The organism is Paraburkholderia fungorum (assembly GCF_046026025.1).
GTDB lineage: Bacteria > Pseudomonadota > Gammaproteobacteria > Burkholderiales > Burkholderiaceae > Paraburkholderia > Paraburkholderia fungorum_E.
On the sequence record NZ_JAQQFL010000040.1, the window covers coordinates 1 to 55,561 of the forward strand.

At 62.4% G+C, this 55,561-nt stretch carries 58 protein-coding genes and 4 tRNA genes (1 of these 62 cut by a window edge); 28 read left to right on the forward strand and 34 right to left on the reverse strand.

What is annotated here, in order from left to right; genetic code table 11:
• The 5 genes from PQR67_RS32200 to PQR67_RS32220 form a co-directional block, all read right to left on the reverse strand.
• On the reverse strand, positions 1-679 hold a 679-nt coding region (locus PQR67_RS32200), incomplete at its 3' end, for a condensation domain-containing protein (RefSeq protein WP_408466852.1).
• A 109-nt stretch (positions 680-788) separates the two neighbouring features.
• Entirely contained in the window at positions 789-1,841 is a 1,053-nt protein-coding gene (locus PQR67_RS32205; RefSeq protein ID WP_408466853.1) for a YqcI/YcgG family protein, read from the reverse strand.
• A 267-nt stretch (positions 1,842-2,108) separates the two neighbouring features.
• Positions 2,109-3,644 (reverse strand): cupin domain-containing protein, encoded by a 1,536-nt coding sequence (locus PQR67_RS32210; RefSeq protein ID WP_408466854.1) that lies wholly within the window; start codon positions 3,642-3,644, stop codon positions 2,109-2,111.
• Between the two features lie 51 nt (positions 3,645-3,695).
• Positions 3,696-4,475: a thioesterase II family protein gene (locus PQR67_RS32215; RefSeq protein WP_408466855.1), complete on the reverse strand. Its 780-nt coding sequence runs from the start codon at positions 4,473-4,475 to the stop codon at positions 3,696-3,698.
• Between the two features lie 11 nt (positions 4,476-4,486).
• A complete protein-coding gene (locus PQR67_RS32220; protein WP_408466856.1) occupies positions 4,487-4,729 on the reverse strand; it encodes an MbtH family protein in 243 nt (80 codons plus the stop codon).
• Between the two features lie 478 nt (positions 4,730-5,207).
• Between PQR67_RS32220 and PQR67_RS32225 the strand changes: the two genes are divergently transcribed.
• From PQR67_RS32225 to PQR67_RS32245, 5 genes are all read left to right on the forward strand, one after another.
• The gene (locus PQR67_RS32225; RefSeq protein WP_408466857.1) at positions 5,208-6,395 is read left to right on the forward strand and encodes an efflux RND transporter periplasmic adaptor subunit; all 1,188 of its coding nucleotides are present in this window, start codon (positions 5,208-5,210) and stop codon (positions 6,393-6,395) included.
• The gene (locus PQR67_RS32230; protein WP_408466858.1) at positions 6,389-8,401 is read left to right on the forward strand and encodes a MacB family efflux pump subunit; all 2,013 of its coding nucleotides are present in this window, start codon (positions 6,389-6,391) and stop codon (positions 8,399-8,401) included. Before PQR67_RS32225 ends, PQR67_RS32230 begins: the two co-directional genes overlap by 7 nt.
• A gap of 4 nt (positions 8,402-8,405) precedes the next feature.
• The gene (locus tag PQR67_RS32235) at positions 8,406-9,806 is read left to right on the forward strand and encodes an efflux transporter outer membrane subunit (RefSeq protein ID WP_408466859.1); all 1,401 of its coding nucleotides are present in this window, start codon (positions 8,406-8,408) and stop codon (positions 9,804-9,806) included.
• 96 nt (positions 9,807-9,902) lie between these two features.
• Positions 9,903-10,904, forward strand: coding sequence for a tRNA dihydrouridine(20/20a) synthase DusA (dusA, locus tag PQR67_RS32240; RefSeq protein WP_408466860.1), 1,002 nt, complete (start codon positions 9,903-9,905; stop codon positions 10,902-10,904).
• Positions 10,905-11,007: 103 nt separating this feature from the next.
• Positions 11,008-11,083: transfer RNA gene (locus tag PQR67_RS32245), tRNA-His, on the forward strand.
• Between the two features lie 160 nt (positions 11,084-11,243).
• On the opposite strand, the gene PQR67_RS32250 is transcribed toward PQR67_RS32245, so the two are convergent.
• Together PQR67_RS32250 and PQR67_RS32255 are read right to left on the reverse strand one after the other, a co-directional pair.
• Entirely contained in the window at positions 11,244-11,663 is a 420-nt protein-coding gene (locus PQR67_RS32250) for a type II toxin-antitoxin system HicB family antitoxin (RefSeq protein WP_408466861.1), read from the reverse strand.
• 83 nt (positions 11,664-11,746) lie between these two features.
• Complete coding sequence (locus tag PQR67_RS32255; protein ID WP_408466862.1) at positions 11,747-11,932, reverse strand: type II toxin-antitoxin system HicA family toxin; 186 nt, start codon at positions 11,930-11,932, stop codon at positions 11,747-11,749.
• A 508-nt stretch (positions 11,933-12,440) separates the two neighbouring features.
• Between PQR67_RS32255 and PQR67_RS32260 the strand changes: the two genes are divergently transcribed.
• Positions 12,441-12,710, forward strand: coding sequence for a hypothetical protein (locus tag PQR67_RS32260; protein ID WP_408466863.1), 270 nt, complete (start codon positions 12,441-12,443; stop codon positions 12,708-12,710).
• Positions 12,711-12,857: 147 nt separating this feature from the next.
• Here PQR67_RS32260 and PQR67_RS32265 read toward each other — a convergent pair whose 3' ends face one another.
• The 7 genes from PQR67_RS32265 to ssuD form a co-directional block, all read right to left on the reverse strand.
• Complete coding sequence (locus PQR67_RS32265; protein WP_408466864.1) at positions 12,858-13,238, reverse strand: glyoxalase superfamily protein; 381 nt, start codon at positions 13,236-13,238, stop codon at positions 12,858-12,860.
• A 71-nt stretch (positions 13,239-13,309) separates the two neighbouring features.
• Positions 13,310-13,552, reverse strand: coding sequence for a DUF6566 family protein (locus PQR67_RS32270; RefSeq protein ID WP_408466865.1), 243 nt, complete (start codon positions 13,550-13,552; stop codon positions 13,310-13,312).
• Between the two features lie 112 nt (positions 13,553-13,664).
• Positions 13,665-13,862: a hypothetical protein gene (locus tag PQR67_RS32275; protein WP_120343981.1), complete on the reverse strand. Its 198-nt coding sequence runs from the start codon at positions 13,860-13,862 to the stop codon at positions 13,665-13,667.
• 187 nt (positions 13,863-14,049) lie between these two features.
• Positions 14,050-14,265, reverse strand: a complete 216-nt coding sequence (locus tag PQR67_RS32280) for a TOBE domain-containing protein (RefSeq protein WP_028198179.1) — start codon at positions 14,263-14,265, stop codon at positions 14,050-14,052.
• 47 nt (positions 14,266-14,312) lie between these two features.
• Positions 14,313-15,323 carry an ATP-binding cassette domain-containing protein gene (locus tag PQR67_RS32285; protein WP_408466866.1) on the reverse strand — a complete coding sequence of 337 codons (1,011 nt, stop codon included), beginning with the start codon at positions 15,321-15,323 and terminating at the stop codon, positions 14,313-14,315.
• Entirely contained in the window at positions 15,320-16,234 is a 915-nt protein-coding gene (gene ssuC / locus PQR67_RS32290; protein ID WP_408466867.1) for an aliphatic sulfonate ABC transporter permease SsuC, read from the reverse strand. The genes PQR67_RS32285 and ssuC overlap by 4 nt, the downstream gene beginning before the upstream one ends.
• Before the next feature lie 55 nt (positions 16,235-16,289).
• Complete coding sequence (gene ssuD, locus PQR67_RS32295) at positions 16,290-17,450, reverse strand: FMNH2-dependent alkanesulfonate monooxygenase (protein ID WP_408466868.1); 1,161 nt, start codon at positions 17,448-17,450, stop codon at positions 16,290-16,292.
• 603 nt (positions 17,451-18,053) lie between these two features.
• On the opposite strand from ssuD, the gene PQR67_RS32300 reads away from it, so the two are divergent.
• On the forward strand, positions 18,054-18,479 hold the full coding sequence (locus tag PQR67_RS32300; RefSeq protein ID WP_408466869.1) for a hypothetical protein: 426 nt from the start codon (positions 18,054-18,056) through the stop codon (positions 18,477-18,479).
• A gap of 87 nt (positions 18,480-18,566) precedes the next feature.
• Here PQR67_RS32300 and PQR67_RS32305 read toward each other — a convergent pair whose 3' ends face one another.
• Both PQR67_RS32305 and PQR67_RS32310 read right to left on the reverse strand, forming a co-directional pair.
• The gene (locus PQR67_RS32305; RefSeq protein WP_408466870.1) at positions 18,567-19,703 is read right to left on the reverse strand and encodes an enoyl-CoA hydratase/isomerase family protein; all 1,137 of its coding nucleotides are present in this window, start codon (positions 19,701-19,703) and stop codon (positions 18,567-18,569) included.
• Positions 19,704-19,749: 46 nt separating this feature from the next.
• Positions 19,750-20,733 (reverse strand): TetR/AcrR family transcriptional regulator, encoded by a 984-nt coding sequence (locus PQR67_RS32310; protein ID WP_408466871.1) that lies wholly within the window; start codon positions 20,731-20,733, stop codon positions 19,750-19,752.
• A 134-nt stretch (positions 20,734-20,867) separates the two neighbouring features.
• On the opposite strand from PQR67_RS32310, the gene PQR67_RS32315 reads away from it, so the two are divergent.
• Positions 20,868-21,878 (forward strand): NAD-dependent epimerase/dehydratase family protein, encoded by a 1,011-nt coding sequence (locus PQR67_RS32315; protein ID WP_408466872.1) that lies wholly within the window; start codon positions 20,868-20,870, stop codon positions 21,876-21,878.
• A gap of 107 nt (positions 21,879-21,985) precedes the next feature.
• On the opposite strand, the gene PQR67_RS32320 is transcribed toward PQR67_RS32315, so the two are convergent.
• Positions 21,986-22,270, reverse strand: coding sequence for a DUF1488 family protein (locus PQR67_RS32320; RefSeq protein WP_408466873.1), 285 nt, complete (start codon positions 22,268-22,270; stop codon positions 21,986-21,988).
• A gap of 343 nt (positions 22,271-22,613) precedes the next feature.
• On the opposite strand from PQR67_RS32320, the gene PQR67_RS32325 reads away from it, so the two are divergent.
• Both PQR67_RS32325 and PQR67_RS32330 read left to right on the forward strand, forming a co-directional pair.
• A complete protein-coding gene (locus PQR67_RS32325) occupies positions 22,614-22,805 on the forward strand; it encodes a hypothetical protein (protein WP_408466926.1) in 192 nt (63 codons plus the stop codon).
• Positions 22,806-22,873: 68 nt separating this feature from the next.
• Positions 22,874-23,257, forward strand: a complete 384-nt coding sequence (locus PQR67_RS32330) for a hypothetical protein (RefSeq protein ID WP_408466874.1) — start codon at positions 22,874-22,876, stop codon at positions 23,255-23,257.
• A gap of 55 nt (positions 23,258-23,312) precedes the next feature.
• Here PQR67_RS32330 and PQR67_RS32335 read toward each other — a convergent pair whose 3' ends face one another.
• Positions 23,313-23,645, reverse strand: a complete 333-nt coding sequence (locus tag PQR67_RS32335; protein WP_408466875.1) for a DMT family transporter — start codon at positions 23,643-23,645, stop codon at positions 23,313-23,315.
• A 10-nt stretch (positions 23,646-23,655) separates the two neighbouring features.
• Positions 23,656-24,153 carry a heme-degrading domain-containing protein gene (locus PQR67_RS32340; protein WP_408466876.1) on the reverse strand — a complete coding sequence of 166 codons (498 nt, stop codon included), beginning with the start codon at positions 24,151-24,153 and terminating at the stop codon, positions 23,656-23,658.
• A gap of 272 nt (positions 24,154-24,425) precedes the next feature.
• On the opposite strand from PQR67_RS32340, the gene PQR67_RS32345 reads away from it, so the two are divergent.
• The 7 genes from PQR67_RS32345 to PQR67_RS32375 all read left to right on the forward strand — a co-directional run bounded on the left by PQR67_RS32345 (position 24,426) and on the right by PQR67_RS32375 (position 30,022).
• A tRNA-Met gene (locus PQR67_RS32345) sits at positions 24,426-24,502 on the forward strand.
• 473 nt (positions 24,503-24,975) lie between these two features.
• Entirely contained in the window at positions 24,976-25,521 is a 546-nt protein-coding gene (locus tag PQR67_RS32350; protein ID WP_408466877.1) for an NUDIX hydrolase, read from the forward strand.
• Positions 25,522-25,530: 9 nt separating this feature from the next.
• Positions 25,531-26,268 (forward strand): leucyl/phenylalanyl-tRNA--protein transferase, encoded by a 738-nt coding sequence (aat, locus tag PQR67_RS32355; protein WP_408466878.1) that lies wholly within the window; start codon positions 25,531-25,533, stop codon positions 26,266-26,268.
• A 116-nt stretch (positions 26,269-26,384) separates the two neighbouring features.
• Positions 26,385-27,206: an arginyltransferase gene (locus PQR67_RS32360; protein ID WP_408466879.1), complete on the forward strand. Its 822-nt coding sequence runs from the start codon at positions 26,385-26,387 to the stop codon at positions 27,204-27,206.
• A gap of 122 nt (positions 27,207-27,328) precedes the next feature.
• Positions 27,329-28,390 (forward strand): quinone-dependent dihydroorotate dehydrogenase, encoded by a 1,062-nt coding sequence (locus tag PQR67_RS32365; protein WP_408466880.1) that lies wholly within the window; start codon positions 27,329-27,331, stop codon positions 28,388-28,390.
• 96 nt (positions 28,391-28,486) lie between these two features.
• A complete protein-coding gene (locus PQR67_RS32370) occupies positions 28,487-29,281 on the forward strand; it encodes a cystine ABC transporter substrate-binding protein (protein ID WP_408466881.1) in 795 nt (264 codons plus the stop codon).
• 81 nt (positions 29,282-29,362) lie between these two features.
• Complete coding sequence (locus PQR67_RS32375; RefSeq protein WP_408466882.1) at positions 29,363-30,022, forward strand: amino acid ABC transporter permease; 660 nt, start codon at positions 29,363-29,365, stop codon at positions 30,020-30,022.
• Positions 30,023-30,061: 39 nt separating this feature from the next.
• On the opposite strand, the gene lepB is transcribed toward PQR67_RS32375, so the two are convergent.
• The 5 genes from lepB to PQR67_RS32400 form a co-directional block, all read right to left on the reverse strand.
• The gene (lepB, locus tag PQR67_RS32380; RefSeq protein ID WP_408466883.1) at positions 30,062-30,760 is read right to left on the reverse strand and encodes a signal peptidase I; all 699 of its coding nucleotides are present in this window, start codon (positions 30,758-30,760) and stop codon (positions 30,062-30,064) included.
• A gap of 120 nt (positions 30,761-30,880) precedes the next feature.
• Positions 30,881-31,879 carry a Gfo/Idh/MocA family protein gene (locus tag PQR67_RS32385; protein WP_408466884.1) on the reverse strand — a complete coding sequence of 333 codons (999 nt, stop codon included), beginning with the start codon at positions 31,877-31,879 and terminating at the stop codon, positions 30,881-30,883.
• 173 nt (positions 31,880-32,052) lie between these two features.
• Complete coding sequence (locus tag PQR67_RS32390; protein ID WP_408466885.1) at positions 32,053-32,772, reverse strand: FadR/GntR family transcriptional regulator; 720 nt, start codon at positions 32,770-32,772, stop codon at positions 32,053-32,055.
• A gap of 491 nt (positions 32,773-33,263) precedes the next feature.
• Entirely contained in the window at positions 33,264-33,926 is a 663-nt protein-coding gene (locus PQR67_RS32395) for a flavin reductase family protein (protein ID WP_408466886.1), read from the reverse strand.
• A complete protein-coding gene (locus tag PQR67_RS32400) occupies positions 33,926-34,459 on the reverse strand; it encodes a GNAT family N-acetyltransferase (RefSeq protein WP_408466887.1) in 534 nt (177 codons plus the stop codon). Before PQR67_RS32400 ends, PQR67_RS32395 begins: the two co-directional genes overlap by 1 nt.
• 368 nt (positions 34,460-34,827) lie before the next feature.
• On the opposite strand from PQR67_RS32400, the gene PQR67_RS32405 reads away from it, so the two are divergent.
• From PQR67_RS32405 to PQR67_RS32440, 8 genes are all read left to right on the forward strand, one after another.
• The gene (locus PQR67_RS32405; protein WP_408466888.1) at positions 34,828-35,079 is read left to right on the forward strand and encodes an acyl carrier protein; all 252 of its coding nucleotides are present in this window, start codon (positions 34,828-34,830) and stop codon (positions 35,077-35,079) included.
• Complete coding sequence (locus PQR67_RS32410) at positions 35,076-36,374, forward strand: acyl-CoA dehydrogenase family protein (protein ID WP_408466889.1); 1,299 nt, start codon at positions 35,076-35,078, stop codon at positions 36,372-36,374. The genes PQR67_RS32405 and PQR67_RS32410 overlap by 4 nt, the downstream gene beginning before the upstream one ends.
• A 1-nt stretch (position 36,375) precedes the next feature.
• Positions 36,376-37,452 (forward strand): amino acid--[acyl-carrier-protein] ligase, encoded by a 1,077-nt coding sequence (locus PQR67_RS32415; protein ID WP_408466890.1) that lies wholly within the window; start codon positions 36,376-36,378, stop codon positions 37,450-37,452.
• On the forward strand, positions 37,449-38,510 hold the full coding sequence (locus PQR67_RS32420) for a DUF1839 family protein (RefSeq protein ID WP_408466891.1): 1,062 nt from the start codon (positions 37,449-37,451) through the stop codon (positions 38,508-38,510). Before PQR67_RS32415 ends, PQR67_RS32420 begins: the two co-directional genes overlap by 4 nt.
• Positions 38,507-41,026, forward strand: a complete 2,520-nt coding sequence (locus PQR67_RS32425) for a glycosyl hydrolase 2 galactose-binding domain-containing protein (RefSeq protein ID WP_408466892.1) — start codon at positions 38,507-38,509, stop codon at positions 41,024-41,026. The genes PQR67_RS32420 and PQR67_RS32425 overlap by 4 nt, the downstream gene beginning before the upstream one ends.
• A 628-nt stretch (positions 41,027-41,654) precedes the next feature.
• Positions 41,655-42,389 carry a Crp/Fnr family transcriptional regulator gene (locus PQR67_RS32430; RefSeq protein ID WP_006048767.1) on the forward strand — a complete coding sequence of 245 codons (735 nt, stop codon included), beginning with the start codon at positions 41,655-41,657 and terminating at the stop codon, positions 42,387-42,389.
• A 44-nt stretch (positions 42,390-42,433) separates the two neighbouring features.
• A complete protein-coding gene (locus tag PQR67_RS32435) occupies positions 42,434-43,837 on the forward strand; it encodes an undecaprenyl-phosphate glucose phosphotransferase (protein ID WP_408466893.1) in 1,404 nt (467 codons plus the stop codon).
• Positions 43,838-43,839: 2 nt separating this feature from the next.
• Entirely contained in the window at positions 43,840-44,793 is a 954-nt protein-coding gene (locus PQR67_RS32440; RefSeq protein WP_408466894.1) for a glycosyltransferase family 2 protein, read from the forward strand.
• Between the two features lie 55 nt (positions 44,794-44,848).
• On the opposite strand, the gene PQR67_RS32445 is transcribed toward PQR67_RS32440, so the two are convergent.
• From PQR67_RS32445 to rnr, 6 genes are all read right to left on the reverse strand, one after another.
• A complete protein-coding gene (locus tag PQR67_RS32445) occupies positions 44,849-45,271 on the reverse strand; it encodes a helix-turn-helix domain-containing protein (RefSeq protein WP_408466895.1) in 423 nt (140 codons plus the stop codon).
• Positions 45,268-45,567, reverse strand: a complete 300-nt coding sequence (locus PQR67_RS32450; protein ID WP_408466896.1) for a type II toxin-antitoxin system HigB family toxin — start codon at positions 45,565-45,567, stop codon at positions 45,268-45,270. The genes PQR67_RS32445 and PQR67_RS32450 overlap by 4 nt, the downstream gene beginning before the upstream one ends.
• Before the next feature lie 335 nt (positions 45,568-45,902).
• Positions 45,903-47,078: a glycosyltransferase gene (locus tag PQR67_RS32455; protein WP_408466897.1), complete on the reverse strand. Its 1,176-nt coding sequence runs from the start codon at positions 47,076-47,078 to the stop codon at positions 45,903-45,905.
• Between the two features lie 272 nt (positions 47,079-47,350).
• Complete coding sequence (rpiA, locus tag PQR67_RS32460; RefSeq protein WP_408466898.1) at positions 47,351-48,046, reverse strand: ribose-5-phosphate isomerase RpiA; 696 nt, start codon at positions 48,044-48,046, stop codon at positions 47,351-47,353.
• A gap of 195 nt (positions 48,047-48,241) precedes the next feature.
• Complete coding sequence (rlmB, locus tag PQR67_RS32465) at positions 48,242-48,988, reverse strand: 23S rRNA (guanosine(2251)-2'-O)-methyltransferase RlmB (protein WP_408466899.1); 747 nt, start codon at positions 48,986-48,988, stop codon at positions 48,242-48,244.
• A gap of 183 nt (positions 48,989-49,171) precedes the next feature.
• A complete protein-coding gene (rnr, locus tag PQR67_RS32470) occupies positions 49,172-51,688 on the reverse strand; it encodes a ribonuclease R (RefSeq protein WP_408466900.1) in 2,517 nt (838 codons plus the stop codon).
• Between the two features lie 304 nt (positions 51,689-51,992).
• On the opposite strand from rnr, the gene PQR67_RS32475 reads away from it, so the two are divergent.
• From PQR67_RS32475 to PQR67_RS32485, 3 genes are all read left to right on the forward strand, one after another.
• A tRNA-Leu gene (locus PQR67_RS32475) sits at positions 51,993-52,079 on the forward strand.
• Positions 52,080-52,350: 271 nt separating this feature from the next.
• Positions 52,351-52,437: transfer RNA gene (locus PQR67_RS32480), tRNA-Leu, on the forward strand.
• 164 nt (positions 52,438-52,601) lie between these two features.
• Complete coding sequence (locus PQR67_RS32485; RefSeq protein ID WP_408466901.1) at positions 52,602-53,834, forward strand: tyrosine-type recombinase/integrase; 1,233 nt, start codon at positions 52,602-52,604, stop codon at positions 53,832-53,834.
• Positions 53,835-53,908: 74 nt separating this feature from the next.
• Here the strand turns inward: PQR67_RS32485 and PQR67_RS32490 are convergent, their stop codons facing one another.
• The 4 genes from PQR67_RS32490 to PQR67_RS32505 form a co-directional block, all read right to left on the reverse strand.
• Entirely contained in the window at positions 53,909-54,187 is a 279-nt protein-coding gene (locus PQR67_RS32490; RefSeq protein ID WP_408466902.1) for a hypothetical protein, read from the reverse strand.
• 4 nt (positions 54,188-54,191) lie between these two features.
• Complete coding sequence (locus PQR67_RS32495) at positions 54,192-54,641, reverse strand: hypothetical protein (RefSeq protein ID WP_408466903.1); 450 nt, start codon at positions 54,639-54,641, stop codon at positions 54,192-54,194.
• A 143-nt stretch (positions 54,642-54,784) separates the two neighbouring features.
• On the reverse strand, positions 54,785-54,943 hold the full coding sequence (locus PQR67_RS32500) for a 2-oxoglutarate and iron-dependent oxygenase domain-containing protein (RefSeq protein WP_408466904.1): 159 nt from the start codon (positions 54,941-54,943) through the stop codon (positions 54,785-54,787).
• 369 nt (positions 54,944-55,312) lie between these two features.
• On the reverse strand, positions 55,313-55,561 hold the 3' end of the coding sequence (locus PQR67_RS32505; protein ID WP_408466905.1) for an intradiol ring-cleavage dioxygenase. It continues 594 nt past the right edge of the window; the window shows 249 of its 843 coding nt (coding positions 595-843); its start codon lies beyond the right edge, outside the window; its stop codon occupies positions 55,313-55,315.

The following is a 55,561-nucleotide window of genomic DNA, read 5'->3' on the forward strand; positions in this document are numbered from 1 at the left end:
CGAGCGCCTGGTACAGCGTGGCGAATTCACGCGTCAGCACCCCGATCGACCACGCGTCCGAGACGATGTGATGCATCGCGAAGTGCAGCACGTGCTCGTCTGGTGCGACGCGCACCAGCGACACCCGCAGCAGCGCGCCATGCTCCAGATCGAATGGCCGGCGCGACAGGTCCGACAGCAACGACTTCAGGCGGGTGTCCGTGTCCGATGTCGATGTCGATGTCGATGTCGATGTCGATGTCGATGTCGATGTCGATGTCGATGTCGATGCCAGATCGTATTCCGCCCACTCATACGGCGTGTCGTCGATCACCTGCCATGGCGTACCGTCAACGTCCTCGAAGTGGCATCGCAGCGACTCGTGACGCGCCGCGAGATGACCCAGGGCCCTCTGCGCGGACTCGATATCGAGTCGCCCGTCGAAACGGACCGCCGATACCATGTTGTAGCTCGCACTATCCGGCTCCAGTCGCCACAGGAACCACAACCGCTCCTGCGCGTACGACAGCGGAAAACGCTCGCCGCGCGGCGTAAGCGGCACGATCGGCAGACGGCCGGCGGGGATGCCCCGTTCAGCGAGACGCGCGCGAAATACCTCGCGCTTCGGCGCCGGCAATCCGGCATAAGCCTTCGATATCGCCAGCATTTCGTCGGCCATTCCGTTCATCGTCTCGCTCATCTTTGCCCTCGTGGACCGGCTTCACAAGCCGATCTGATATCCGTGCCGAACCGCTATCGAAGCGGGTCGGCAGTGTGTTTTTTGCAGCCGCTCTTCAGGTGCCGCGCGCTCAGCGCGTCGGTTCGACCGGCTGCCGGCGCTGTACTTCATCAGTTGCATCGTCCGCGTCCGCTACGTCCGTCATGTCCGCTACGTCCGTCATGTCCGCCACGTCCGCTACGTCCGTTACTTCCGCGGAGGGCCGCTGGAGCGTGCGCGATGCAGTCGCGCTGCTGTGCTGGGTCGCTGCCTGACCAGGATGCGTTTGCGCTGTCGCATGACTCGCCGCAACAGGCGGCATGTCGGTCTTCGCATCCACCTTGACTTCCGCCTTCGCCTGCGCCGCATTGCGCGCGCGCCGGCTCAGGAACGGACAGGCGTCCACCGCTGCAACATCGAGATCGTCGAGGAAGTACTGCTTCCATTCGAGATTGCCCGCGTCGCCGTAGAAGCCGAGATCCGGATGTGGCGGAACGTCGTCCCAACGACGCAGACGTTCGCGCACCTGATTGCGCGCCTGACGCCCGATCACCTTGTTCGTGATGGTGTCGACGAACACCGCGCGAGGCTGGAACAGCAGCACCATGCCGGGACCGAGATTGCGGCTATGGCGCTGAGCAAACGACGGACACGCGCACACCACGAACATCTGGATGCCGCCGAACGAAAACTCCCACTCCTCGTGCGACGGATCGGGCTGGTGGTCCGCTTCCGGATCGGGGTCCTGATCATGCAGAAATTGCAGGGTGTCCCAGAACAGATCGTGATACTCGTCGTGCGACAAAGGCTCGGCATCCGGCTCGAAGAAAATCGCGATGTTGTTGCGCCGGTACTCGGCACGCGACGCGAGCGCCGCGAAGGTCGCCATCGTCGCGGGCAGCGTGCTGGTGTCCTTCTCGTTGACGAACGCATAGAACATCTCGCCGCGCCGCTCGGCAATCGTGCCGAAGAAACACGGATACTCCGGGTGCATCACCTGGTCGCGCAAGGTCGCATACGACTCCGGCAACCACGCGGGCACATCGGTGAGCCCGAGCTGCGCGCCGAGAATCGTGCGTGAGCGCCAGTCGCTCACGCCGCGTGCTGCCGGGTCCTGCTGTTGGTCATCGATCTCAGCGGGCATGGCCCTCTCCAATGAAGACTCAGACATGGTGTTTTGCATATGGCGTTATGCCGTTGTGCTGCCGTTGTGCATCAGGCTCCGCGCATCTCCGCCCGGTCCACTGAGCCGGTCGACGCGCCTGCGTGCAGAAATCGCACGCAAACAGAGGCCCTCCGGCGTGCGCGAACGCATCCGTCGAGGGTGTCGGGTAAAACGAAAAATGCGAGTCTTGCCGTGCCGGCTTGCCCATCCGCGCGGCACGCTATCGCATCAGGTCATAAGCTCAGCTCATGACGTCACGGCGATTGCAGCGGCCGTCTCCGTGGGGGTTCTAGCGACGGGTGCCGTGCCGGCGTTGGCCGGCACCGGCCGCGTATCGGGCGGCAATTCGGCGATCCATTCGTCGGGGATGATCGGCTGGTGATAGGTGCACTCGGCGGACGTCACGGTCGAACCGTGCAGACGGCCATCGGGAATCAGCACCATGTCGCCGCGCGTCATTTGCAACTGCATGCCGACGTTGCCCCAGAAAATCATGTCGCCGCTTTCGATGACGACCAACCGGTGATCGTTATGCACATGCGTCGTCGAACACATTTCGCGCGGCTCGACGAAGGTTTCGCGATCGATATCGGGCCGTTCGGCGTTGATACGCTGATCGATGCCTTTGGCAAAGCGCACGTACTGGTCGATCGACGACAGCCAGCGCAGTTGTTCGCCGAGGTCCCAACGCGCGCGACTTGCGAGCTTGACGGCAGCGCCCCAGCCCTGGCCAAAGCGATACCGCCCTTGCGCGCCGTAACGCGCTTCGAGCTGAGCGAGCGCGGCGTCGAAACGGGCAACGAGCGATGCAAGCGGATCGGCGCCGACGTTGGCGCTTGCATCCCGGTTTGCATCCCGGTCCCCACTCGCATGCGCCGCGCCGCGCGGCGACGGCGCGACCAGATGGGGACAGGCTTCGGCCAGCGCCATCGAAAACGCCAGCGCTTCGGCTTCGGCGGCGAACGCTGCGCCCAGCAGCGCGAACGCACGGTCGGGCCGCGAGCCGAGGGCATACAGCAGGTTCACTTTCGCGAGGCTGGTCGGCAGGTAGAACTGCCAGTACGAATGTTCCCGGCGCGTGAGGCCGGTAAATCCAGCGACGCGCGCAAGCGACGCATCATTGGCGGCGTCATCGAGGATGGGACAGTTCGCACTACCGATCGCATCGAAATAGCCCGACGCCACCGCGCGCCCAACCGCGACATGGCGAGACGGCGCGAGGCTCCAGCGCTGGATCATCACGAAGCGCAGGCCCTCGGGCAGATAGTCGTTGCGCATCAGCGTGCCAAAAGCATCGCGCCAGAACGCGCTTTCCGCGTCGATCAGTTCGTGGAGACTTGCCCGGTATGCGTGCGCGTCGTGCTGGGACGACGCTTCATCGCCGACAAACGTGAACGCGTAGTTCTCGAGAAACGGCCGGATGCGGGCGCCGAGCACCTGATTGCGCTCGCTGTAATAGCCGTCGAAGCGCGCGAATTCGTCGGCGTCGACGCTGCGCGGCAGGCGTGCGATACCGGCTTCGTTGAGCGTCAGCAGCAATCGTTGCGATGCGAGCGACGGCAGACGGCTCACCGTTTCGGCCCGGATCGGCTTCTTGAACAGCAGGAAATCGAGGTCTTCCGGGCGCAACGGACGGCGATAAAAATCGTCGTCCAGTTCGAGCTCCTCGACCGCCGCGCTGCGAAAACCATCGTGCGCGGCAAATTCCTTGATCAACGGAAGTATCTCGTCTCGCTGATCAAGGTACGGCGAAAAATCAAAAAGCAGAGTTTGCTTGTCCACGCAGAATCTCCATGAAACGCACATTGATTGTGTGTCGATGACGTGGCTTCGTCAGGCGGCCGCGACGCGCCGTTCCGGCGTGCCGCGCTGCACGTGTGCTCCGGTCGCGCGACACAGGCTGTCGCTCACGAGCTCGATCACCGCATCGCGGTGCGTGTTGATAAAAAAGTGATCCGCGTCGAGCGACGTCAACTGAAACTCGCCAGTCGTTTCCCGCGACCACGCGGACACGCTCTGCGGGTCGTCGTCGAGAATCGGATCGACGGCGCCCGTGAAAGCATGCACGGGGCAGTGAAGCGGCACGCGCGAGCGGTATTCGTATGACCCGCACAGATGAAAATCGGCCCGCAGAAACGGCAGCACAAGCTCCATGAACTCGCGGTTTTCGAGCAGTTCGTCAGGCATGCCGTTGAGCGAGCGCACTTCGTCGATGAACGTTTCGTCAGGACAACTCAACCAATGTAGCTCCCGTTCCCGCCGCGATGGGGCCGTGCAGGCCGACGCGCCAAACCACACTGGCGAAACGCCATAGCCGGCCCTGACCGCATGGGCGAGTTCGATTCCGATGAGCGCGCCCATGCTATGGCCAAAGATTGCAAACGGCTCGTTCAGATGAGGCCGCATGTCCTCGACAAGCAACGCCAGCAGTTCAGGCCACCGGTGTATCGGCTGCATATTGCGACGTACGCCACGGCCCGGTATATGCAGCGGCGCCAGCCTGATCCAGGCCGGCAGACGTGAGGGCCACTCACGGTAAATCGTAGCGTTGCCGCCTGCATAAGGCAGACAGAACAACGTTACGGTGCGGCTGGAACCAACGGGCCGGGTCATACCGACGATCCTTAATGCGCTTGCGGCTGCGCAGCTTCCGGCGCCGCGCCACTGCCATCCATTGCCCGGCGCAAGCTGGCCGGCCGCATGTCGGTCCAGTGCTCCTCGATGTAAGCGAGGCACTCAGCCTTCTTCCCCTGCTTACCCACCGCCCGCCAGCCGCCTGGTATCTGCTTGTAGCCCGGCCAGATCGAATACTGTTCCTCTGCGTTGATCACTACCTCGAATTCAGCATTCTCATCATCCCAACTCATCGCGGCCCCCTGTCATTTCCGGCATGTCACACACTGTCCTTCCACTAATCGACAGCGTCCTATGCATTACGCAACAAAACTCATTTCATTTTCTAAATGAGAACCATTCGCAAACGCCCGTGAAAGTTAGGCTGTGCGAGCCCTCTTGTCAAGATTTTTGACGAACTTTCGTATCAATCGATCCGCCGCTTCGACCTCGACCCGACAACGCTGAAGAAGCGCCATGACCGCGTCCCTCCCCCTTTTTCATCGCTATATGCCAAGTAACTTGTCGCGTAATGAGAATCGTTTATACTTCGCGGCGATATTTACCCACTTAGGGCCACTGCGTGTTCGAGGTCCTTCGCGGTAACCCTGTGGATGCATAGTAGAAAGCCTGCGTGACGAATGCGTTACCGGGTTTTCATCGAAAACCGAGCGTCACGTCAACGGTCCGCGGTCATGCGCGGACTGTTGTCTTCTCCTGCCGAACCGTTCAATGAGACGAATATCCAGACGACATACACGTACCGGCATTGTTGTGATTCTCATCTTGCTGATCGCACTGGGCGTCTGGACATTTTTCCTTCGGGCCGTCGAACACGTCGATACAGTCAGCATTGGCCGGGGCGATATCGAGTCCAGTGTCACAGCCCTGGGGACGCTGCAGCCGCATAGCTATGTCGACATAGGCGCGCAGGCGTCGGGGGAAATCCGCCGCATCCACGTCCAGCCTGGCGACATGGTTCGCAAAGGACAGTTGCTGGTCGAGGTCGATCCCAGCATTCAGCAGGCCAAGGTCGACGTCGATCAGTCCGCGCTCGCCAGCCTGCGCGCGCAACTGGTCAGCGCCCAGGCCCAGCGCGAACTCGCGCAACAGCAGTATGACCGGCAGCGGCGCATGGCATCCGAGGGTTCGACACGCGACGAAGACTTGCAGACCGCGTACGCCACGCTGATGTCGGCGCGCGCCACGATCGACAACGTGCGGGCCCAGATCGATGGCGCGCAGTCCAACCTCAAAGGCGATGAAGCGCAGCTCGGCTATACGCGTATCTATGCGCCGATGAGCGGCACCGTCGTCACGCTCGATGCGCGCGAGGGACAGACTCTCAACGCCACCTATCAGACACCGACGATACTGCGGATCGCCGACCTGTCCACCATGACGGTGTGGACCCAGGTTTCCGAAGCCGACATCTTGCGGGTCAAGCCCGGCATGCCGGTCTATTTCACGACGCTGGGTTCGAGCGAGCGCCGTTGGACCGGCACGGTCCGGCAGATCCTGCCCGCGCCGCCGAACCAGGCCAGTTCGTCCAATAGCAACCAGCAAGGCAATCAGTCGACGGCCCAGCCCGCAGGCAAGGTGGTGCTGTACACGGTGCTTTTCGACGTTGCCAACGGCGACGCGCAACTCATGCCGCAGATGAGCGCTCAGGTCTTCTTCGTCGCGGCGAAAGCGCGGAACGTGATCGTCGCGCCACTTGCCGCGATGGCGTCGACGGCTGGACAACCAGGCGCTTACACGGCGCGGGTAGCACTGGATGGGCGCATTGTGACCCGCGAGGTGCGGATCGGCGTGCATGACCGCCTCAGCGGCGAGGTCCTGGCAGGACTGAAGGCCGGCGACCGGTTGGTCACCGGTGTGCGCCGAACGCGGGCCATCGACGGGAGATTTCAGTGGTAGCGGTTGACGGCACGACAGCCGCAGGCTCGGGCCCATCCCCACTGATCGAGCTACGGGATATCCGCAAGTCATACGGCGGCAAAACCGAGGGCCCTGACGGCAAGCCATTGCCGGCGGTCGATGTGCTGCGCGGCGTCAGTCTGTCCATCGCAGCGGGGGAGTTTGTCGCGATCGTCGGCGCATCGGGTTCGGGCAAGTCGACGCTGATGCACATTCTCGGATGCCTCGACCGCCCGAGCGCCGGGCGGTATCTGTTCGCCGGGCAGGACATCGCGGATTTCAACGCCGACGAACTGGCCTGGCTGCGTCGCGAGGCGTTCGGATTCGTCTTTCAGGGCTATCACCTGATCGCCACGGAATCGGCACGGGAAAATGTCGAGGTGCCCGCGATCTATTCCGGCGTGCCGGTCGCCGAGCGCGAAAAGCGCGCGGCAGCGCTGCTCACACGCCTGGGTCTCGGAGACCGGCTCGGCCATCGCCCCAGTCAGCTTTCCGGCGGACAGCAGCAGCGCGTTTCGATCAGCCGCGCGCTGATGAACGGCGGCCACATCCTGCTGGCCGACGAGCCGACGGGCGCACTGGATTCCCGCAGCGGCGCCGAGGTCATGCTTCTGCTGGAAGAACTCGCCGAAGCCGGACATACCGTCATCCTGATCACGCACGACCGCGAGGTCGCCGCGCGCGCGCATCGCACCATCGAGATCCGCGACGGCCAGATCATCGCCGACTCCACCGGCGGCCCGGTATCGAGCGGGCGGGCTTCGCTGGATGCCAGCACGTTTCTCGCCTCGATGGCCGACGGAGCCGCGCACACGGCGTCATTCATGGCCGACACGCATGAAGCGCTGCGCGCGGCATGGCGGGTTCTGTGGATCAACCGCTTCCGCACCCTGTTGACCCTGCTCGGCATCATCATCGGCGTGGCGTCGGTGATCGTCATGCTGGCCATCGGCGCCGGCACTGAGCACCAGGTGATCGAGAAAATGGCCAGCTTCGGAACCAACCGGATGTACGTGATACCGGGCGGCGACAATCCTCGCGGACCGGGCGGCACCCTCTCCGAAGCCGACGCCGATCTCGTTCGGCAGATGCCCAACGTCACCGCCTCGATGCCCTTTCTCCAGGGCAACGTCACCGTCCGCTACAGCAACATCGACGTGCAGGTGCCGGTGTGGGCGGTGACGGAGGACGCCTCGCGCGTGCTGAACTGGAAGACCAGCCGCGGCATCTTCTTCACCGGCACGGATGAACAGGAGCTCGCCACCGTGATTCTCCTTGGCAAGCGCGTACGCGAAAAGCTCTTTGGCAACACGGATTCCGTCAGCCACTATGTACTCGTCAATAACGTCCCCTTTCAGGTCATCGGCGAGCTCGAAGAAAAAGGCGCGACCTCCGGGGATTCCGACGACGACAACGTGGTCCTGATGCCGTTTTCGACCGGCGGCCGGCGGATACTCGGCACTACGAACCTCTCGTGGATTTCGGTCCTGGTCGACAGACTCGATCTTGCGGATCAGACCGCACAGCAAATCACCGATACGCTCGAAGGCAGTCACCATATCCGCGATTTTCAGGTATTCAATCGTGCAGCCTCGGTGAAAGCGCAGACCGAAACGCAAAACACGCTGACCCTGATGCTCGGCATGATCGCCGCCATTTCATTGCTCGTGGGCGGCATCGGCGTGATGAACATCATGCTCATGACGGTCAGGGAGCGCACCCGCGAGATCGGTATCCGGATTGCAACCGGCGCACGCCAGCGCGACATTCTGCGGCAGTTCCTGACCGAAGCAACGCTGGTTTCCGGCATCGGCGGCGTTCTTGGCGTTGTCTTCGGCCTGATGGTCGGCGCAGCCTTGATGGCCTGGAGTGTTCCCGCCATTTTCTCGGTGCGCGCCATTCTCGGCGCCTTCACCTGCGCGCTACTGACCGGACTGGTATTCGGCTTCATGCCGGCCCGCAAGGCCGCAAGCCTCGATCCTGTGATCGCACTGGCAAGCGAGTGAAGCGATGAAACACTGGATACCCGGCTTCATCATTCTCGGATTGTACGGATGCGGGACTCCCGCTCCCGTCGACAGCGGCATCACCCCGCCCGCGACATGGCAGTATTCACCGGCCGCCGCTGCGCACACCACCCCGGCCCGGACAGACTGGTGGACGGAGTTCGGCAATAGCGAACTGAACAGCCTTGTCAGGCAGGCGGACACGAACAGCTTCGACCTTGCGGCATCGATTGCGCGCGTCGAGCAGGCCCAAGCCAGTGCGCGGATCGCGGGTGCCGCACTGCTGCCTACCGTGTCGGGTTTTGCCGATGGCAGCAAGCAAGGCGGCCTGCTTGTCAGCGACACCGAGTTGGCCGGAACGGCCTTCGACCTCGGTCTCGCCGCCAGCTACGAACTCGACTTCTGGGGACGCAACCGTGCGCTTCGCGATGCGGCGCTCGCCAAACTTCGCGCCTCCACGTTCGACCGTGACACCGTAGCGCTCACCGTGAACGCTGACGTCACCAACACCTGGTTGCAGACCGTAGCATTGCGCGAACGATTCGGCATCGCCCAGGAAAACCTGAGGATTGCAAAGCAGATTCTCGCCACCGTCGAATCGCAGTTCAGGGCGGGGGCGGCAACGCCAATCGATCTTGCCCAGCAGCGTGCCGTTGTCGCCGCGCAGCGCCGTAGCGCCACCCTGCTCGGCCAGCAGGCAAACGACAGCCAGGCGACGCTTGCCGTGCTGCTCGGCATTCCGGTTTCACGCCTGCAGCTTTCGACAACGGCACTGGACGAACTGCGTATCCCGGGCACGGATGCCGGGGTACCTTCAGCGCTGCTGGTTCAGCGTCCCGACCTCGCGCGTGCCGAAGCACAGCTTCAGGCAGCCAGTGCGAATATCACGGCCGCGCGTGCCGCGATGCTGCCGGGCGTCACCTTGACAGGTTCAGTCGGGTTCGGTAACGACCGTATTCGTACGCTGTTCGACAACTCCCTATACAGCATCGCCGCGGGATTGACCGCACCGATCTTCAGTGGCGGATCACTCGCGGCGGGCCGCGATCTCGCCGTCTCGCAGAAAGAAGAACTGCTCGCCAATTACCGGCAGGCGATCATCGCCGCGTTCGGCGACGTCGAGCGCGCTCTCAATGCGGTCCAGGGGGTCGATGCGCAACGCACGGCGCAGGACGAAGAACTTAAGGAGGCGCGACGCGCCCTTGAACTGGCGCAGAGCCGGTATCGGGCTGGCGCGGAAACCTTGCTCGTCGTACTCGCCGCGCAGCAGACGCGATACCGCGCCGAGGATGAGAACGTTCAGTTGCGGCTGGCGCGTTTGCAGGGCGCGGTGGCGCTGTTCCGGGCGTTGGGTGGTGGCTGGCGCGAAGACGGGGCGCAAGCCGGAAGCGATCGTAGCGGGTGATGGTGGGTGATGGCGGGTGATGGGCCTTCTGCGCGAACGAGAAGTTTTACGCCTTGCGGTAAAATCGGGTTTTGATTCAAGCCGTCTGGCCGCCCCATGTCTTCAGCTCAAACTCCCAGTCCGCGCCGCGTATCCGTCGCGCCGATGATGGACTGGACCGATCGTCACTGCCGCTCGCTGCATCGCGTGATATCGCGCCATACGTGGCTCTACACCGAAATGGTCACGACCGGCGCGTTGCTGCACGGCGATGTGCCGCGCCATCTGGCGTTCACGCCCCACGAAGCGCCGGTTGCCTTGCAACTCGGCGGCAGCGAGCCTGCAGACCTCGCGCGGTCAGCCCGGTTGGGCGAGCAATGGGGCTATGACGAGATCAATCTGAACTGCGGCTGCCCGTCCGAGCGCGTGCAGCGCGGTGCGTTCGGCGCTTGTCTGATGAACGAGCCGCAACTCGTCGCCGATTGCGTGAAGGCAATGCGCGATGCCGTTTCAATACCGGTGACGGTCAAGCACCGGATCGGCGTCGATGCGGTCGAGGAATATGGTTTCGTGCGCGACTTCGTCGGCACGATCGCGGACGCCGGTTGCAACGTGTTCGTCGTGCATGCGCGCAATGCGATTCTCAAGGGCTTGAGTCCGAAAGAAAACCGCGAGATTCCGCCGCTCAAATACGACTACGCGTATCAGTTGAAGCGCGACTTCCCGCATCTGGAGATCATCATCAATGGCGGCATCAAGACGCTCGATGAAGTGGAGACGCATCTCCAGCACGTCGACGGTGTGATGCTCGGGCGCGAGGCTTATCACAACCCTTATGTGCTGGCCGATGTCGATGCACGCTTCTATGGCGCGACGGATGCACCACTCACGCGCGAACAGGTCGAGGCGAAGCTGATCGAATACTGCGCGGCTGAAATGGCGCGCGGCACGTACCTTGGTGCGATCACGCGCCATGCGCTTGGCCTCTATCGCGGGGAAGCCGGCGCACGTGGATGGCGTCGTGTGTTGTCAGATAGCAAACGTCTGGCGGCACGCGATCTGGGCATCTTCGACGAAGCAAGACAGCATCTGCGTGAGCCCGTCGGAATTTTTGAATAAAGGACTAGGCAAACGGGATTCTTGTTCGTATAATCTCGTTTCTTCATCGGCGAGCCAAGTTTCTCAGCAATGAGTCGCTTAGCAAGTCAAGCAGATGTCAGTGGTGGCTGTAGCTCAGTTGGTAGAGTCCAGGATTGTGATTCCTGTTGTCGTGGGTTCGAGCCCCATCAGCCACCCCAAGAATTCAAGCAGTAAAAGTTTGATCAAACGGCGTTGTGAGAAATCACAACGCCGTTTTTGTTTTTGCATTGCGACTCATCGGGAAACACGTCGTCACGCCAACGCCTCAAAACAAAACCCCGCCGAAGCGGGGTTTTCAATTGGGAAAGAGTCAGTCGATCAAGCCAGCCTCACTTCAAGGCGTCTGCCAAGAACAGCAAACGCGGACTCGACCATCTCGATCTTCGATGAATGACGGAAATTCAAAAGACGATCGACCTGCACCTGATTGACCTTCAATCGGCGCGCCAACTCCGCCTTACGTACGTTCTGCAGCAGCATCTCGTTTGCAAGCAAAACCTTCGAAGTTACGAGCGCAGGAAGCGTTATGACGCGCTGGCCGCGCTTTGCCCTGGACGGCAATGGGATGGACCGCTTCTCCGAAAAGTAGATCTCAAGCGCAGCCTCCAATGCGTCAAGGGCTTGCACGGATGCATCATCTTCGTTCTCTCCAACGGTGATCGCTTCAGGCACGTCCGGAAACGTGACGAGGAGCGTGCCATTGGAATCCGGCGTCAGCTCGATGGGGTACGACAACATTACGATTCTCCAGTGGGACTGCCTCAGGCAAAACACAAAGCTCGCGAGTATCGGAAGAGGCCCTCTCGGCCTCTCCTGCTCATTCAATTGATACCAAGCTGCCTCTTGATCGCCGCGACGAGATGGGTACCCATTTCTCTGGCGCCGTGATCCGGAAAGATAGTTGTCTTGCCGTTGAGCGTAACCCGGTAGTGACTTGAACCGCTCCTGTGCTTTTCGAATGTCGCACCTTGCTTCCTCAGCCACTTCCTAAACTCGCTGTACTTCATGTTCCTCCTCTTGTTTGAGCAAGACGAGGGAAATTACAACACAAATGTTGTACCCAAAAAACCAAAAACACAACACTTAAGTTGTATTAAACGAGATGTAAAAAGGCGTAAACGGAAATTGCCGCGAGGCAATAGGCGCAAGACGCACCAGCAGGCGCTGCGCCCATGAGGCGGCACTGCGGTGCAAGTCAGTGCAAGTGCAATGCTGACTGCCGACACCCGTAGCGTCGAACCGGGCTAGGGCGACATCAGAAACCACCATAACCGCCCCGCCAACCCGGTTTTCAGCCGCAAAAACCGCTTGGCCGGCGGGGTCAGACCATCGCTGACGCCCGCCGTATATACGTTTGGCGGATTATTTCAGTGGCGAGAATAGTAATTTCAGATTATCGGTACAAATTTTCAATAGTAGGGGTATACACTGCCTTCCATCGACGTTGCAGACACACCCCTACCGGCTCCTGCGACGCCTTCCTGAAATGAAATCGAAACTTATCGGAGTCACACCATGAAGACCAAGCTCATCGCCGCCCTGCTGGTTGCTGTTTCTGCCTCGATCGCTGCTCCCGCATTCGCTAGCGGCTACGGCCCGGCACCGTTCTATCGTCCGGCAGTTGGCGCGCCGGCTTCGCAACAAGGTCAAAGCGCGCAAACCGTCGCAGCTGAACGTGCTAACGCCGAATCGAATGCATACGGTGGCGTGAACACCGTGTCGTCGCAATCGGGTACGCGTGCACCGGCTTCGTCGGGTCCGCAATCGGTTTTCTTCGGCCACTAATCTGTCGCTGTTGAAGGCTGCCGTTCACAAGACGGCAGCCGAACTGGGCGCCGCGCATGCAGCAATGCATGCCGGCGCCCAGTTCCGTTTACCGTGCGACGGCAGCAGCCGCCGCGCCCGCGACATCGAGCCCCGACCCTTGCTTCGTCACGCCTGTCCCTGCTCCCCTTCCGGCGATTCGCAGAACCGGATTCGGTTACCGAACGGATCGACCGTCTCCAGCACTTTCCCCCACGGCACCTCTTCAACGCCCGGTTTGCCGTACTTGTAGTCTTTGCGCTGCAGTTCGGCATGCAACGCGTCGATGCCCTGCATCGGCACGAAAATCGTCGAGCCCGGCGTCGCGTCGCCATGATGCTCGCTCAAGTGCAAAATCAGGTCGGAACGGCGCACCTGCGCGTAGAGCGGGAAATTGGCCTCGAAGCGGTGTTCCCAGTCGACGGTGAAGCCGAGAAAGTCCACGTAAAACTCTCTGGCCTTCTCTTCAGAAAAAATACGGATGATTGGAATAGCGCGCGCCAGGTGCATTGCGGTCCCCAACAAGTCGATGTGAAACCGTCAGCTTAATCGAATGAACTTGCGGGTTCCGGCGTCTACGGTTATCCGGTGAGACCGGCATCGATCGTTTCGCGCGCCGCCTTGAAGCCCGCCTGCGCCGCGGCACGCTCGGTGGACCATAAGGTGTCGATGTGGACGAGCCGCCAGTCGACCAACACCGCGTCATCGCGCAACACCCGAAAATGCGCCTTCACGCCGCTCAGCACCTGTTCGACCGCGACTTCGATGTCGTAGTCCTGATAGCGCTCCTGATAGTCGCCCATGTCGAGGCCCTTCGGCTCCATGATCGCCTCCTTGCGGGGTTCCGTGCCCAGGGTGAAATTCCGCGCGGCCACACCCGTCCGCCGGGCCGTCGTTACGGCACGAAGTATTGACTGGCAAGCCTGCATCCGACGACTAGTCGCAATCGCCAGAAAGGTACTGCCGGCCGCTAACGGTAATCTCGACTTCGCCGCTGCCCACTTCGGCGGCAAGCCCGTTCGCCAGCAGTTCCGCCGCGACGGACTGCGCAAACTTTGGCACGGGCTGTCCAACGCCGACATCGTTCAGGCGCCGCAAAGCTTCAACCGCTTCAGGGCTTAATGACTTCGACATGGCCGTCTCCGTCGTGATGCTGAATTTATCGTAGCAAGTTTCGCGGCCGAACGCAGGGGCGTGTCGAGATAGGGGCGTTACGTGCCCCGGGGAAGGTCACCCGTGCGGCCAACGCGAAATAGCGTTGGCGCGCACGACGGTGCATAGGTGCAAGCGGTGGGGAAAGGCGTGAACGGTGCAGCAGGACTTACAGACGCGCGATCGACACCTCGGTCGACTTCACGAGCGCGACCACCTCCGAGCCGACCTTCAGGTCCAGTTCGTCGACCGAACGCGTGGTAATCACCGAGGTGACGATGCCGAAGGGCGTGTCCACATCGACCTCGGACACTACCGGTCCGCGGATGATTTCCTTGACCTTGCCTTTGAACTGATTGCGTACGTTGATTGCGGAAATGGTCATATCGGGTGACTCCAGAAAAGCGATTGAAAACGGTCAGTCAAGGGATGTCAGACGGCCCAGCGGACGTCTGTCGGCCGCGTGAGGCGGCCCTCGTCACGTGTGTCGTAAGCGCGATGGGACAGCGCGTCGTCATTCGGCGCCGTCTTCAGTACGCGTTGCAACACATGTTCTTCCAGCGCGGCGAAACCGGCCGATGCACGCGCCCGCGGACGCGTCAGCGGCACCGGCTGATCGAGCGCGATGCGCCCGTCTTCGATCAGCAGAATCCGGTCGCCCAGCGCGACGGCTTCATGCACGTCGTGCGTCACCAGCAGCGCGGTAAATTGATGTTCGCGCCACAGCCGTTCGATCAGCGCGTGCATTTCGATGCGCGTCAGCGCGTCGAGCGCGCCGAGCGGTTCGTCCAACAGCAGCAATTGCGGCCGATGCACCAGCGCACGCGCCAGCGCCACCCGCTGACGCTGACCGCCGGAAAGCTGCGCGGGCCAGTCGTTGGCGCGCTCCAGCAAACCGACTTCGGCGAGCACGGCGCGCGCATCCTCACGCGCACTGCGGCCGAGGCCGAGCATGACGTTTTGCAGCACGCTCTTCCAGGGCAAGAGCCGCGCGTCCTGGAACATGATGCGAGTGTCCAGCGGCCGGCCGTCTTCGGTACGCTTTTCGAGCACGCCCGAGGTGGCCTTTTCCAGACCCGCGACGAGGCGCAGCAAGGTCGATTTCCCGCAGCCGCTGCGCCCGACGATGGCGACAAAGCTGCCGCGCTCGATCGACAGATCAAAATCGGACAACACCTTGCGCTCGCCGTACTGCTTGCCGACGCCGCGCAACTCGACTGAATAATCGGCGGAGCGGCGCGCGTCGTTGCGAGCGGATGCGCCCGTCGCCGAGGGTACGATGCCCACGCGCTGATCGCGTTGGCGATCATGCGAGGGATCGGCCCGATCGAAGCCGGCGGCCTCATCCGTGTCGTGATCGATGGTGCGCGGTTGCGCCAGTTCGGCCTCGAGATCGCTGCCCGCGATGCCGCCGAACGACGCCGCCAAGGTGGTTGCGCTCATACTTTCGCTCCTCGTTGATAGGCCGGATGCCAACGCAGCGACACGCGCTCGAGACTCTTGGCCAGCACGTCGGCGAGTTTGCCGAGCCCCGCGTACAGCAGGATGCCGACCACCACCACATCGGTTTGCAGGAATTCGCGTGCGTTCATCGTCATGTAGCCGATGCCGGACTGCGCGGAAATGGTTTCGGCAACGATCAAGGTCACCCACATCAGCCCGAAGGCGAAACGCACGCCGACCAGAATCGACGGCAACGCGCCGGGTAGGACCACGTGCCGGTAGAGCGAAAAACCCTTCACGCCGTAACTGCGCGCCATTTCGATCAGATTGGCATCGACCGAGCGGATGCCGTGGAACGTGTTCACGTAGATCGGGAAAAACACACCCAACGCGACGAGAAATACCTTTGCCTCTTCCTCGATACCGAACCACAGGATCACGAGCGGGATCATCGCCAGCGCGGGAATGTTGCGGACCATCTGTACGGTCGAATCGAGCGCGACTTCGACGGGTTTGAACAGCCCCGTTGCGAGGCCGAGCACGAGTCCGATGCCGCCGCCGATCGCAAACCCCGACACCGCTCGCCATGTGCTGACCTTCACGTCGGCCCACATTTCGCCGGACTGGATCAGCGACCATGCGGCCTTCACGACCGCGAGCGGTTCGGGTAGCACGCGTGTCGAGAGAATGCCGCTGCGCGCCGCGAATTCCCATGCCAGCAGAATCGCCAGCGGCGCGAGCCACGGCGCAAGATGCGCACCGATGCGACGCAAGACCGCGAGACTCGCGCTTGAACGCGCACGTGTTTTCACGTCCGCATTGGCGCCTGCACTCGCGTTCGCGTGCGCATCGACCTCGACGCGCACACCGGTGTGCGAGCCCTGTTCCGCGCTCACAGTGGATTGAGCCATGATGATGTCCTCATTGCTTAACCGTTAAGCGTTCTTGCCGAACCGAGCGATGCGCTCAGCTCGAACTCGCCGCTTTCGGCAGATAATTGTTGCCGACGATCTCGCCGAACGGACCCGACAGCGGACCGCCCGCGGTCTTGATCTGACGGCCCGGCAGCAACGGGAACACCAGTTCGGCGAAGCGGTACGACTCTTCGAGATGCGGATAGCCGGACAGGATGAACGTGTCGATGCCGAGCGCCGCGTATTCGTTCATCAGCGCCGCCACCTGTTCGGGATTGCCGACCAGCGCCGTCCCCGCGCCGCCGCGCACCAGCCCCACGCCCGCCCACAGGTTCGGATAAACCTCGAGTTCGGCGCGCCCGCCGCGCTTGCCGCCGTGCAATGCGGCCATGCGGCGCTGTCCTTCGGAATCCATCTTCGAGAACGAAGCCTGTGCACGCGAAATGGTTTCGTCGTCGAGCTTGCTGATCAGCTTGTCCGCGGCGGCCCATGCCTCTTCCTCGGTCTCGCGCACGATGACGTGCAGGCGAATGCCGAACTTGATCGTGCGGCCCCGCGCTTCGGCACGGGCGCGAATGTCGGCGATCTTCTTCGCGACGGCCGCGGGCGGCTCGCCCCACGTCAGATACGTGTCGATGTGATCGCCCGCGATGTCGTGCGCAGCCGCCGACGAGCCGCCGAACCACAGCGGCGGATGCGGGTTCTGCACCGGCGGGTACAGCGCCTTGCCGCCTTTCGAGGTCAGATGCTTGCCCTCGAAATCGATCGCATCGTTGGTATGCGCGGCGGTGAGCAGCTTGCGCCAGATATGCAGGAACTCGTCGGTGATTTCATAGCGCGTGTCGTGATCGACGAATACGCCGTCGCCTTCCAGTTCGGCCGAATCGCCGCCGGTCACGACATTGATCAAGAGACGTCCATTCGACAGCCGGTCGAAGGTCGCCGCCATGCGCGCCGCCAGACCCGGCGACGAAATCCCCGGACGGATCGCCACCAGAAACTTCAGACGTTTGGTCGCGGCAATCAGGCTCGACGCGACCACCCATGCGTCTTCGCACGAGCGGCCGGTCGGCAGCAGCACGCCCTCGTAGCCGAGCGTATCGGCGGCGACGGCGATCTGCTGGAAGTAGTCGTAATCGGCTGCGCGTGCGCCTTGGGACGTACCGAGATAGCGGCTGTCGCCGTGAGTCGGAATGAACCAGAACACATTCATTTGCTGCTCCTGCTTGTTCGAAACTGGATTAAATGGAGACGTGTGTCACGACGAGGGACGCTGCGTCGGGCGAAAGCGCGCGCGTCGCTGGTCGCGCGCCACCAGCCGTGCGCCACTAGCCGTGCGCCACTAGCCGCGCGCAGCCATCCGGCACGAGAGCCGGGGATGCAAACGCAAGAAAGGACTGAAATACGGCAGTGAGGCGCGGATTAGTTCCGACAGCACAGCCACGAGCGCGCGTGCGTCATGGGGTAATTGAAGATCGGCATCAGGCAGGACATCGCGACGGCTTCCCTCGACCAAACGTGCGCGTGATGCGCTCGATTAAACAGGCTGAAAAACAGACTGAAACAGGTTTAAGCAGGCGACGGCGGCAAACGCCGTCTGTATGGAGAAACAGTCTATGGATCGGGGCCCGGCTTTTGAACGATTTTTTTTAGCTTAGGTTTTCCACTTTCGTGATTAGCCCGACGCTAAAGCATACGGATGTTGCAGCTTACCCACGCTGGAAGCGGGTTGCCCCTCTATATAATGGCGCCACGTTTCCAATAATCCGATGCAGGCCGCGCAAACCACGCCGCCTGAGCTCTCGCGGTGCAATGCATGCAAAAACTCATCCTGCCGTTCGTCTCCGGCTTCCTGGCTTCCCTGTTCTTTCATGAATCGACCCTGGCGCTGCTGCACGCGGCCGGGCTGATCGACCCAACCGGTTTTTCGACCGCGCCGTTTTTACCGCTCGGGCTGCCCGAGTTCATCGCCAACGCAATCTGGAGCGCGTTCTGGGCGGTGCTGATGGCATGGCTGTTGCGCGTGGCGCCCGAGCGGCGCGCGCCATGGGTGCCCGCCTTCGTATTCGGCGGCATTGCCTTGACGGCGGCGAGCGTGTTCGTGGTCGATCCGCTGCGCGGCATCTGGCCGAGCGGCAACATGCTGCCGCGTCTCGCGGTGGGTTTCGCGGCGAACGCGATGTGGGGCTGGGGCGCGCTGGTGTTCATGCGCGCGTTCATGGCGAGCGAAGACGAAGACTGAGCGCCTTGCGTCCTGCTCGCGAGCTTATGCCGGTCTGGCGACCGGCATGGGTCCTGCTGGGGCGTTATCGCTGCTGCCCCGTCTCGCTCAAGACCGCAAATCGCGTAACGGGTGTTCGTTTGCCGGCCACGGGCTTTGGAACATCTTCGCCACATCGGCGGCGCCCACGTCTTCAATGCGCGCAAAACGCCAGCGCGGCGCGTTGTCCTTGTCGATGATGCGCGCGCGAATCCCTTCGATCGTGTCGCCCTGCTCAAAGCTCGTGCGCGTCAGATCGAGATCGCCGCGCAACACGTCCGCCATCGAACCCTCGGCACGCGTCACCACTTCCAGCGATACAGCCATCGACAGCGGCGAACGTTCGCGCAACACACCTATCGTCTGCTCGGCCCACTCGGCGGCGTCGCCACCCTGCTCGCGTTCCTGCTCCAGCGAAGCGAGAATTCGCGCCACCTCGGGCAAGGCGAAATGCCGGTCGATCAACGCACGTATGCTCGCGAGCGGCGCGGCATCGGGCTGCGGCGCGACCTGATGCGCAGCGGTCTCGCGCTCGATACACGCCACCACGTCCGCGCCACGTTCGAACAGTTCGGTGCGCAGCGTGTCGACCAGCGCCGGCAAGGCCGTGTCGTCGATGTAGGCGTCGGCGAGACCTGCGTAGAGCGCGTCGGCGGCGCCGATCGTCTCGCCGGTGACCGCCAGATAACGGCCGAGCGCGCCCGGCGTGCGCGCCAGAAACCAGCTTGCGCCGACATCGGGAAAGAGGCCGATGCGGGTCTCGGGCATCGCCATCTTCGTCGAATTCGTCACCACCCGCAGGCCGCCGGTACGATGCGCGCCCTGTGAAATCCCCATGCCGCCGCCCATCACGACGCCGTTCATCAACGCGATGTACGGCTTCGGGTAGGTGAAGATCGCGTGATTGAGCCGGTATTCCTCGGTGAAAAACGCATCACGCGCGTCCTGCCCGCCACGCTGCGCCGACTCGTATAGAAAGCGGATATCGCCGCCCGCGCAAAACGCGCGCGGATGCCCGCTGCGCACCACCACGGCCAGCACGTCGGGATTTTCGCGCCACTGATCGAGCGCCGCGTGCATCGCGCGAATCATGCCGGTGGACAGCGCGTTGAGCGCCTTCGGCCTTTCCAGTTCGATGAAACCGATGCGGTTGGCTACGTAGGTCGCGACTTCGTCGCTGACAGCGGGTGAGGCGGAAATGGACATGGAGAGCCAGGCGCGATGGCGCAAAATGAATCGGAACTGAACGTTATCACGCGCTCGGCGCTTTGCGCCTGGTGGCGGGTTGGGTCTCCGCGTTGCTGGCCGGTTTGTCGCCCGTGCTGCCGTCCACGTTGCCGGTCGCATTGTTGCCCGCGTTGCCGCCAACATTGCCGGCCGCGTTGACTGCCGCCCCGGCGGACGATTCACGCGGCGCTTCAGCAGACTTCTTCTTCCGCGGCCGGGATGCGCTCGTAGCGCCTTGCGGTTGCCCAGCCTCTTGCGCCCCCAGCCAGGCATCGAGCGCGATACCCACCACGGTGTCCAGCGGCGCGGTCGGGAACACCGGACATGTGAGGTTGAGCGCGACGATGCCGTGCAGGGTCGCCCAGAAAGCTTCCGCCCACACGCCGACTTCCATCGATGCCGGCAAGCGCCCCAACCCTTTCAACTCTTCGATCGCGGAGATCATGACGTACAAGGCGGCAGCGTCCGGATCGGCTGGTTTTGCCGGTTCAACGCCCGCGACACCCGCGACAGCCACGTTGCCGGGCGCAGCAGAAGCCACGACTGGCGTTCCTGCCGCGGCGATCTCCACGGTTTCGTCCGCCGCCCCAGCCTGCACCTGCGCATCCACCGGAGCACCCGCCAGTACAGCGGCCGCGCCGCTCAGCGCCGCGCCCGTGTAGCTCGGGTCTTCCATGAAGATCAGACGGTAGGTTTCCGGATGCGCGACACCGAATGCCACATAAGCGCGCCCGACCGCCTTCAACCGGGCGGTCGGATCGGCAATCTGCGCAAGCGGCACGAACGTCTCCAGCAATTGCGCATAGCCCTCCGCACACAACGCGCGGGCGATCTCATCGCGGCTTGCGAAGTGAAGGTACAGCGTGGCGGGCGAATACTCGATGGCGTCCGCAATCTTGCGCATTGACAGCGCGGCAAAGCCTTCGCGCATCACAATGCGCCGCGCTGCATCGAGGATGCGCTCGCGTAGCGCCTGCTTCTGACGGTTTTTTCGTTCGACGATTCCCATGACAAACATTTTCCGGTTGACAAACTGAAAAGTCAAATTAAACTGAACACTGTTTACTGAACACCGTTCATTAAATTCTCGTCAATCAGTCAGCAATATCCGGGCGCGATATGGCGCCACCATCAGGAGTCGTCATGCAAGCTTTGGGAAAAGTGGGTTTATTCGGCGCCGCGGGTGCGGCAGGTCAAATTATCGCGGCCGCGTTGAGCGCCGCGGGCCGTGACTACCGGGTGATTGGCCGCTCGCGCGCGCCGCTCGAAGCGGCTTTCGGCCACGACCCGCATGCGGAAATCGTCACGTGGAATCCGGACGACCCGGCTTCGATCAGCGCGGCGGCAGCCGGTTTGCAGACCGTGATCTATCTGGTGGGCGTGCCCTACGATCAGTTCGCCGCCCATCCGCCGCTCATGGAAAAAACGCTCGCCGGCGTGACGGCGGCGGGTGTCGAGCGCTTCATCCTGATCGGGACCGTGTATCCGTATGGCCGGGCGCGCAGCAATCCGATCCGCGAAGATCATCCGCGTGAACCCCATACGTTCAAAGGCAAGATGCGGCTCGAGCAGGAAAAACTGGTGCTGGCGGCACACGGGCGCGCCAGCGGGTCGAGCCGCCTGTCGACGCTGGTGCTGCGCCTGCCGGATTTCTACGGCCCCGGCATCGAACGCAGTCTGATCAATGGCGTATTCGAGGCGGCCGCGCACGGCAAGCGCGCGCAGATGATCGGGCCGGTGGATGTGCCGCACGAATTCATCTACCTGCCGGATATCGGCCCCGTGGTGGAGAAACTCACGCGCACACCCGACGCATACGGCCGCTGGTGGCACCTGGCCGGCACGGGCACGATCACGCAGCGTGAAGTGGCGAGACAGGCGTATGCACTGGCGGGCCGCGAGCCGAAGCTGATGGTCGCCGGCAAGACGACGCTGCGCATGCTCGGTCTTTTCAATCCGCTGATGCGCGAGCTGGTGGAGATGAATTACCTGATGACCGAGCCGGTTGTGCTGGACGATGCCGCATTGACGAAGCTGATCGGCCCGATCGCAAAGACGTCCTACGAGGAAGGGATTCGCCGCTCGTTCGACGCCGCGCGCGAGGCGGCGTCGGCAAGCGCGGACACGCACCGGGACCGCGCGAAAACAGCCTGACTGTGGGATGGCGCGTTCCGCAATCCGGGTTTCACAAACGAGAGGAATTGAAGCCCGTTATCTATGCAGCAGCGCCATGCAGCAGCGAATCATCCGGACCAGCCGGATCAAGCCGCCACATTGCCTGGCGGGAAATGGCCGCTCTTGAGCAGCACGGGCGTGCCATTGCTGAGCTGCAAATGTTCGCGTGCAACCGCCTCGATACGCGGACGCCCGGCATCGAACGCGCGCATCCAGCCTTCGAGATCCTCTGAATAGGCACCGAAGTGATCCTCGAGCGCCTCGACCGAGATCGCGCACGGCACAGATTCGCCGTCCACGAGCGCAGGAAACACAACCGTCAGATTGGAGTCGCGGTAAGCAGGCGCATCCGCGGGAAACCGAATTTCCATGGTCGCCTCATCAGAAGTATCCGGCACAAAAGGGAGGACCGGGAAAACCGTCGCCCGAACCTGCCCGCTATGGTACTCGCGCCTGTACTCGCGCGGCTAGATCGCGGTCCAGCGCCCGTCGCCCCGCACCCTTCGCCCTTCGCCCTTCGCCCTTCGCCCTTCGCCCTTCGCCCTTCGCCCTTAGCCCTTAGCCCTTTCATCCGATGTCACGCACGTCGAACAGTCAACTCCGCATGCGAATCGACACGCGGATTGCACTTGTGCCGCCTGCCTCTGTCGAACCGGTTCACAGGCGTGCTCCATGCCGACGCAGCGGCACTATTTCGAGTTCAACGAGCGCAATATGGGAAAATATTTTCTGCAGAACCACGAACTGCCCGAGCCTGATGCGGCAACCAGATGGTTTGCTTACGCCGAAAGCCACGGTATCGACATTCCGGACGCCATTAGCATCTGGGAAGACGCGGCGACCGAAAATGGCACGAAAAGTCGTCAACGGGTTGGCGCGGCGGGCATCACGATCGAAATGCCTTAGCCTCGCTCAAGGGCACACCTCGCGTGTGGCTGGCGAGTCTCGAACCCCATTTGAAAGGAAACATCACGATGCATTTCATGACGCAACTGCGTCGCTCCGTCCGCTTCCGAGCGGGCAGCGCCGCGTTTGTTCTGGTCCGCAAGGCGTCGCTGTTCGCCGCCCTGCCCGCGGCTGTACTGTTCGGCGCGGGTCTGAGCGGCTGCGCATCGTCGAATACCACCTCGCTGATCAATCTGCCTAACGGCCAGACCGGCTTTGCGGTGAACTGCAGCGGCGCCGACGCCGCTTCCAGTTGGGCCTCCTGCTACGTGCAGGCCGGCAAGGCATGTGGCGCGACCGGCTACGACATCGTGTCGAAAGACAACGACGAAGGCGGCGCGGCAGGCGGCAGCATCACGAACGTCGTCTCGGCCAACGTGAAAAACCGCTCGATGATCGTGCGCTGCAAGTAACGCTCAGTGCAAATACTCAGGGCGAATGCTCAGTGCGAATACCCTGGGCGCGTGATCAATGCGCCTGCATCTTCGAAAACATGTTCAGCACGGCGACCCCGGCAATGATCAGCCCGAGCCCGATGATGGCCGGCACGTCGGGCACTTGCCGGTACAACACGACCGCGACCAGCGTAATCAGCACAATGCCGGCGCCGGACCACACCGCGTAGACGATGCCCACCGGAATACTCTTGAGCGTGAGCGACAGGCAATAGAAGGCGATGCCGTAACCGATCACCACGACCGTTGCGGGCAACAGCCGCGAGAAACCTTCCGAGGCCCGCATGGCGGAGGTCGCGATGACTTCGGCAACGATCGCAATGGCGAGCAGTGCATAAGGAGGCATCCGCATCGCGTCAGGCCTTTGCAAGCGCGAGCTTGCTGTAGTCATGGCCGAGGTGGGCACACAGCGCTTCCACCACCAGTTCGTGATCCGCGCGCTGCGGCAAGCCGGATACCGTGATCGAGCCGATCACGCCGGCGCCCGCTACCGTCAATGGAAACGCGCCGCCGTGAGACGCATACTCCGTAGCCGGCAACGCGTGCTTGTCGGCGAGCGTGCTGCCGGCCTGCTGCATCTTCAAACCAATCGCGTACGAACTGCGCCGAAAATGCGCGACGGTGTTGCCCTTGCGACGCGCCCAGTCGACATTGTCCGGCGTCGCGCCGTCGAGCAAGCTGAAGAACAGCGGCTGACCGAACGTGCGTACGTCGATGGCGGCTGCGATGCCGCGCGCCTTGGCCAGTTCGTGCAGAAACGCGCCGATCTGCCATGCGCGGTCGGCATCGAATTGCGGGAACACCAGTGTGTGTTCCTGAGCGGCAATCAACTGTAGATCGTGAGCGATATCCATGGAGTTCAGAGCAAGGTGAGAAGTGAAACGCAGGCCGTTGCATCCGCATCCTGCATCCGGGCGCCGCGCGGAGAACCTGGATTCTAGCGCAGCGCCTTACGGGAGCCTTCTGGTATGCGACACCCGCAATGCGCGCCGCGACGTCGGAGCGTATCGCGCCTGGGAGGCTGCGCCGGATTGGCGTGAAGCGTGGCGTGGCGCGTATTGAAGCCGGTTCTTAAATAGCTATTGCGTGGGCTGCTGCTTTGTTCTATAATCTTTTCTTCGACGGACGCGGGGTGGAGCAGTCTGGCAGCTCGTCGGGCTCATAACCCGAAGGTCGTAGGTTCAAATCCTACCCCCGCAACCAAGCAGCGTTTAGCACGGTTCGAAACGTCGAAACAACATCAAAGGCTTGCCCAACCGGCAGGCCTTTTTTGTTTTCTGCCTCTGCTGCTTACTTATTCTCGTTCTCCGCGCCGCGCGAGCTGTGCTCGTTCTGTACGCCGAATCGTACGCATTCGCACGCATTCTTCCCGTGCTCCTTTTCGCCGCCGCGCAAGCGCACCCCAAACCAAACGCACCCCAGACGCTGCCGAGCGGGCCACGCTCGACGCCATAGCCTCTACGCGCGCACCTCGTCATCCCTGCCGGCTCCCATTGATCCGGACTCCAAACAGATCCGCATGCTTCCTCGACGGCAGCAACCGGCACCCGCATCGACGGGCGTCCGAGCAGCGGAATATCCCCACCCCGAACCCATCCGCGCACTCCGCCATGCCCCGCTCCCGGCAAAGCGCGCCCCGGTGATAAACTCCCATCACTCTTTCTCGTCCCCTTCCTATGAAATTCTGTTCTGTCTGCGGCCACGGCGTCAGCCTGAGCATTCCGCCGGGTGACAACCGCGAGCGCTTCGTATGCGGCAGTTGCGGCACGGTGCATTATCAGAATCCGCGCAACGTGGTCGGCACCGTTCCGGTCTGGGACGACAAAGTGCTGCTGTGCCGTCGCGCGATCGAACCGCGCTACGGCTACTGGACGCTGCCGGCAGGCTTCATGGAAATGGGTGAAACCACCGCCGAGGCGGCTTCGCGCGAAACGCTGGAGGAAGCCGGCGCGCGCGTCGAGGTGCAGAACCTGTTCTCGCTCCTGAACGTGCCGCACGTGCACCAGGTGCATCTGTTCTATATGGCGCGCCTGCTCGACCTCGATATCGAAGCCGGCGAGGAAAGCCTCGAAGTGCAACTCTTCGAGGAACACGAGATTCCGTGGGACGAGATCGCCTTTCCGACCGTCGGCCAGACCTTGCGCTTCTTTTTCGCCGACCGTGCCGCCGGCAGCTTCGGCCTGCATACGGGCGATATCTTCCGCTCGCTGCGCGAAGGCTGAGCGGCACGCATGGTTCCCTGGCTCGGACCTGACGATCCGTTCCCGTCCGTCGAGCGCGCGCTCGGCGCGGCAAGCGGCGCACCCGGCCTGCTCGCCGCCAGCGGCGACCTGCTGCCGTCGCGGCTGATCGACGCCTATCGGCGCGGCATCTTCCCCTGGTACTCGGACGGCCAGCCGGTCTTGTGGTGGAGCCCCGATCCGCGCATGATCCTGCGCCCCGCCGAATTCAAAGTGTCGCCGTCGCTGCGCAAGACGCTCAAACGCGTGCTGCGCGAGGACGCATGGGAAATCCGCGTCGATCATGATTTCGCCGCCGTGATGCGTGCCTGCGCGCAGGCGCCGCGGCGTGGCCAGCGTGGCACGTGGATTACCGCCGACGTGGTCGAGGCCTATTCGTCGCTACACCGGGTGGGCGATGCGCACAGCATCGAAACCTGGTTCGAGGGCAGTCGCGTAGGCGGTTTGTATGGGGTGTCTTTCGGCCGGATGTTCTTCGGCGAATCGATGTTCGCGGAGGTCACCGACGCGTCGAAAATGGCACTCGCCGCGCTCGTCGGACACTTGCGCCGTCACGAAATAGAAATGATAGACTGCCAGCAGAACACGTCGCATCTGGCGTCGCTTGGCGGCCGCGAGATAGCGCGCAAAGCGTTCATTGCGCATGTTCGCGCGTCTGTCGATGCCCCGCCGATTCCCTGGCGCTTCGACAAGACCGTCTTGCGCGATGTCGTCGCGCCGGCGGCGTAGGAAGAATCAGGCCGAATCCGGATCCGTCGCCTACCGAGCCGCGGGTCACGAGCCGCGGGTTGAAATCCGCAAGGCGCCGGGTTTGCAATACCAGAGACGCTTCGAGAGCTGCCAACGTGACTCATCCCAACGAGCTGCCTCTTTCGCCGCTTTCCGCGCTGCAATTTTATGCAACGGCGCCCTATCCCTGCAGTTATCTGGATGGGCGCATCGCGCGCTCGCAAGTCGCCACCCCCAGCCACCTGATCAACTCCGACGTCTATACCGACCTCGTCAAAGCGGGCTTTCGCCGCTCCGGTGTCTTCACCTACCGCCCGTACTGCGATGGCTGCCGCGCCTGCGTGCCGGTGCGCGTGCCGGTCGATCGTTTCGTGGCGAACCGCACCCAGCGCCGGATCTGGAAGAAGCACGGCGAACTGGTCGCGACGGTGGCGCCGCTGCATTACGACGAAGAACACTACGCGCTCTACATGCGCTATCAGTCGGCCCGGCATGCCGGCGGCGGCATGGACCGCGACAGTCGCGACCAATACGAACAATTCCTGCTGCAGAGCCGGATCAACTCGCGGCTGGTCGAGTTTCGCGAGCCGCTGCCGGACCGCCCGGAAGCGCCGGGCATCCTGCGTATGATCAGCATGATCGACATCCTCGGTGACGGGCTCTCGTCGGTCTATACGTTTTTCGAACCGGGTCTGCCGCACACCAGCTTCGGCACCTACAACATCTACTGGCAGATCGAGCAGGCGAAGAGCCTCAAGCTGCCCTACGTGTACCTGGGCTACTGGATTCGCGAGAGTCAGAAAATGGCGTACAAGGCGAATTTCCGGCCGCTAGAAGGCTTGATCGACGGTGCGTGGAGAGTGCTTGACCCGGCCAGCATGGATCTGCCGCCGGTCGATCTGGCGATTCAGGGCAGGCGCGGGCCGCTACGGCCGTAGCCATGATGGGCGGCCAGACGCCCACACCATCGCGCCCTGGCCCGTTGGTCTCATGGGCGGCCAGGCGTCCGCACTGTCGCTCCCTGCCCCATTGGTCTCATTAATGCCTTAAAGCCGGTAAAATGGCGGGTTCCCATTTTCCGGCCACCCGGCTCCGTCCCGTGTTCAGTTCCCTCTACCCGCTCGTACGCGCCCAACTCTTTCGCATGGACGCGGAAGACGCTCACCACCTGACCTTGCGCATGCTTGGCGCCGCCGGCCGCACCGGCCTTGCCGGCGTGCTCGCCCCACACGTGCCGGATGCGCCGCGCACCGTGATGGGGCTGACGTTCAGGAACCCGGTCGGGCTCGCCGCGGGACTCGACAAGGACGGCGCGTGCATCGACGGTCTGGCGGCGCTCGGCTTCGGCTTCATTGAAGTGGGCACGGTCACGCCGCGCGCGCAGCCGGGCAATCCGCGCCCGCGCATGTTCCGCCTGCCGCAAGCGAATGCGGTCATCAACCGGATGGGCTTCAACAACGCGGGCGTCGACCAGTTCGTCAAGAACGTGCAGGCCGCGCGCTACCGCGGCACCCTCGGTCTGAACATCGGCAAGAACGCCGACACGCCGATCGAGCGCGCCGCTGAAGACTATCTGTACTGCCTCGAACGCGTGTATCCGTTCGCGAGCTACGTGACGGTCAACATCTCGTCGCCGAATACGAAGAATCTGCGCCAGTTGCAAGGCGCCGGCGAACTCGACGCGCTGCTCGCCGCCTTGAAGGACAAGCAGCAGCGGCTGGCCGACCTGCACGGCAAGCTGGTGCCGCTCGCCTTGAAGATCGCCCCGGACCTCGACGACGAACAGATCAAATCCATCGCCGATACGCTCTTGCGCCACAAATTCGAAGGCGTGATCGCCACCAACACCACACTGTCGCGCACTGCCGTGACCGGCATGCAATACGGCGACGAAGCCGGCGGCCTGTCCGGCAAACCGGTGTTCGACGCGTCCAACGAAGTGATTCGCAAGCTGCGCGCCGAAGTCGGCGAGACAGTGCCGATCATCGGCGTGGGCGGAATTTTCTCGGGCGAGGATGCGCGCGCAAAGCTGGCGGCAGGTGCTTCGCTGGTGCAGCTCTACACCGGTTTCATCTACCGCGGCCCGGCGCTGGTGGCCGAATGCGCGCAGGCGCTGCGTTAAAAGCATATAGACATAAACAAACGGTATTTAAATTTCGATAGTCTGTTTTGTTATGCTTTTGTCTGTTAAAACGTCAGACGCACAAAAAGGAACACGATGAAATTTGGCTTGCTGAAAAAGATCCTCGTCGCCGGCCTGATCGGCGCGTCGTTCACCGCGGTCAGCGCCCACGCTGACGACCTGCTCGACCAGGTCAAGCAACGCGGCACGCTGCGCATCGGTCTGGAAGGCACCTTCCCGCCGTTCAATTCGAAAGCGCCGTCGGGCGAACTGGTCGGCTATGACGTCGACATCGCAAAGGCCGTCGCCGCCAAACTCGGCGTGAAGCCGGAATTCGTCACGACCGAATGGAGCGGCATCATCGCCGGTCTGCAAGCTAGCAAGTTCGACGTGATCGTCAACCAGGTCGGCATCACGGACGCACGCAAGCAGGTGCTCGACTTCTCGCCGGCTTACACGTACTCGGCCGCGCAGTTGATCCAGCGTAAAGACGACACGCGCCAGTTCAAATCGCTCGACGATCTGAAGGGCAAGAAACTCGGCGTCGGTCTGGGCACGAACTACATGGACATGGCGAAGTCGGTGCCCGGCATCGACGTGAAGACGTATCCGGGCGCGCCTGAATACCTGCGCGATCTGGCCGCCGGCCGTCTGGACGCGGCGCTGAACGATCGTCTGATGCTCGCGTATCTGATGAAGAACTCGCAACTGCCGCTGCGCACGGGCGCAACGGTCGGCGCGGGCAACCCGTCGGGCATTCCGTTCAAAAAGGGTAATCCGAAGTTCGCCAAGGCGATCGACGACGCGATGACCCAGCTCGAAGCGGACGGCACGTTCTCGAAGATCTCGGACAAATGGTTCGGCATCGACGTCAGCAAGCCGATCAAGTAATACACGCCTGATAAAGCGAAGGGCGGCATCGTCGACGATGCCGCCCTTCATTTGTTTGCGCGCCAACCCAGGCAACCGCTCATGTCCACCACTTCCCTGCTCGTCCAATCGCTTCCTGTGCTGGCACAGGGCGCTATCCTGACGGTCAAGTTCGCGGTTCTGTCGATGATCTTCGGCCTCTTTGCCGGCGCCGTGCTCGCGGTGATGGGCATCAGCCACAACCGCGTGCTGAACTGGATCGCGCGCGTGTACGTCAGCCTGTTCCGCGGCACACCGCTGCTGGTGCAGATCTTCGTGATCTATTACGGCTTGCCGAGTCTCGGCATTTCGCTCGACCCTACGCCGGCGGGCGTGATCGCGTTGTCGGCGAACGTGGCGGCTTATCTGTCGGAAAGTATGCGCGGCGCGATTCTCGGCATTCCCAGCGGTCAGTGGCTGGCCGCCTATAGTCTGGGACTCTCGCGACGGCAGACGCTGCGTTACGTGATCGCACCGCAGGCCTTGCGCATCGCCGTGCCGAGTCTGTCGAACAGCTTGATCAGCCTGATCAAGGATACGTCGCTGGTGTCGGTAATTACCGTGACCGAATTGCTGCGCAGCGCGCAGGAGATCATTGCGTCGACCTATCAGCCGCTGCCGCTGTACCTCGCGGCAGCCGCGGTCTACTGGGTGCTGTGCCAGGTGCTCGAATGGGTGCAGCACTGGTATGAGCGGCGCCTCGCGCTGCCTTCGCGCCACTGAGCGCCACCCACACCTCGCCGTCAGCTAATCGGCTGGCAACTAGCGGCTGGCGGTGAGCGACGCCGCATCCAGCGGCGCGCCGAAACGCTCGAAGCGCGGTTTGTAGTAGTGATCCGGGTCGAGCGAAAACGCGACGTGACGCGTTCTGCCCATCAATTCCTTGCGCGGAAAGAAGCCGAAGTAACGCGAGTCGGCACTGTTGTCGCGATTGTCGCCGAGCATCAGATACTCGCCTGGCGGCACGATCACCGGCCCGAACGAGCTACGCGGGCTCGGCGCCTCAGGCGCAAGCCGCACCGTATGCACAACGCCGTCGAAGCGCTCGGTCAGATAGTCGCCCGGGGAAGCCGCATCGCCCGGCAGCGGTTTCAGTTTTAGCGGCTGATACGCCGCGCGCACGCCATTGACGTACAGCACGTTGTCGCGCATGGCGATGCTGTCGCCAGGCAAGCCGATCAGCCGCTTGACGATCAACTCATGCGCGGCCGACGAATCGATCGTGACGATATCGCCGCGCTGCGGATCGTGCAGACGCGCGATCGTGATATGCGTGAGCGGCACGCGCAGATCGTAGGCCATCTTGTCGACGAAAATCCGGTCGCCTTCGCGGATTGTCGGCAGCATCGAACCACTCGGCACGACGTTCCAGTCGGCTACGGCGCTGCGGAACAGCACCATCAGGAACAGAAAGGCGACAAGACTCTTGTTGTCGCGCCACAGTTTTCCAAGCATGCGCATCGCAGGCGGCTCCAGTGCAAGGTGATCGAAAGCGGTAGGCACGCGGACCCTTTTTTATTCGAGTCCGCGCGCCCGGGCAAATCGTACCACCGCCGCTGAAAGCAGCGCGGCAACAGGCTTTCAATCCCCCGCGAACTTAAGTCCCAGGGCGGCGCGTGCGGCATCGGCCATGTCGATCATCTGCAGCGACTTACTGTGCGGCATCAACGGGCTCTCCAGTTGACCCGCGCGAATCAGCTCGCAAAAATGCGCGGTCTCGTAGTTCAGACCGCCACCCTCGAACGGTTCGTCGAGTTCGACCACGCGAGCGTCGGCGTAGCGGATCGTCGCGCGCGCCGGATTCCACCAGGGCTCATGAATCGTGACATGGCCGCCTTTGGCCATCAGCAGCGCGTCGCCCTTGCCGTGCAGGTCGAGTCCGCAAAATAGCTGGGCGATACCGCGTTCATGCTGGCTGTTCAGGCTCGCGAACGTATCGACGCCGGTCGAGCCGAGCCGCCCGAGGGTCTGCACCTCAAGCGGCGCACCGAGCCAGTCGACCGCGAGAAACATCTCGTAGACGCCGATGTCGAGCAGCGCGCCGCCCGCATGCTCGAACGACATCGACGGGTGATCGTCCGGGACGCCCGGCACCGAACAGCCGGCGCGCACGAGACCCACCTCGCCGATCGGATCGGCCTCCAGATGCGCGCGCAACGTTCTGTAGAGCGGATAGAAAGGCGGCTTCATGGCTTCCATGAAAAGCCGCTGTTCGGCGCGAGCGACAGCGAGTACGCGCTCGAGTTGCGGTTTGTTGATGGTGGCGGGTTTTTCGCATAGCACGTGCAGACCGGCTTGCAGCGCGGCGATTGCATAGTCGGCGTGACTGTCCTGCACGGTGGCGATATAAAGCGCGTCGATACCGCTCGCGAGCAGTGCGTCGAAACTCGCGCACACTTCGCCGCCGAACTCTTCGGCGAAGGCTCGCGCGGGTTCCACGCGACGCGACCACAGCGCGGTCAGCGGCGCATGCGGCACGTGAGTCAGTCCTTGAGCAAAGCGACGGGCAATGCGGCCCGTCCCAACGATCCCCCAGCGAATCATGCCGCCCGAGGAGGCTTCTTGCAGTGCGATTGTCATCGTTCCTTGGAGTCCGTGCGGTTCAGAGCAGGCGCTATTGTGACGCAAGCCGCGCATGCATGCGCGGGGATGCGGCCGCACTGTTCATGAAGCCAGGTCTCTGCAGAAAGACGATCTGTGCCGCTGCGGTAGCGGCCATGGTTCGGCCATGGTTCGGCCATACGCGGCCGCGCTCAGCCGCGCTCCGGTGGTTCCGACGCGACCTTGCTGCCGAGTTCTTCCGTGGCGTAGTCGATCATCGCGAGCGAGGCGCTTTCCGCTTCCTTGGGATCGTGCCGTTCGATCGCTTCGAGCACGCGTTGATGGGTGCTCACGGCCTTCTCCCACAACGCGTCCTTTTGATTGACGATCGGGTTGACGGTCGAGAGCGCGCCGCGAATGATCGCGGCCATCTGTTTGAAGAACTGATTGCCGCTCGCCGCCATGATGCGCGCGTGGAAGAGTTCATCGGCGGCATGGTAGCTGGACTCGCCCGGCTGGATCACGCGGAACGCTTCGAACGCCTCGCGAATCGCCGCGATGTCGGCGGCACTGCCGCGCGCGGCTGCCTGCGCCGAGGCGCGCGGTTCGATCAGGAGACGAAACTCGATCACGTCGCGCAGAAACAGCGGATCGGGCTTCGCGCGAAAACGCCAGTTCACGACGTCCTCGTCGATCATGCGCCAATCGCTCATCGGCCGGATGCGCGTGCCGATCTTGGGCCGCACGTCCAGCATGTCGCGCGCGAGCAGCATCGACAGCGCCTCGCGCATGACGGTGCGGCTGACGTCGAACTCCTTGGACAGCACATCCTGCGGTGGCAGGATGGCGCCGTACTTTTCTTCGACAATGCCGGTCACGAGCCCGTCCATGACTTTGCTGACCAGCGATCGATCCTTGTTTGCCTGTTCCATGACCCTCTCTCCCCGAAGCGGTGTTTGCCCCCGCGTAGCCTGTTGATCAACCGGCCCTGGTGTGTCGTTTTATCGGTGGGTAGTTGCTCTTTTACGATACGTTGCTAGCATCAAAACGGTTGCGCCAGTTGGGAAACGTCCTGAGAGGGTTATCCCTCTGAAGAATTGTTTCTTCTATGTAACGCCGCATATCTTGACGGGCCATAAGCTTGCGTCTCAAGCGTGCCTGCGTCGCAAAATTTGCATAGTGCGAAGACGCACGTAGCGGATCGAATTGTCTGATCCTCATCGCCGGAGCGATTCCACACGGACGCGGAAATCTGGCCCGGCGATCGGATACGCCAGAGGTCGAACATCGTTAAGCATTGAATGAAAAAGCCGAGAGCGAATTGAAAGGAAACCCGCCGCACGCGCGGCTCCGGCACGCACGCGCCGTGAGCGATGTCGTGGCCCGTGCCGCGAACGGCGATATAGGCAGGGTGGGCGGGGTCTCAAAGCGACGTCGCCATCGATGCATAGCGCCCGCCGAAAAAGATTAGCGGCGCGTGTTCGTCGAGCGAAAACACCTGGACTTCGCCAACAAAGAGCGTGTGATCGCCGCACGGATGCCGGTCCACCACGCGTGCCGCGAAACGGGCTGCGGCATGTTCGAGAAGCACCACGTCGGGCAAACCGTCCACCGGTGCAAAGCGCGGCGCGAACCGGCTCTGCGGCTCGCCGGAGAAGTGCCGGCTATGGCGCTCCTGCGCGTCGGACAACACGCTCACGCCGAACAGGGCGCTCGTCATCAGACGCTCGTGCATGCGCGCGCCGTGCCCCACCGATACCACGATCAGCGGCGGCCTGAGCGAACCGGACATGAAGGCATTCGCGGTCATGGCGTGCATGCCGTCGCCACTGCCGGTCGAAATCACCACGACGCCGGTGGCAAAACGCCCCAGCGCATGACGGAAACGGCGCTCGTCGAAGCTCGATACGTTCGGCTCCGCCGGGTTTGAACTGCTCGCGCTCGCGTAGGCTGTGTCCTGGCACGGCCGTGCATATTCATCAGGAATCCGGCATAAATCGAGGTCCTCGGCAGAACCCGGCGATCGTCCGGATCGTGGCGCCCCGCAGCCAACGTGCGCGGAAGACTCGCTCAGCATTCTCGCCATTACAGGAGCTCGAACGTGTTGACGAACGCGGCGCCGTCGCGTTCGCGGCGCCGCGTTCCAAAGAACGGCTGGTTGCCGCGCAGTTGGCGCGTCAACCCGATGAACGGCACGCCGTGCTCGAGGTACGGCCCTTCAGTCTTGCGAAAGCCGAATTGCTCGTAGAAGCCGCGCAGCCCGACTGGCGCGCTCACGCGCGCGGCGTGTCCCGGCCAACGCTCGGCGATCGCCTGCAGCACCCGTTCGAGCAACAGCTCGGCGGTGCCGTCGCCGCGCCGCAGCGGGCTTGTCAGCACCTTGTCGATGGTGATTTCCGGATCTTCGGCGTCGCCGGGTTGCAGGCGTGCATACGCCAGGATCGGCATGGGCCGCGCCATATCCTCGACCGCGAAGACATGCAGCGCGTTCTCGTCACGGCCATCGGCGTCAAGACAGACATGCGATTGCTCGACCACGAAGACCGCGCTGCGCGCCCGCAAGATCAGATACAACTCGCGTGCCGATAGCTGTTCGAAATCCAGCGTTTTCCAATTCATCACATTCCCCAGCGGTAAATACGTTCAGCGAGGACGGCGTGGCACGCCGGCCTCGACGGCCTGACTCGACACGCCGGCCTGTTGTCATGGCTACACGGTACGTCCGCGAAACATGTGTTTCCGTGCGGCATCGCACTGACGCTGGGCTTTGCCGATCCTTAAATACGAAGCATCGGGACAAGGTGTAGCAAGAAGCCGCCAAAACCGCTTCAGCGCATCGTAGAAGCTCGGCAAAGATGCACCCGATCCGTCACCCGACACGGCGCAATGACGCCACGCGCTGCGATAAACGCTCAAAACGACGACATCCGTTCATTCCACGTCGGCAACATTCGAAAGACTGCTCACCAACAAGGGGACACCCCAATATGAAAACAGCACTCCGCCGCATCCTTTCCGAATCAGCCCGCCTCGACGTCGCGCCGGACACCCTGGCCGACGACGCCGATCTCTATGCAGCGGGCCTTTCATCGCTCGCGACCGTGCATCTGATGCTGGCTATCGAAGATGAATTCGGCATTGAAATTCCGGACCGCATGCTGACGCGCCGATTGTTCTCAAGCATCGATTCGATGGCTGCCGCGATCACCGAGCTGCAACAGGCTAAGGCGGCGGCATGAATGCCCCGCTGCCGGACACGCCCACGGTGACGGCGCCACTCGCCGGTTCCGATGCGGTGCAACCCGCCGGCGCGGGCGTCGTGCTGAGCGCGGTCGAAACCGAACCCGGCTGGCGCGCCGCGGCGCAGCGCTGCGCCGCCGTGGCCGCGCAGTTCGCCGATTCGGTGGACCGCGACGCGCGCTTTCCCCACGAAGCTTTCGACGCGCTCAAGCGCGAATGTTTGTTGTCGGCCATGGTGCCCGCCACGTTCGGCGGCGCGGGGCTCTCGCTCGCGGAGGTCGGCGCGATCTGCGAAACGCTCGCGCAGGGTTGCGCCTCCACCGCGATGGTGTACGCGATGCACCAGATCCAGGTGGCCTGTATCGAGGCGCACGGCAGCGAATCGGCATGGCAGCGGCAACTGCTCGCGCAACTGGTCGAACATCAATGGCTGCTGGCTTCGGCGACGTCTGAAGAAACCATTGGCGGCAACATGCGCACCAGCGCCTGCTCGGTCGAGATCGAGGGCGAACCCATGCACCCGCGCTTTCGCATCGAAAAGCTCGCGCCGACGATTTCGTACGGCGCCCACGCCGACGGTATTCTGGTCACCGCGCGGCGCACCGCCGAATCGGCTGCGGCCGACCAGGTGCTGATCGTCGCGTTACGCGAAGAAACGCAGTTGGAAAAGCGCGGCGGCTGGGATTCGATGGGCATGCGCGGCACGTGCAGCGAGGGCTTCCGGCTCGTCGCCACCGGTCTCGCCGAGCAGATCCTGCCTACCCCCTTCGCCGATATCGCCGACCAGACCATGCTGCCGGTCTCGCACACGCTGTGGGCCTCCGTATGGACCGGTGTGGCCAGCGACGCGGTGAATCGCGCGAAAGCCTTCTTCCGCGCGCAGGCCCGCTCGAAACCCGGCGCGATTCCGCCGGCCGGCCTGCGTCTCGCCGAGGCGGTCGGCTTGCTGCAGATGATGCAGGCACGTCTGTCGGTCGCGTTCGATGCGGCGCGCGCCGCCCACCAGGCGCGGCAAGGCGGCTGCCAGGCCGACGCGCCGCTCTCGGCGATGCTCGGCTTCGCCTCCGACATGAATACGCTGAAAACCAGCATCTCGACCACCGCACTGCAGGTGGTGCAGGAAGTGCTGATGATCTGCGGCATGGCAGGCTACAAGAACGGCACGGAATACAGCGTGGGACGCCATTTACGCGACCTCTACTCCGCACCGCTAATGATCAACAACGACCGTATCGCGCAGAACACGGCGAGCCTGTTGCTCGCGCAGCGTCCTGCCGCGCCGGGGAGAGCCTGACATGAACACCATGACCGACACCGCCGCGCTGGCGCTCGAGACGTCCGCCACCGCCCAGCAATCCGCGGCGCCGACTTTCCGTGACGAACTGCTCGCTGCCGGCCTCCTGATCGATACCGGCGAAAACGGCCTGTATGGCCGCAGCCAGATTTTCGAAGACGTGGTGGAGCGTCTGAACGTGGCGATCACCCACCTCGGTGCGGATCAGCAACCGGAGGTGCTGCGTTTTCCTCCCGCCATGCGCCGCACCGATTTCGAAGACAGTGAGTATCTGAAGAGCTTCCCGAATCTCGCGGGCACGATCCATTCGTTCTGCGGCAACGACATGGGCCACCAGCGCCTGTTGCGCGCGCTCGACCAGGCCATGAGCGAGCGCGACGACGAGCGCAGCGAAGAATGGCTGGAACAGCAGCGACCAACCCGTGTGGTGCTCACACCGGCCGCCTGCTATCCGATCTATCCGGTGATGGCGCGGCGCGGTCCGTTGCCCGCCGACGGCCGCACCATCGACGTGCTGTCGTATTGCTTCCGCCACGAACCGTCGCTCGATCCCGGCCGTATGCAGATGTTCCGGCAGCGCGAATACGTGCGCCTCGGCAACGCCGAACAGGTGATGGCATTCCGGCAGATGTGGATCGAACGCGGCTCGCTGCTGATTACGCTCTTGCAACTGCCGGTGGACGTGGATCTCGCCAACGACCCGTTCTTCGGCCGCGGCGGCAAGATCGTCGCCGATAGCCAGCGCGCCCAGGCGCTCAAATTCGAACTGCTGATTCCGGTGGCGAACGCCGACAGCAAGACCGCGTGCCTCTCGTTCAACTATCACATGGACCACTTCGGCGCGATCTGGAAGATCGCGTGCGAAGACGGCGCGGTGGCGCATACGGGTTGCGTCGGCTTCGGCATGGAGCGCATCACGCTGGCGCTGTTCCGTCACCACGGTCTCGACGTCAATGCGTGGCCGGACGACGTGCGCGCACTGCTGTGGGGGGACACCGGGACGCATATTGCGCAAGGGATGCAGGCCTCGCGGCCGGTTTCCATGGCGGCGACGCAAAGCGCCGGAGATCGCGTATGAATCCATCCCCGAACCCAACGCCCAAGGACGGGCAAGCGCCCTTCCCGTTGTCCCGCCGCCTCGATCTGCCGGCTCAGGGCGGCACGGCCGCGTCCGCCACAACGCTGCGCCAGCACGCCCCGCACGCGCTGCATCAGGGCGAGCGGGTGTGGCAGGAGACCAACTGTTACGTCGACCTGTGGATCGAATTGCTGCACGGCTTCGGGCTCGATCCGCGCGCGGCGTTCGGCTTTACCGTCACGCAGGACTTCGAAGGTGATCAGTTCACGTTCTTCAAGTTCCCGCTCGAAGACATTGAGCGGCTATACGGCACCCAGGTGCAGGAACTGGCGATCTACGACTCGCTCGAAGCCCGCGTGCTCGCGCAGACGTTGCGCGGTCATACCGTGCTGGTCGAAGTGGACGGCTATTACCTGCCGAATACACGGGCTACGTCATATCGGCGCGAGCATCCGAAAACCACGATCGGTATCGACTTCATCGATCCCACGGCGCGGCGCCTCGGCTATTTCCACAACACCGGCTATCACCTGCTTGACAGCGAAGATTACGACGGCGTGTTTCGCAAGCTGCCGCAATTCGCGCAGCAGCCCGATCTGCTGTTTCCGTATGTTGAATTCGCCAAGCAGGTTCGGCCCGCGCTGGAAGGCACCGCGCTCGTCGAAGCATCGGCGGAATTGCTGTGCGCGCATCTGGCACGGCGGCCGCTGACCAATCCGATCTCGCAGTGGCGCGAGGCGTTTCCCGCCCATCTCGACATGCTGCTGGAACGCGGCGAAGCGTTCTTCCATCCGTACTCGTTCAATCTGATGCGACAGCTCGGCGCGAACTTCGAATTTCTCTCGAAGTATTTGACGTGGCTTTCCGCGCAAGGCTTCGACATGCCGGCATCGATCCCGGCGGCGGCGCAGCGTATCGCGTCGGAGTCGATGGTGATGCAATTCAGGCTCGTGCGGGCCATCACGCGTGGGCGTCGCGATTCGTGTGAAGACTGCTTCGATGTGCTTGAAAGCGCCTACGAAAAGACGCTGCCCCCGCTTGCCGCTCTCGTGCTGTGACGAGTCCGGACCTCTGGCCGCAACCACTCGACACAGGCTGGCAATGTGTCAGCACGCCGGCCGGTGCATGCGCTTCCCCCGCGGATTTACCCACGCACGGCTGGCTCGCCGCACCAGTACCCGGCACGGTCGCGGGCGCGCGGCGCGCCGCGGGCCTGCTGGACGCCGCGAATCCGCCACCGCTCGCCTTTGACGATCACTGGTACCGGCTCACGCTGACCGGCACGGGCCAACGCCGCTTGCGTTTTCTCGGTCTCGCCACGCTTGCCGAAATCTGGCTCGACGGCATCAAACGTCTCGATTCCGATTCGATGTTCGTCGCGCATGATCTCGACATCGAACTGCACGGCAGCGCGACGCTCGCACTGTGCTTCCGCTCGCTGACGCCGGTGCTGGCGGCCAAACGCTCCCGCGCCCGCTGGCGGCCGAGACTCGTCACGCCCCCCACCTTGCGCAACGTGCGCACCACCCTGCTCGGCCATATGCCCGGATGGTGTCCATCGGTGCAGGCAGTCGGGCCGTGGCGGCCGATTGAAATACTGAGCGACGTGCCGCACGCTTTCGACACGCTCGATCTGAGCAGCCGCATCGACGGCGACGATGGCGTTGTTTCGCTCACGTTACGTTTCGTGCATCCGCATGACGTCGACGCTTGCGCGGCCTCGTTGAATTGCGGCGACGCTGTTTCGTCTTTGCAATGGAGCGATGCCTATACACTGACCGGCAGCGTGCGCGTCACGCGTGCCGAACGCTGGTGGCCCCACACGCATGGCGAGCCCACTGTATATCCTCTGACGTTGCAGCTTGATGACGGGCACGCGCTATCTCACTCGATATCCCACTCATTGGGAGCGATCGGCTTTCGCAGCATCGAAGTCGATCGCGGCGCCGACGGTATCGGTTTCACCCTGCGCGTCAATGGCACGCCGGTGTTCTGCCGCGGCGCCTGCTGGACCAACGCGGACCTCGTCACGCTGACCGGCACCGAAGCGCAACTGCGCCATACCTTCGCGCTCGCGCGCGATGCCGGGATGAACATGCTGCGGGTCGGCGGCACGATGGTGTACGAGTCCGACCGCTTCTACGCGCTGGCCGACGAGTACGGCCTGCTGATCTGGCAAGACTTCGCGCTGGCGAATTTTGACTACCCGGGCGATGCTGGCTTCAGCGCTTCCGTCGAACGCGAAGCGACACAATTCCTGACCCGCACGCGGCGCTTCGCGTCGCTCGCGGTGCTGTGCGGGGGCAGCGAAGTCGACCAGCAGGCGGCCATGTTCGGCCTGCCCGATTCGATGCGCGCGCAACCACTTTTTACCGAACTGCTCCCCGCCGTCACGGCGCGCGAGCGCCCGGATGTACCGTATGTGAGCAACTCGCCCTCGGGCGGCGCGTGGCCGTTTTCGACTAATGAGGGCATCACGCATTACTACGGTGTAGGCGCCTATCAACGCCCGCTCGACGACGCGCGCCGCTCGCAGGTCCGTTTCGCAGCCGAATGCCTTGCTTTCGCCAACGTGCCGGACGACGCCACGTTGCACGACGCGCTGGGCACGATCCATCCGCACGATCCACGCTGGAAAGCCGGCGTACCACGCGACCCCGGCGCCGGCTGGGATTTCGACGACGTGCGCGACCACTATCTTCAGACGCTTTATGGCGTCGAGCCGGCGCGCTTGCGTTACGAAGACCCCGAGCGCTATCTGGCGCTATCGCGTGCCGTGGTCGCCGACCTGATGAGCGATGTGTTCGCCGAATGGCGGCGCGCCGGCTCCACATGCGGCGGCGCGCTGGTCTGGCAGCTTCAGGATCTGCGTCCCGGCGCAGGCTGGGGCTTGATCGACGCCACAGGACGGCCCAAAAGCGCCCTGCACGGGCTGGCGCAGACGCTGCAGCCCATTCAGCTGGTCGTGACCGACGAAGGCCTCAACGGCCTCGATATTCATCTGCTGAACGAGCGTGCTGAACCGTTGCACGCGCAACTGGATCTGGTTTGCCTGCGCGACGGCAGCGTCAAGGTGGTATCGGCCAGCCGTGTTGTCGAACTGGCGCCGCACAGCGCGCAGCGGATCGGCGCGGGGGAATGCCTTGGCCAGTTCTTCGATTTCACGCACGCCTACCGCTTCGGCCCGCGCTCCCACGACGTAACGATTGCGACGCTACGCGACCCCGCGAGCGGCCGGATCGTTTCAGAAGCGATTCATCTGCCGGAACGGCGCGCCGACGTTCGTCACGATCTCGGCCTGACAGTGCGCCCCGAACGCGCCGCCGACGGCTGGCAACTGGTCATTGAAGCGCAGCGCTTTGCGCGCTTCGTTCATATCATTGACGCACGTTATCGCGCAGCGCACGACTGGTTTCATCTGCCGCCGAACCGGCCGCGCATCGTGCCGCTCCTGCCCGTAGAAAGATTCGTTGCATGCGCATCTAACGCGACGTTTAACGCAGACGCAACATGCGAGGCACCTGCCGGCGAAGTCCGCGCGATCAATGCGATATCCGCCACGTTCTACGGTTGAATGTCGTCCCCGCACTAACTATTGCCTCGCGAAGCTGGTAAAAGCTCGCGCTGCGCGAACTTATCTGTCCGGCCGGCGGAATCACCACGGGTTTATCTACGACTTTCCGGTCTCCCGAAAGACACTTCGTACTACTCCGCACGCAGCGTATGAAACACATCTGAATCAATTCCGGCACACCCCGGACGGCCCTCGACAACGCGCCCATCATGGCTGCTTCGTCTCGGGGATACCTGTGGCAAAGCACGGTGTATCAACCGCTAACTCAATCCGATCAATGACTTGGCTCGAATAAAAATACGCTTCGACGCGGCCGCGCGTTAAACGGGCGTTGTGCAGAATTGAAACAAAAACCCGCGTTTGGCTTCGCGCACCGCTAAGGCTATGTTCGCTGCGCCGCACCAGCACTGGTTTTCCCTACGGTTGGCACGCTCCTCGCTAAAGGAGATGCGCAACACCGCGTCACCGCAACGAGACACAAGAATGGCGGCGACGCATCAGGCCAATACGGGGCCGTTCCTGTTCATCCTTTCGCTGCTCGCCAGGCAGCACGCAGTCAATTCAGGGATGCAGGCATCGGATCAAAGACACGAAACCACGCAACGCGTGGCTTCAGCGAGGACCGATCATGTTGACACTTCAATCAGATCTGCACGGCAACCATTTGCTCGGCGCGTTGCCGTCCCACGAATGGCAAGCGCTTGCCCCTCATCTCGAACTGGTTCATCTGCGTACCGAACAACTGCTGTGCGATTCAGGTCAACGCATCCATCACGTCTATTTCCCGACCACGGCGATCATCTCGATGCTCTCGACGATGGAAGACGGCAGCTCGGTCGAAATCGCCGCCGTCGGCCGCGAAGGCATGACTGGCGTGCCGGTGCTCACGGGCGGCGAAACCATGCCGAACCGCGTGCAGGTGCAATGCGCCGGCTTCGCTTACCGGATGAGCGCACAGGCGCTCAAGCAGCAATTCGCACGCTCCGATTTCCTGCGCCGTCTGATGCTGCTGTACATGCACGCCCTGCTCACGCAAGTCGCGCAAACCGCTGCCTGCAATCGCCACCACGCGTTGAACAAGCAACTGTGCCGCTGGTTGCTGATCGAAGTGGATCGCGTGGCGTCGAACGACCTGACGGTCACCCAGCAACTGATCGCCGACATGCTCGGCGTGCGCCGCGAAGGCATCACCGAAGCGGCCGGCAAGTTGCACGACGAAGGCCTGATTCATCACAGCCGCGGTCACATCAAGGTACTCGACCGCAAAGGTCTCGAAGCGCGCGCCTGCGAGTGCTACGGCCTCGTCAAACGCGAATTCGACCGCCTTCTGCCACGCCTGCGCCAGGCCGAAACCGTCGAGTAAGCAGTCCACCACGGCTGCATCGTTCGCACACAGGATAGATCACTATGTTCAGGAATACTGCGCGATGTCTCGACGCACTCTTCGTGATTGCGGGCGGATTGATCGCTCATTGGATGCGTTTTTCGACGCCGATTGCATTGTCGGACACCGAGCGTCTCCTGATCGCCTTTAACTGTGTGCTCGTGCTGCTGATGTTCCCCGGCTTCGGCGTCTACGAACCGTGGCGCGGCAAGGTGCTGCCTGCCATGCTGCTAAGAGTCGCCGCCGCGTGGCTGGTGGTGGTCGCCACCGCGCTCGTGCTGGCGTTCACCTTGCACCGCATGGATGCGGTTTCGCGGCTGTGGTTCGGGTATTCGACGCTGATCTCGGGCGCGCTGATCATCGTCACCAAGTGCCTCGCGCATGGGTTGTTGCGCAGCGTGCGGCGGCGCGGCATGAATTTCCGCACGGTCGCGATCGTCGGTGCGCCCGGTTTCTCGCGTACCTTGCTGGCGCATCTCGACCATGCGCCGCAAGCCGGCTTCAAGCCCGTCTGCATCTTCGACACCAGCGACGCCGGCAACACCAGCGTTCAGGCGGCCGGCACGCCGGGCGCGCGTCTGAATCGCCTGCCGGTGCTGACCGATCTGAACACGTTCGCCGCCAAGGTGCGCGAAGAACGCGTGAACGAAGTGTGGCTCGCTTTACCGCTTTCAGAAGAACATACGATCTATCGTTTCACGCGCATTTTCAGGCATGACTTTGTGAATCTGCGCTTCATTCCCGATGTACGCAGCCTCTCGCTTTTCAATCACGCGCTGGTCGATGTGGTCGGCTTGCCGACGCTCAATCTGAGTACGACGCCCGTCCCGTCGCCGCAGATGTGGCCCAAGCTGATCTTCGACCGCCTGTTCGCGACGGCCGCGCTGCTGGCGCTCGCACCGGTGTTCATCGTGCTCGCGATCGGTATCAAGCTGAGCTCGCCGGGGCCGGTGTTCTTCCGGCAGATTCGCAAGGGCGTGGACGGCGAGCCGTTTGCGATCTACAAGTTCCGCTCGATGACGGTGCACCACGAAGCCCACGGCCAGCTCACGCAGGCCGCGCGCAACGACACCCGCGTCACGAAGCTCGGCGGCTTCATGCGCCGCACCAGTCTCGACGAACTGCCGCAATTCCTGAACGTGCTGCTCGGCCAGATGTCGGTAGTCGGTCCGCGCCCCCATGCGGTCGAACACGACGACCTCTACAAGGATCAGGTGTACGGCTATATGCACCGCTACCGGATCAAGCCGGGCATTACCGGCTGGGCTCAGGTGAACGGTTATCGCGGCGCCACCACCAAGGTCGAAAAGATGGAGGCGCGCGTCAAGTTCGACCTTTTCTACATCCATAACTGGTCGTTCTGGTTCGACATGAAGATCGTGTTCATCACCATCTTTAAGGGCTTTGTCGGACGCAATGCCTTCTGAGCATGCCGCTGCGGGAGCCGCGCGTGAAAGTCTCCGTGATCGTGCCGACGTACCGGCGCACCGCCGATCTCGCACGCTGCCTCGCGGCACTTGACGCACAGGAGCGCCACGCCGACGAAGTGATCGTGATCGCGCGCCATGACGACTACGCAACGCTCGACTGGCTGCGCACCTGCGAAGCGAACCGGCCCGACCCACGCCGCTGGATCATGCTGGTGCACAAACCGGGCGTGGTCGCGGCCTGCAACCTCGGCATCGACAGCGCCGGCGGCGATGTGCTCTGCTTCACCGGCGACGATGCCGCGCCCCATCCCGACTGGGTTGCGCGGATCGCCCGCGCGTTCGGAAACAATCCGGCACTCGGCGGCCTGGGCGGACGCGATATCGCGCATGATCACAATGCCATTGCGCCGGGGCGGAAAATGCCAGTGGGCCTCGTGCGCTGGTATGGCCGGGCCATCGGCAATCACCATATCGGCTACGGCGCGGCACGCAAAGTCCAGGTGCTCAAGGGCGTCAACATGGCGTTTCGCCGTGACGCAATCGGTACGCTGCGCTTTGACACGCGCTTGCGCGGCACCGGCGCGCAGGTTCACTGCGAGATGGCCTTCAGTCTGGAGATAGAACGGCGCGGCTGGACCCTGATATACGACCCGGCGCTGCTGGTGGAACACTTCCCGGCCCGGCGCGGCAACGAAGACGCCCGCTTCACATTTAACGACGCCGCTTTCTATAACGCGTCATTCAATCTGCGGCTCATCATGTGCGAATACCTGACGCCGCCCGGCCGTTGGGCATTCGTCGTGTACGCGACGCTAATCGGCGATCGCACGGACCCGGGGTTCCTGCGCGCCTTGTCGCTGGCATTCGAGCGCGGCGGCATGGCGCTCGCGCTTCGCAAATGGCGAGTTGGTTTGCGCGCGATGCGCGGGGCCTGGCGGGAAGCCGCGCGGTAAGTACGATAGCGCGCCAGGCGCGCTCACCCCGCGCGGCACCGGGCAGGCGCCGCGCTTATAGAAACGCGCTGACGTCGGTATGAAAACGCAGCGCCAGCGCTTTCGCCACCTTTTTGCTGATGGCGCGCCGGCCTGCGAGAATATCGCTCACCACGGTAGGCGACGCGATACCGATCAGATCCTTTTGCTTGAGCCCGTGCGTCTCCAGCAGATGCCGCAGCACCTCGCGCGGTTCTGCTTTCGGGATCGTCACGTTGCTCACTTCCCAGCTTTCGATCAGGTCGCCGACGATCGCAAACAGATCAGCCAGCGGATCCTCCGCGTTACCGTTCAGGTGATCGGAGAGCGCGTTGGCGAGCCGCACCATCTTCTGGTAATCCTGCTCGTTTCGAATGGGTGTGATCGGCAACTGGGTTTGCAATGCAGCCCAGGTTTGAGCGATGTCGGGAAAGGCTCCCGGAAAGCGATCGGCATTCATGAGTTTAAATTCTTCCTCGTCCAAAGGTCGTATTGCGCGTGCGTCAGTGCGTGACGAACGAACAACGACTGCCTGTTGTAGTGAATCGCCGCGATGATCCGAAACCGGTTGCCGCCCACCTTGAAAACGGTGCACTGCGGCGGCACGTAGTCCACACCCGCGAACGTCTGCTTCAGGTCGTTATAGCCATACGCGAGACATGCCTGCGCAAGTGCATACCACGTCAACAGCGCACTGCGCGCCTCCGGATGTCTCTTTATAAAGTCCAGCAACGTCTTCTTTGAAATGACCCGCATCGAATGTCCTCGTATGGTTTCGCGCACCGAACATGCACGCTCTACCTGCGAGGCTAATGGGACGGGATCGGCACCGATAGTCGGCCGGACGGCATAGGCCGAACAGCCGGATACGGTTTACTGCGACACGACAAGGGCATTTTATTCGCATATTGCGACGTTCGCAATATGCGAATAAACAGACAATTTGCCCCACTTCATTGCGCTCTTCTTAGTCCGCTTCATAGGCCCGCGACTCATGGCCTTTCCCCGAACTCACGCCGCCCTGTGTCTCGGCTGCGCTCGAGTCGCTTCTGCCGGCATCCTCAACTGCATCCTGACAAGCGTTAGCCAGGTCACGCGATATCTCCGGTTGCCAGATCGTGCTCGATCCGCTCCCCAGGCACCCGCGGCCGCCCGCCCGACGCCACGATCGTGCGCGTCACTTCAGCCATGAAGGCACGCCGGAAAACCGCAGCGGAAAACCGTTCGGCGTTCGCACGGCATGCCGCCGGCGTAATCCGCTCACTGTGCCGCTCGAAGCGGTTGATCGCGCCGAGCATCGACACGACCGTTTGGCATGCGAAATACACGCCGGTAGGACGCATGTCGCCAAGCGGCACCACCGTTTCAGGCGCCTCGCCTTTGCCGAATGCAATCACCGGCGTGCCGCACGCCTGCGCATCGAGCGCGGCGGTGCCGGCATCTTCCCCGGCGGCGAGTATGAAGGCGCGTGCGCGTTGCAGATGATCCTTGAGAACCTTGAACGGCTGATCGCCAAGGATCGTCACGTTCGGACCGGCCTTCGCGCGAATCGCCGCCATCTCCGGCCCGTCGCCGATCACGATCAGCTTGCGGTGCGGCGTTGCGGTGAAGGTTTCAACGATCAGATCAATGCGCTTGTCGGACATCATCCGCGAGGCGGTCAGGTAGAAATCTGCCTTTTGCAGGCACGGCTCGAACTTGTGCACGTCGACGGGAGGCGGAATCACCGCCGCATCGCGCCGGTGAGCTTTCATCACGTGCCGCGCGACCAATCCCGAACTTGCGATCAAACGATCGACGCTGTTCGCCGAATGCGAATCCCGGCTGCGCAGATAATGAAGCCATGCACGCACGATCCATGACTTCGGCCCATGCGTCAGATTTGCTTCGCGCAGGTACTGATGTTGCAGATCCCAAACGTGGCGCATCGGCGAATGCACGTAGCTCACGTGTATCTGCGCGGGGCCAGCTATCACGCTGCTGGCCGCTACGCTGGAAGTCGTGATGATGAGGTCGTAACCTGAAAGATCGAACTTCCCGACGACCCGCGCAAGCAACGGCGAATACGCGCGATAGCGGCGCCGCGCAAACGGCAGGTTCTGGATGAACGACGTCGTGACGGGTTTGCCGTTCAGAAACCGGCGGTCTTCGAGAAAATCGACGAGACTGAAGAGATCGGCATCGGGAAAACACGCGATGATCTGTTCGAGCACGCTCCCGGCACCGCCGGGCGCGACTAACCAGTCGTGCACGATCGCCACTCTCATGATCTCCCCACCTGTAGATAAACGCCCCACGGCCATACCGACGAGTGTATGTGCCACATCACCGACTGTGCGTGCGTATGCCCACATTCGACGCGCGACAGTCGACGAAGACCGAAGGCTCGCTATTCGCCTCTTGCGAATTGGAGGGGGTGGGGGGCGATGCGGGAGGGAGGGAGGAAGGGCGAGCCCGCTGCTGCAGGCTCGCATAAGGTACAAAACGGGCTACAAACGCGCTACAACCGTGCTGAAAACGGGCTACAGAAGCGCCGTGATCAGCTCTTGTTGTAGTCGATCGTCTCGACGCCCGTATCCGTGCCGAGCATGCACAGATTCGCGCCGCGGCCCGCGAACAGGCCCACCGTCACCACGCCCGGCCATGCGTTGATGTGCATTTCCAGCGTGCGCGGGTCGCTGATGCGCAGACCCTTGACGTCGATGATCTCGTTGCCATTGTCGGTAATGAACGGCACACCTTCCTTGGTGACGCGCACCACCGGCACGCCGCCGAGTGCCGTCACGCGGCGGCCGATCGCGGTACGCGCCATCGGCACGACTTCGATCGGCAGCGGGAAGTTGCCGAGCGTGTCGACCAGCTTGCTCGCGTCGGCGATGCAAACGAACACGTCCGACACCGACGCGACGATCTTCTCGCGCGTCAGCGCGCCGCCGCCGCCCTTGATCATCGCGCCGCTGTGGTCGATCTCATCGGCGCCGTCCACATACACCGGCAGCGAATCGATTTCGTTGAGGTCGAACACCTTGAAACCGTGCGATTGCAGACGCGCGGTGGTGGCGAGCGAGCTCGACACCGCGCCGCGATAGCGGGTCTTGCTGGCCGCCAGCGCGTCGATGAAGCAGTTCGCGGTGGAGCCGGTGCCGACGCCGATCACGGCGCCCTCGGGCACGTTGGCGTTCACGTAATCTGCGGCGGCCTGGCCGACCAGTTGTTTGAGTTCGTCTTGAGTCATGGGAGATGCTGGCGAGCAGTAAAAACGATGAGTTTACCGGAGTGACGAGCCAGCGCCGGATTTACCCGACACGGCGGCCGGCAAATGTGCCCGCCGGGCGCGCCCGAACGCTGTTTCTACCGGCGACATGAGAGCCGGCCCTGCCATGAGCATGGATAGCTCGGCGAACGGACCGGCGTTGAATGATCAGAGGATTTACTTCTTCTTCACCGAGCGCTGACGCACGGCTTCGAACAGGCACACACCGCTCGCCACGGAGACGTTCAGGCTTTCGACCGTGCCCGCCATCGGAATCTGCATGACCACGTCGCAAGTTTCGCGGGTGAGGCGCCGCATGCCCTCGCCTTCGGCGCCCATCACCAGTGCGACCGGACCATCGAGTTCGGTCTCGTAGAGGCTCTTGGTGGCCTCTTCGGCGGTGCCGATCACCCACACGCCCGCGTCCTTCAACTCACGCAGCGCACGCGCCAGATTCGTGACGGTAATGTACGGCACGGTGTCGGCGGCGCCGCTCGCCACCTTCGCGGCCGTCGCGTTCAACCCCACTGCGCGGTCACGCGGCACGATCACCGCGTGCGCGCCGGCCGCATCCGCCACGCGCAGACAGGCGCCGAGATTGTGCGGATCGGTCACGCCGTCCAGCACCAGAATCAACGGCGAACCGTTGATGCCGTCGAGCAGTTCGGCCAGATTCTGCGCGAGCGGCATGTCGGTCGCACGCGCGACCACGCCCTGGTGACGCTCGGTATGCGCGAGACCCCACAGACGCGTTTCGTCGGCGGCGATCAGGCGCACGCCGGCTTCCTTCGCTGCGTGCAGGAATTCGGTCATGCGACGGTCTTTGCGCGTCGCGTCGTAATAAACCTCTTCGACCGTCGACGCGTCGTGCCGCATGCGTGCGGTCACTGCATGGAAACCGTATAGAACCTTGAGACGTGACATGACTGACAAACCTTTGATTGAGCGCACCTTGAAACGCGCGCTGCTGTGATGAATACGAGCCTGCTTACTGTGTTGCAGGCGTATCTGCTTCGATACCTGACTTGATTGCGTTGAAACGAAGACCGCGCGCACCCGGTACGTCTGAACGTACCCAATGCGCGCGGTTCAAGCCGTCATGCGACTTCAGCGCTTCTTGCGGGCCTGCGGTTTCGATGCCGGCTTGGCCGTGGCGCCACCGTGCTTCTTCGCCGCGCCGCGTGCCGCTCGCGCTTCCTTGACGGCCGCGGTTTGCGCCGGCGCGGCTTTCTTGCGCCGTCCACCCGCGCCCGCCGCTCCGCCGCCTACCCCGCCGTCCACCGGCGGCAACGAACGCACACGGGCACCACCGCTTTCGCCGGAAGCCTTGTCGGCAAGCGCCGGACGGCCCGTTGGCGGCTTGATCGGCGTATCGCGCACAAGGCGGAAGTCGATCTTGCGCGCATCGAGATCGACGCGGCTCACCTGCACCCGCACGCGATCTGACAGGCGATAGCGAATGCCGGTGCGCTCGCCGCGCAACTCGTTCTTGATCTCGTCGTACTGGAAGTAGTCCGAGCCCAGTTCCGTCACGTGCACGAGGCCTTCGATAAAGAGCGAGTCGAGCTGCACGAAAATGCCGAACGACGTCACGCCGTTGACCATGCCGCCGTACTCTTCACCGAGCTTGTCGCGCATGAAGTAGCACTTGAGCCAGGCTTCGACGTCACGCGATGCTTCATCCGCGCGACGTTCGTTGGCCGAGCAATGCAGACCGAGTTCTTCCCAGATCGCCACGTTGTTGGCACGCTGGCGGCCGCGCTTTTCGTCGTCGGCCTGTTGCATCGCGCGGGCGCGCGGCGACAGCGCCGTATTCAACTCGACGCCCTGCGGCGGCTCCGGCTGATACTTGCGGCCCTGCAAAATCGCGTAGATCGCACGGTGTGTGAGCAGGTCGGGATAGCGGCGAATCGGGCTCGTGAAGTGCGCATACGCCTCGTACGCGAGACCGAAGTGGCCGATGTTGTCCGGACTGTAGACCGCCTGTTGCATCGAACGCAGCAGCATGGTCTGCAACATCTGCGCGTCGGGACGCTCGCGAATCTGCGCCATCAGCGCGGCGTAATCACTGGCGTGCGGCTTGTCGCCGCCGGCGAGCGTGAGGCCCATGCCGCGCAGGAAGGTGCGCAGATTTTCGAGCTTCTCGGCGGTCGGCCCGGCATGCACGCGGAACAGGCCCGGGTGCTTGTTGCGCTTGAGGAAGTCGGCCGCGCAGACGTTCGCGGCCAGCATGCATTCCTCGATCAGCTTGTGGGCGTCGTTGCGGGTGCGCGGAATGATCTGCTCGATCTTGCCCTGCGCATTGCAGACGATGTACGTCTCGGTCGTATCGAAGTCGATCGCGCCGCGCTTCTGGCGCGCGGCGAACAGCGACTTGTAGACCCCATACAGATTCTGCAGTTGCGGCAGCAACGCGGCGCGACGTGTGGCCTCCGGACCCTTGGTGTTCTTGAGTACCGCGGCCACTTCCGTGTAGGTGAGGCGCGCGGCCGAATTGATCACGCCCGGATAGAACTGGTACGCCTTCACTTCACCACGCGTGGTGACGATCATGTCGCACACCAGCACGCAACGGTCGACGTGCGGATTCAGCGAGCACAACCCGTTCGACAGTTTTTCCGGCAGCATGGGAATCACGCGGCGCGGGAAGTACACCGAGGTGCTGCGCTCGAGCGCGTCGGCGTCGAGCCCGCTCTTCGGATGCACATAGTGCGAGACGTCCGCGATCGCGACGATCAGGCGGAAGCCTTCGCCTCGGCCGACCTGAACTGGTTCGCAATAGACCGCGTCGTCGAAGTCGCGGGCATCTTCGCCGTCGATCGTGACGAGCGGTACGTCGCGCAGATCGATGCGATGCCGCGCGTCGGCCGGGCGTACTTCGTCAGGCAGTTTGGCGGCTTCGTCGAGCGCGGCCTGGCCGAATTCGTGCGGCACGCCGTACTTGCGCACCGCGATTTCGATTTCCATGCCGGGGTCGTCGATATCGCCGAGCACTTCCACCACGCGGCCAAGCGGCTGCGAATGACGGCTCGGGAAATCGGTCAGTTCGACCACCACCACCTGGCCGACCTTGGCCTTCTTGGTGTTCTGCGCGATCAGGATGTCATGGCCGATGCGCTTGTCTTCAGGCGCGACGATCAGCGCGCCGTTCTCGTTGAGCAGCCGGCCGATTACCCGCTTGTTGGCGCGATCCGTCACTTCGACGATATGCCCTTCCGGCCTGCCGCGCCGGTCGTAGCCGACGATGCGCGCCAGCACCCGGTCGTTATGCATGACCTTCTGCATCTCGCCGGTGGGCAGGAACAGATCGTCCTGGCCGTCGTCGCGAATGAGAAAGCCGTAGCCGTCGCGATGGCCCTGCACGCGGCCCGCGACAAAATTCGACGGATGGGTCAGCTGATAGAGATTGCGCTGATCGAGCCGGATCTGGCCGTCGCGCTCCATGGCGCCCAGCCGCTTGAAAAATCCTTCGCGCTCCTGGCGCTTGATCGACAGGGCTTCGGCGATGTCGTTCGCGGCGAGCGGCGCTTCACTCGTGCGCAGGACGCCCAGGATTTCTTCGCGGCTCGGGATCGGATACGGGAATTTGCTCAAGGGCTTATCGATGATTTTTTCTCGTTGCATGGACGTCGGTCGGCGATGTGGCTCGGCTTAAGAAGCGTTTGGGTTGCGCTTAAGTTGCACTTGCGATTGCACTGAAATGGCTGCTCGGGTCCGGCTCGTTCAAATCTGAGTCCGACGGGCGTGTGCACCGTGCCAACGAACTACTGCGAGGCATTCTAACACCCGTCTCGCGCGCCACGCGGCCCGTCAGTAATCGCTGCGAGCCGCTTGCAGACTCGCTGCAGCGATGTTTAAGCGACTTTTGAGAAAGGCTTGACAGCCCTGAATCTGTCGCTATAATGGCGTTCTTTGCTGTTCATCACCTGCCCAGGTGGCGAAATTGGTAGACGCACTAGGTTCAGGTCCTAGCGGTGGCAACACTGTGGAGGTTCGAGTCCTCTCTTGGGCACCAGATTCAAAAGAAAAGCCGCCTTATGTTTCACATAGGCGGCTTTTCTTATTGTGTGAGGCTACGTGATCCGTTTCAGGTTTTTCGAACGGAATACGGAGTGAGCAGGACGGTTGCGTCAACTTGCATCAGCACGTGTTGGCAACGCTCGAGTAGTGAAGTTTTGCTTCGCTGCACAGCACAACCGGGCGAATGCTTGAGCAGTGGTTAGTTTGCAGGTGGGGATTGACACACTGCATCAGCGCGCTAAAATAGCGGTCTAGCTTGAAGACGTGCCCAGGTGGCGGAATTGGTAGACGCACTAGGTTCAGGTCCTAGCGGTGGCAACACCGTGGAGGTTCGAGTCCTCTCCTGGGCACCATTAGTTGTTCCGGCTTAGTTTCAACTCAAGCCGAAGTAGTTCGAGAAACCCCGTAAGATTAAAGTCTTACGGGGTTTTTTGTTCTCTACAGATCCCTTGCGCTCCACTGACATCGACGATTTTTGCGTATACTGTTGCGTATACCAGATTCGGGGGGCAAACCCATGCCCAGACGCGTCGAACCGAAGTCAGAGTTGGTTTTCCGAGCCGCCAAAGCGCGCGCCCGTTCCTACCTTCTCGCGGATGGAAACGGGCTCGCCTTGAGGGTCCAGCCAAACGGCACCAAGACGTGGCTGTTCCGCTACCGACGACCGAGCACGGGCAAGGAGAACTTCCTCAGCCTCGGCCCCTACCCCGATATCACGCTCGTTGATGCACGACGGTCAGCCACTACCGCGCGCAATCTTGTACGCGAAGGCACCGATCCGGTCGAGCATCGCCGGGCCGAGTCCACCGCACGCAAACGCGTAGCCGAAGGCGCGTTCCATCTCGTGGCCCAGCGTTGGCTCGACTTCAAACGCAAGGAATGGGCGGACGAAACCTACCGGAAAGCCGAGTTTGTCGTGCGCGAATACCTGACTCCCGCACTCCGCAACAAGCCCATTTCGACGCTGGCCACGCCAGAGGTCAAGCCCGTACTGGAAGCGATTGCCTCTCATGCGCCTAACCTCGCGACCAAGGCACGGCAGTATGTCGGTGGCATCGTGACGTACGCCGTTCAGAACGGACTGCGAGAAGATGGCGCCGCCTTGACACTCCGCGGCGTAGTGCCTCGCCACAGGAAAGGTCACATACCAGCGATCACCAGGCCTGCAGACATCGCTCCGCTCGTTCTTGCTATCGATGCCTACAAGTCGCCCATTACCCGCGCCGCCCTCAAGCTCACCATGCTGACCGGCCTTCGCCCCGGCATGGTTGCAGCGGTGCCGTGGACTGAGGTGAACCTCGAGACAGCTGAATGGCACGTTGCAGCCGAGCGCATGAAAATGCGGCACGATCACATCGTGCCATTGCCAAAGCAGGCGATCGCCGTCCTGAATGAGTTGCAGTCACTTACCGGCAAGGGGCACTACGTCTTTCCGTCACCTGCCCGGCAGAAGACCCCTCATTTACATCGAGATGCATTGAGCAAAGCACTGCGAGAGATGGGCTTTCAAGGAAAGCACGCGACGCACGGTTTCAGGGGCATGCTTCGTACGGTCGGACGAGAACGACTCGGTATGGATATCGATGTTCTGGAAGCACAACTGGCACACGCCAAGCGTGGCGATGTGCAAAAGGCCTACGACAGAACAACGTTTGACGACGATCGTCGCAGGGTCATGCAGGAGTGGGCCGACTATATTGATCGGCTAAGCATGCCGACGACAGAAGCCGGATCAAGCAAGCGGATCTGAGCGGCATACGCCCCGATCGATCGCGTGCCGCATCACGCCAAACTCTGACACCCCTCGAATCGAGCTGTGCCTAGTCAACCATCACTTTCCTGTCGAGCGTCATATCTTTCGCGCAACGGCTTTGTTATATGCAAGAGCTCGTCGAGGTCCTCAAAGACGACGGACCGAAGCTGTATTGCCACAGCCTCCGACGAGGCAATCGTCGGATTCGTTTCTTCCTGGAGTTCAGAGAGCCACGATAGTTTTCGAACGAGCAACTGCTCTTCGAAACCCCCATGGACGTAGCCAGAAAGGTTCCCGTAGATTGCCGCGATCTCCGGGATACGGTCATCAAGGGACTGGACAAGGGTCATGACGTTAAAAACCGTCTCCCTTAAAAATTCCGGACGGAATAGCCTTGTCGGGTCGGTACTTTGCCATCAATCTGTTCACGCTGGCGTTGAGTTCTTCGAGGGTCTTCGTCTTCGACTTATATTGTCGCCATAGACGCATACCCTTGTGCAGTCGACCAACGACTTCGATGTACGCCCTAACAACGAGCGCATAGGAATACTCATTGCGAAATTCCTTTTCAACAAAGAGTGCACTCTCGACGCGGATGATCGGCACCACACCAGCAAAATACGAACTAAGCGTCAGAAAGACAACTGTTTGCGAAAACAGATCATCGACAATCAGTTCGTTCGCGTACCTTCTGACCTTATTCAACTCGTCACCGATTTCGCTCAACCGCCGCTGATGCCCCGCTCCCCACAAGCCGTCGTAAAATAGCTTGACAATGTCGATTTCATTTGAAGAGTCATCCATCTTTGCATCCTTCCAGAGAGCGGTCGTTCTAACTTGAGCTACGACGATACCAGCTTCTTCTGAGAGGGCTACCCTTCATTGGAATGTTCCGGCCTTCCAAAAAATATGCCCGGATGATATCCATCGCGGGCATGCAATGTCCTCTACATGGCGAATCGACGGCTCACCACCGGCTGCGAAACCCCGTGGGTCACGATGTAGAAAAAGCCGATTTCGGTGCACGCCTTGCGAATTTGCTGAGCGACCTCGTCAAGGGCGCCAGGAACACCACCCAAATAGGGTCCTACATCGATGATAGGCACCTCGTAAGTGATGGCCTGCGACCTTTGACCACCAACAACAATGGAATGAACCTCTCGCCTGCGACGAATGTTGCTCGCGTTGAATCCTTTTAAACAAGTTAAGCGAACACAGACATTTCGATCTTCGAACGAAATGATTCTTCATCGAACGGCATACCCATCAACGGCCGATCGCAGAATGGGCCATAGAAAGTGTCGATGGCCATTTCTGCAGCCAAGCTACTGCAAAACTCACCCTGCTCGATACTCCGCATTGTCAGTTTCGCGAACTGTTAGCGTTACGTTCATTTCCGCAGATTTGAGGCATATGGCGTACGCCAAACGAAACTACAGGAAAGGAATTGCTCGACAAATTTCCGACGCGCGACCCTAGCTCGAAGGCGTGAGGACGAAATCGAACGTCGAATGCCAGGTCGTCGCGGCGTTCTGCAAACGCATATATGGCGCCACCAGCGTCTCCTTCACCCCAAATACCGCATCGGACGTCATGTAAGCGTCGTCGCCAACGAACGTATGGGTCACCAGTTTCTGGAAATCCGGCGCGGTCACGATGAAATGCATGTGAGCGGGCCGATAGGGATGCCTTTCCAGTGCCTCAAGCATCTTGCCGACCGGTCC

What these genes read in the sequence shown, in the direction of transcription:
- PQR67_RS32205 (WP_408466853.1), bottom strand. Translation starts at nt 1,841, where the DNA reads ATGCCCGCTGAGATCGATGACCAACAGCAGGACCCGGCAGCACGCGGC.
- PQR67_RS32215 (WP_408466855.1), bottom strand. Translation starts at nt 4,475, where the DNA reads ATGACCCGGCCCGTTGGTTCCAGCCGCACCGTAACGTTGTTCTGTCTG.
- PQR67_RS32220 (WP_408466856.1), bottom strand. Translation starts at nt 4,729, where the DNA reads ATGAGTTGGGATGATGAGAATGCTGAATTCGAGGTAGTGATCAACGCA.
- PQR67_RS32225 (WP_408466857.1), top strand. Translation starts at nt 5,208, where the DNA reads ATGAGACGAATATCCAGACGACATACACGTACCGGCATTGTTGTGATT.
- PQR67_RS32235 (WP_408466859.1), top strand. Translation starts at nt 8,406, where the DNA reads ATGAAACACTGGATACCCGGCTTCATCATTCTCGGATTGTACGGATGC.
- dusA (WP_408466860.1), top strand. Translation starts at nt 9,903, where the DNA reads ATGTCTTCAGCTCAAACTCCCAGTCCGCGCCGCGTATCCGTCGCGCCG.
- PQR67_RS32250 (WP_408466861.1), bottom strand. Translation starts at nt 11,663, where the DNA reads ATGTTGTCGTACCCCATCGAGCTGACGCCGGATTCCAATGGCACGCTC.
- PQR67_RS32255 (WP_408466862.1), bottom strand. Translation starts at nt 11,932, where the DNA reads ATGAAGTACAGCGAGTTTAGGAAGTGGCTGAGGAAGCAAGGTGCGACA.
- PQR67_RS32260 (WP_408466863.1), top strand. Translation starts at nt 12,441, where the DNA reads ATGAAGACCAAGCTCATCGCCGCCCTGCTGGTTGCTGTTTCTGCCTCG.
- PQR67_RS32265 (WP_408466864.1), bottom strand. Translation starts at nt 13,238, where the DNA reads ATGCACCTGGCGCGCGCTATTCCAATCATCCGTATTTTTTCTGAAGAG.
- PQR67_RS32270 (WP_408466865.1), bottom strand. Translation starts at nt 13,552, where the DNA reads ATGGAGCCGAAGGGCCTCGACATGGGCGACTATCAGGAGCGCTATCAG.
- PQR67_RS32275 (WP_120343981.1), bottom strand. Translation starts at nt 13,862, where the DNA reads ATGTCGAAGTCATTAAGCCCTGAAGCGGTTGAAGCTTTGCGGCGCCTG.
- PQR67_RS32280 (WP_028198179.1), bottom strand. Translation starts at nt 14,265, where the DNA reads ATGACCATTTCCGCAATCAACGTACGCAATCAGTTCAAAGGCAAGGTC.
- PQR67_RS32285 (WP_408466866.1), bottom strand. Translation starts at nt 15,323, where the DNA reads ATGAGCGCAACCACCTTGGCGGCGTCGTTCGGCGGCATCGCGGGCAGC.
- ssuC (WP_408466867.1), bottom strand. Translation starts at nt 16,234, where the DNA reads ATGGCTCAATCCACTGTGAGCGCGGAACAGGGCTCGCACACCGGTGTG.
- ssuD (WP_408466868.1), bottom strand. Translation starts at nt 17,450, where the DNA reads ATGAATGTGTTCTGGTTCATTCCGACTCACGGCGACAGCCGCTATCTC.
- PQR67_RS32300 (WP_408466869.1), top strand. Translation starts at nt 18,054, where the DNA reads ATGCAAAAACTCATCCTGCCGTTCGTCTCCGGCTTCCTGGCTTCCCTG.
- PQR67_RS32305 (WP_408466870.1), bottom strand. Translation starts at nt 19,703, where the DNA reads ATGTCCATTTCCGCCTCACCCGCTGTCAGCGACGAAGTCGCGACCTAC.
- PQR67_RS32310 (WP_408466871.1), bottom strand. Translation starts at nt 20,733, where the DNA reads ATGGGAATCGTCGAACGAAAAAACCGTCAGAAGCAGGCGCTACGCGAG.
- PQR67_RS32315 (WP_408466872.1), top strand. Translation starts at nt 20,868, where the DNA reads ATGCAAGCTTTGGGAAAAGTGGGTTTATTCGGCGCCGCGGGTGCGGCA.
- PQR67_RS32320 (WP_408466873.1), bottom strand. Translation starts at nt 22,270, where the DNA reads ATGGAAATTCGGTTTCCCGCGGATGCGCCTGCTTACCGCGACTCCAAT.
- PQR67_RS32325 (WP_408466926.1), top strand. Translation starts at nt 22,614, where the DNA reads ATGGGAAAATATTTTCTGCAGAACCACGAACTGCCCGAGCCTGATGCG.
- PQR67_RS32330 (WP_408466874.1), top strand. Translation starts at nt 22,874, where the DNA reads ATGCATTTCATGACGCAACTGCGTCGCTCCGTCCGCTTCCGAGCGGGC.
- PQR67_RS32335 (WP_408466875.1), bottom strand. Translation starts at nt 23,645, where the DNA reads ATGCCTCCTTATGCACTGCTCGCCATTGCGATCGTTGCCGAAGTCATC.
- PQR67_RS32340 (WP_408466876.1), bottom strand. Translation starts at nt 24,153, where the DNA reads ATGGATATCGCTCACGATCTACAGTTGATTGCCGCTCAGGAACACACA.
- PQR67_RS32350 (WP_408466877.1), top strand. Translation starts at nt 24,976, where the DNA reads ATGAAATTCTGTTCTGTCTGCGGCCACGGCGTCAGCCTGAGCATTCCG.
- aat (WP_408466878.1), top strand. Translation starts at nt 25,531, where the DNA reads ATGGTTCCCTGGCTCGGACCTGACGATCCGTTCCCGTCCGTCGAGCGC.
- PQR67_RS32365 (WP_408466880.1), top strand. Translation starts at nt 27,329, where the DNA reads ATGGCGGGTTCCCATTTTCCGGCCACCCGGCTCCGTCCCGTGTTCAGT.
- PQR67_RS32370 (WP_408466881.1), top strand. Translation starts at nt 28,487, where the DNA reads ATGAAATTTGGCTTGCTGAAAAAGATCCTCGTCGCCGGCCTGATCGGC.
- PQR67_RS32375 (WP_408466882.1), top strand. Translation starts at nt 29,363, where the DNA reads ATGTCCACCACTTCCCTGCTCGTCCAATCGCTTCCTGTGCTGGCACAG.
- lepB (WP_408466883.1), bottom strand. Translation starts at nt 30,760, where the DNA reads ATGCGCATGCTTGGAAAACTGTGGCGCGACAACAAGAGTCTTGTCGCC.
- PQR67_RS32385 (WP_408466884.1), bottom strand. Translation starts at nt 31,879, where the DNA reads ATGACAATCGCACTGCAAGAAGCCTCCTCGGGCGGCATGATTCGCTGG.
- PQR67_RS32390 (WP_408466885.1), bottom strand. Translation starts at nt 32,772, where the DNA reads ATGGAACAGGCAAACAAGGATCGATCGCTGGTCAGCAAAGTCATGGAC.
- PQR67_RS32395 (WP_408466886.1), bottom strand. Translation starts at nt 33,926, where the DNA reads ATGGCGAGAATGCTGAGCGAGTCTTCCGCGCACGTTGGCTGCGGGGCG.
- PQR67_RS32400 (WP_408466887.1), bottom strand. Translation starts at nt 34,459, where the DNA reads ATGAATTGGAAAACGCTGGATTTCGAACAGCTATCGGCACGCGAGTTG.
- PQR67_RS32405 (WP_408466888.1), top strand. Translation starts at nt 34,828, where the DNA reads ATGAAAACAGCACTCCGCCGCATCCTTTCCGAATCAGCCCGCCTCGAC.
- PQR67_RS32410 (WP_408466889.1), top strand. Translation starts at nt 35,076, where the DNA reads ATGAATGCCCCGCTGCCGGACACGCCCACGGTGACGGCGCCACTCGCC.
- PQR67_RS32415 (WP_408466890.1), top strand. Translation starts at nt 36,376, where the DNA reads ATGAACACCATGACCGACACCGCCGCGCTGGCGCTCGAGACGTCCGCC.
- PQR67_RS32420 (WP_408466891.1), top strand. Translation starts at nt 37,449, where the DNA reads ATGAATCCATCCCCGAACCCAACGCCCAAGGACGGGCAAGCGCCCTTC.
- PQR67_RS32430 (WP_006048767.1), top strand. Translation starts at nt 41,655, where the DNA reads ATGTTGACACTTCAATCAGATCTGCACGGCAACCATTTGCTCGGCGCG.
- PQR67_RS32435 (WP_408466893.1), top strand. Translation starts at nt 42,434, where the DNA reads ATGTTCAGGAATACTGCGCGATGTCTCGACGCACTCTTCGTGATTGCG.
- PQR67_RS32440 (WP_408466894.1), top strand. Translation starts at nt 43,840, where the DNA reads ATGCCGCTGCGGGAGCCGCGCGTGAAAGTCTCCGTGATCGTGCCGACG.
- PQR67_RS32445 (WP_408466895.1), bottom strand. Translation starts at nt 45,271, where the DNA reads ATGAATGCCGATCGCTTTCCGGGAGCCTTTCCCGACATCGCTCAAACC.
- PQR67_RS32450 (WP_408466896.1), bottom strand. Translation starts at nt 45,567, where the DNA reads ATGCGGGTCATTTCAAAGAAGACGTTGCTGGACTTTATAAAGAGACAT.
- PQR67_RS32455 (WP_408466897.1), bottom strand. Translation starts at nt 47,078, where the DNA reads ATGAGAGTGGCGATCGTGCACGACTGGTTAGTCGCGCCCGGCGGTGCC.
- rpiA (WP_408466898.1), bottom strand. Translation starts at nt 48,046, where the DNA reads ATGACTCAAGACGAACTCAAACAACTGGTCGGCCAGGCCGCCGCAGAT.
- rlmB (WP_408466899.1), bottom strand. Translation starts at nt 48,988, where the DNA reads ATGTCACGTCTCAAGGTTCTATACGGTTTCCATGCAGTGACCGCACGC.
- rnr (WP_408466900.1), bottom strand. Translation starts at nt 51,688, where the DNA reads ATGCAACGAGAAAAAATCATCGATAAGCCCTTGAGCAAATTCCCGTAT.
- PQR67_RS32485 (WP_408466901.1), top strand. Translation starts at nt 52,602, where the DNA reads ATGCCCAGACGCGTCGAACCGAAGTCAGAGTTGGTTTTCCGAGCCGCC.
- PQR67_RS32490 (WP_408466902.1), bottom strand. Translation starts at nt 54,187, where the DNA reads ATGACCCTTGTCCAGTCCCTTGATGACCGTATCCCGGAGATCGCGGCA.
- PQR67_RS32495 (WP_408466903.1), bottom strand. Translation starts at nt 54,641, where the DNA reads ATGGATGACTCTTCAAATGAAATCGACATTGTCAAGCTATTTTACGAC.